Origin of the sequence: Streptomyces sp. HUAS 31 (assembly GCF_028198125.1) — a bacterium.
Taxonomy (GTDB): Bacteria; Actinomycetota; Actinomycetes; order Streptomycetales; family Streptomycetaceae; genus Streptomyces; species Streptomyces chartreusis.
In genome coordinates, this window is sequence record NZ_CP116353.1 from 5,743,254 (window position 1) to 5,800,924 (window position 57,671).

Consider the following 57,671-nt stretch of genomic DNA (forward strand, 5'->3'; position numbering starts at 1 on the left):
CCGGAGGTCGTCGAGGCGGAGGTGCTCGACGCCGAGGGGCTGCCCGAGGGCTTCACCGCGCGGGACACGCGTGAGCGTGGGGCGGGGCGACGGACCTCGGCGCGGTCCAGCACCCGCCGGCCCAGTGATCCCGCCGTGCGGCGGGCCGTCGAGGCGGCGCAGGCCGCGGCACGGATCCCCGATCATCCGCGGCTCGACCAGGTCTTCGACGTGTTCGCCGAGGGCGGCTCGTTGTGGATAGTGAGCGAGTTCGTGGCCGCGCGACCGCTGGCCGCACTGCTCGCCGAGAAGCCGATGTCGCCGTACCGGGCGGCCGAGGTCGCCTCCGACGTCCTCATGGCACTGCGCGTGCTGCACGCCCATGGCTGGGTCCACCGGAACATCACCGCCCGCACGGTGCTCGTCTGCGATGACGGCCGGGTGATGCTGACCGGGCTGGCGGTGGGGGCGGCGGAAGAGGCGCTGTGCGGGTACGACCCGGTGCCGCCGGCCGAGGATGCCGACGGGGGCGAGGCCGGGACCGGGGGCGGTGGGCTCGTCGCGTTCGGCGGAGGGCCGGCTTCGGTGGGCGGTGCCGGTGGGCCTGGTGGTCTGGGCAGCGGCAGTGGTCCCGGCAGGGGTCCGGGTGGCTTCGGGGGGCCCGGACAGCTTGCCGACGGCTCTGGGGCCGGTGGGCCCGGTGCTGGTGGATCCGGCGCCGGCGGTGATGACCCCGAGGCCGCTCGACGGGCCGCGATAGAGGCGCGGGCGGCCGGTGGGCTGCCGGTGCCCGCGGCCGACGCGGGCAATGGCGACGGAGCCTCGGGAGGGGCTCCGGGCGGCGCTCCGGAGACCGGCGGGGACATCAGGGCCGCGCGGGCCGGGGCGATCGCCGCGTATCGGGCCGGCGCTCGTGCCGCGGCCCGGGTGCAGGAGGGCCGGCAGAACGGGCGCGTCGCGCTGCCGGGTGCCCGTCCGGCGACCGAGGGCGGCCCCGCGTCCCAGGCCAATGGCGCGGCGCAACCGCCGTATGCCTCCGGCTCCTCCGGCGACGGCAACGGGGTGGCGACGCCCCCGGGGCAGATCGCCGACCCGTACGGCGTGCAGGCCACGCCCTGGCACGGCGCCGCGCCCCGTGGCGGGGCCATCGGCACACCGGCCGAGTCGGACCGCGACCGTGCGGCGCTGCCTCCGGCGGGCCGGGGCCCCCAGCAGGGCTTCGGCACACCTCCCGGCACGACCGTGCCCGCGCACGGCGTCGGCGGATTCCCGACGCAGGGCACGCCCGCACCCGGGGGCGGCGCGTTCGTTCCCGGCGCCGATGGATTCTCCACGCAGGGCGGGTCGGGACCCGGCGCCGGCGGCCCCCTTCCCGGGCCCGGCGGCTTCCCGGCGCAAGGCACCCCAGCACCCGGCACCCCCATACCCGCACCCGGAACCACTGCCCCCGTACCCGTCGCAGGCGCCGGCAGCTTCTATCCGCACACCACGCCCGCACCCGGCGCCCCCTCAGCAACGGGCGCATCGTCGGCACTCGGCGCGCCCTCCACCCCCAACTCCCCCCACCCCCCGGCCCGCTGGAACGACCTCGCGAAGGGCGCGCCCGTTCACCGCGGTCCCGCCACCGCGCTCGCCGCGGAGCGGGCTCGGCAGGCTCGGATGGCTGTGGTGGGGCCCGTGACCGAGCGTTGGGCGCCGGAGCAGGCCGGGCCCGTGCACGAGAACTGGCGGCTCGCCGCGCCGATCGGGCCCGCGACCGACCTGTGGGCGCTGGGGGCGTTGCTGTTCCGGGCCGTGCAGGGGCACGCGCCGTACCCGGAGGAGTCGACGGCCGAGCTGGTGCAGATGGTGTGCGCGGAGCCGCCCGCCTTCGCCGAGGAGTGCGGGCCGCTCAGGCCGGTGGTGGAGTCGCTGCTGCGTCAGGACCCCACCGAGCGCCTCGACTTCGAGGAGCTGCGCGGCTGGCTGCGCTCGCTGGTGCGCTCCGCGCCCGAGCCGGAGGCCGGTGCGCATGTCGTCGCCGCCCCGCCCGTCGACCCGAACCGGCTGCCGATCGTGCGGCGCCGGGGCGAGCTGGTGCGTCGGCGGCGGGCCGGGCTGCCGGCGCATCACGGGCGGCACAAGCGGGACAAGCGCACCAAGCGGGAGGCGTCGCCGCGCAGGCTGGGACGTACGTTGCTGCTGCTGGTCCTGCTCGGCATGGCCGCGGCGATCACGTACGCCATGATGTTCATGCCGAAGGCCGACCAGGGCGACGCCGGTACCGCGGGCGGGGATCGCACCGGTTCCGCCGGCCGGCCCGGTGACGCGGACACCGGCGAGTCCGCTGAGGCGAGCAGTGAACCGCGGCCCGACCAGACCTCCCCGGAGTCCGGCAACGGCCCCTCGGAGTCGTCCGGTTCCGGCGACGAGACACAGAGCGGCGACCCCGAGGTCCCGGACGGCTTCACGCTGCGCAAGGACGACGCCGGTTTCCAGGTCGCCGTCGCCAACGGATGGGACCGTACGGCGAAGAACGGGCGCGGGCAGGTCGTGTACTCGCACGGAGACTTCGACCTCTTCGTCGTGCCGGGCCGTGACAGCACCGACCGGTACGGCGGCGACCCGATGGTCTATCAGCGGGAGCACGAGCGGGAGTTGCAGCCGTACCGCGACTCCAGCTGGGCCTCCTCCAGCGGGCTGAAGAGCATTCAGGTCGGCGAGCGGAGCATGGCCGAGGGGCAGTTCACCTGGACCGACGGCGAGGGACGCGAGCTGTTCGTGCGGAATCTCGCGATCCTCATCGACGGGCGGTACCACGTGGTGCAGGTGCGCGGGCCGGAGGCGGAGCGGGACGAGGTGACCCGGCTGTTCGAGCAGGCGTCGGCGACGTACCAGGGCACGGGGTGATTGCGCCCGCGGACGTTGTGTGATGGTTGCTTCCCGACGCCGAAAGCGACAACCATCACAGTGCGGTCTCCATGGCACCCCCGTGGTTCCGGTCACGTCGGCCGGTCCTTAACCTGACCCTGTCAAGAACATTGCGGGGCAACGTGAATCAGATGCAGGGCCAGCTCGTTTCGGGCCGCTACCGGCTCGTCGACGCGATCGGCAGCGGCGGCATGGGCCGCGTCTGGCGTGCGCGCGACGAGGTGCTGCATCGGGCCGTGGCGATCAAGGAGTTGACCGCCGCGCTCTACGTCTCCGAGAGCGACCAGGAACGGCTGCTCGCCCGCACCCGGGCCGAGGCACGGGCCGCCGCGCGCATCAACCACTCGGCGGTCGTCACCGTGCACGACGTGCTGGAGCACGACGGCCGGCCGTGGATCGTGATGGAGCTGGTCGAGGGCAACTCGCTGGCGGACGCGGTCAAGGAGCGCGGACGCGTCGAGCCCGCCGAGGCCGCCCGGATCGGCCTGTGGGTGCTACGGGCGCTGCGCGCCGCGCACACCGCCGGGGTCCTGCACCGCGACGTAAAGCCCGGCAACGTCCTGCTGGGCGACGACGGCCGGGTCCTGCTCACCGACTTCGGCATCGCCCAGATCGAGGGCGACACAACCATCACCCGCACCGGCGAGGTCGTCGGGTCGGTCGACTACCTCGCCCCCGAGCGGGTCCGCGGCCACGACCCGGGCCCCTCCTCCGACTTGTGGGCGCTCGGCGCGACGCTGTACACGGCCGTGGAGGGCCGTTCGCCCTTCCGCCGGACCTCGCCGCTGGGCACCATGCAGGCGGTCGTCGACGAGGAGCCCACCGAGGCACAGAACGCCGGCCCGCTCGCGCCCGTCATCACCGCCCTGCTGCGCAAGGATCCGGCCACCCGTCCCGACGCGGCCGAGGCCGAGCAGATGCTGGCCGAGGCGGCGGAGGGACGACGGCCGAGCGCGGCGCAGGTGTACGTGCCTACGCAGCACAACCGCTACGAGCCGGAGGCACACACCGGGCCCTCACACCCCGGCTCCGCGCCCCCCGGGGCGGAGACGGCGGCGAACAGCAGGCCGGTGAGCAACAACCCGTACGCGTCGGGGAGCAGTACCCCGTATCCGCCGGTGACCGGCACCCCGTACCCGCCCACGACCGGTCCGACGGCGCTCGGCGGGCACTACGACGTCACGGGCGCACGGGGCACGGGTGCCGGACCGTCGCGCAAGCGCCGTCGGCTGCGCTCGCTCGCGCTCGTCGTCGCGCTCGCGGCGATCATCGGTGGCGGGACCGCGGTGGTGCTCCAGAAGTGGGGGCCGCAGGACGGCGGCACGTCCGCCTCGACGTCTACCGAGCCCACGGACCCGAGCGCTTCGACGACGGAGGACCCGGCCCGGCAGGCCGGCGTACCGGCTTCCTGGAAGCGTTATGACGACCCCCTGGGGTTCAGCCTGTATCTGCCCGAGGGCTGGTCGCGGGAGGTGGTCGGCAAGGAGGTCGAGGGTCTCCAGCAGGTCGACTACTCGCCGGACGGCGGCGAGCACTTCGTACGTATCTCCCTGGACCCCACGCCCGACTTCGCGAACTCCTACGACCATCTGCGGGACCTGGAGGAGCAGGTGGGGCAGAAGCTGGTCGGCTACGAGACCGTGTCCCTGAAGCAGAACCTCTACCGCGACCGTGACGCCGCCCTGTGGGAGTACACCTGGACCGCGCTCGCCAAGGACACGCCCTTCCCCGGGCCGCGCCACGCGATCGACCAGGCGTACGTGGACCGGGACGGCACGGAGTACGCGATCTACATGTCCACGCCCGAGAAGGACTGGACGACCACGCGCGAGCAGTACACGTCGGTGCTCAAGGGCTGGCGGACCGGCGGGTCCTGAGGCGCCCGGCCGGCCGGGCCGTCGCATGCGTTTCCCGGCCGCCGAACAGGGCGTCGGGCGGCTTTTGAAGTCGTTTGCTCCTTTGCATAGTTGGCCGATCGGCACCCCGGAGTCGGTCCGTCCGGTGCGGCATGATGGGGCGCATGGGGACCGAGGGGGCCAACTTCCGTGTGATCGCGGGGCGTTACCGCCTCGAGGCGAGGCTCGGCCGTGGCGGCATGGGCGTCGTATGGCGGGCGACCGACCAGTTGCTCGGGCGCAGGGTGGCCGTCAAGGAGCTCCCCCTCGACGAGACGCTCTCCGCGGCCGAGGCCCGGCACCAGCGCGAACGCACACTGCGTGAGGCCCAGGCCGTGGCGCAGCTCAGCCACCCGCACGTCATGGTCGTCCACGACGTCGTCGAGGACGACGAACGCCCTTACATCGTCATGGAGCTGATCGACGGCGACTCCCTCGCCGACCGGATCGCTGCCGACGGGCCCGTCGACGCGCGGGAGGCCGCCCGGATCGGCGCCGACCTGCTGAACGCGCTGCGCACGGCGCACGCGGCCGGCGTGCTGCACCGGGACATCAAACCGGCCAACGTGGTCATCGAGGACGGCACCGACCGTGTCGTCCTCACCGACTTCGGCATCGCACAGGTACCGGGCGCCTCCACGCTCACCGAGGCCGGGTCGTTCGTCGGCTCGCCCGAGTACACCGCGCCCGAGCGGATGTCCGGCGCCGGGACGGGTCCCGCGTCCGACCTGTGGTCGGTGGGGGCGCTGCTGTGCGCGGCCCTGAGCGGGGAGTCGCCGTTCCGGCGCGACTCGTTGAGCGGTGTGGTGCTCGCCGTGGTGTCCGACGAGATCCGTCCGCCCGAGCAGGCCGCGCCGATCCTGCCCGTCGTGCAGGGGCTGCTGGAACGGGATCCGGCGCTGCGGCTGGACGCGGTGGACGCGGAGCGAATGCTGCGGGAGTTCCTGGAGACGGGGCACACCCTCGTGGCGAAACGGTTCGGCAGGGTGGATCGCACATACTCGCCCCGCAGCGTGCTGGCCACCGTCGTGCTGGTCGCCGCGATGGCGGTGGCGGGGGTGTCGGCGGCGGCGCTGCTGGTGAACGGGGGTGGCGGCACCGGCGTCGTGCCGACCAGCTCGGCACCGGAGACCTCGGAAAAGCCGTCCGGTACGGCGAGTTCGCCCCACGCGACGACCCGGTCCCCGTCGCCCAACGCGACGCCGTCCCCGAGCACCACGTCCCTCTCGCCGAGCGCATCCGGCTCGCCGGTCACTTCGAGCCCTGTTCCCACCAACTCCCAATAAAGGGGAGATAAGTCGCGACCTGAGTCACGGCTCTGTGACCGGAAAGCATTCCCGCTGGCTCCCCGGACATCCCCCGCGATACGAATGGAGCCATGAGCAACAACGGGGGAGCCCCTTATCGGTCCGACGAGCCGACGAGTTTTGAACTGCAACCACCGCAGCCGAACCCGTCCGCGCACGCGCCCGCGCCGCACCCGGACAATCCGTACGCGACGCCCCCGCAGGCCGCTCCGCAGCAGGCAGCGCCGGCCCACCAGGGCGCACCCGCCCACCACCCGGCCACACCCGCGCACCCGGCCGCCCCCGCTCAGACATCCGCCCCCGACCCCGGCACCGGTCGGCTCGTCGCAGGCCGCTACCGCCTGCTCGCCAAGCTCGGGCACGGCGGCATGGGCACGGTCTGGCGGGCCAAGGACGAGACGGTGGACCGCGAGGTCGCGGTCAAGGAGCCCCGCGTCCCGGACCACCTTCCCGAACGGGAACGGGCCAACGCCTACGAGCGGATGCGCCGCGAGGCACGCGCCGCGGCCCGGCTCGACCACCCGGCCGTCGTGAACGTCCATGACGTCGCCGTCGTGGACGGCCGGCCGTGGATCGTGATGGAGCTCGTGCAGGGCCGTTCGCTGGGCGACGCGCTGCAGGAGGGCACGCTCGGCGCCCGCGACGCGGCGAGAATCGGCCTCGAAGTGCTCGGCGCGCTGGAGGCCGCGCACGCGGCGGGCATCCTGCACCGCGACGTGAAGCCGGACAACGTCATGCTCGGCCGCCACGACCGCGTCGTCCTCACCGACTTCGGAATCGCCCAGATCGAGGGCGAGACCAATCTGACCGACACCGGCGGCTTCGTCGGCTCGCCCGAGTACATCGCGCCGGAGCGGGTGCTGGGCCAGCGCCCAGGCCCGGCCAGCGACCTGTGGTCCTTGGGCGTCGTCCTGTACGCGGCGACGGAGGGCGTCTCGCCGTTCCGCCGCAGCAACACCCCGGCGACCCTCCAGTCCGTTCTGAACGCCGTGCCCGCGGCGCCGGCCGCCGCGCAGGGCCCGCTCGCCGAGGCCATCAACGGCCTCCTGCAGAAGGACCCGGCCCGCCGCCCGAACGCCGCGCAGACGCGTGCGCTGCTGGAACAGGCCGCGAACCCGCCGGTGCAGGCCGCCACCCAGGTCGTGCGCATACCGGAGGGCGTCAAGGCCGGCATACGGCTGGGGCCCAAGGCGCTGCTCGGCATCGGGGCGGCGGTCGTCGCCGGGGCGGTGGCGGCGTACCTGGTGATCGCCGATCCGTTCGCGGGGCCGTTGCCGGACGGCTGGACGGAGCGGGCGCACCCGAAGCTGGGGGTGACGCTCCAGGTGCCCGCGAGCTACCAGGTCGGCAGGCCGGACGCGGACGACTCCGACAAGAACTGGGTCACCTACTCCGACTGGAGCGGCAGCATCTGGGTCGGCGTGAACCTGAAGAGGAAGTCCGAGGACCCCTCTAACCAGATCAAGAACTCCGCCGCGGCCGAGATGTACGCCGAGAACGAGGAGTTCAAGGCGCAGGGCGACTACGACTACTCGATGCCCAAAAGCCCCACGACGAAGCCGCAGGAGACCAAGTACCAGGGCAGGCAGTCGGCGGAGAACACCGTCGAGTACAAGACGACCGACACCGAGAACCCGCGCCCCCGCGAGCTGAAGATCTTCTACTACAAGACCTCGGCCGGCGACATGTACAAGGTGGCGATCAGCTACCCGGGCAAGGGCGACTTCACCGACCGCGGCCGTGAGGTGGCGCGGACCGTGATCCAGAACCTGGAGATCGGCAAGCTCTGAACTGGCGAAGTGCCCACCCCGCAAGGTAGGCATGGGACATGAGCGAAGACGGTGGCCGCACCGGACCCAACGGGCGTGTGATCGGCGGGCGTTACCGTCTGGTCGAGCGCATCGGCTCCGGCGGCATGGGCACCGTCTGGCGGGCGCTCGACGAGCTGGTGGACCGCGAAGTCGCCGTGAAGCAGCCGAGGTTGCCCGGCGACCCGGAGGACGCGGCTCATCAGCGGGCCGCCCACCGGCTCTACCGCGAGGCCCGCGCCGCCGCCCGGGTCGACCATCCGGCCGCCGTCTCCATCCATGACGTCGTCGTGGAGGAGGACGGACTGCCCTGGATCGTCATGGAGCTGGTCCGCGGCGAGTCCCTGCACGAGGCCCTCAAACGCGGCCCCGTCGAGGCGTCCGAGGCGGCCCGCATCGGCATCGCCGTCCTCGGCGCCCTGCGCGCCGCGCACGCCGTCGGCATCGTCCACCGCGACGTCAAGCCCGCCAACGTACTGCTCGGCCGGCACCGCAGGGTCGTCCTCACCGACTTCGGCATCGCCCACATCCAGGGCGAGGAATCCCTCACGGTCAGCGGCGAGTTCGTCGGCTCCCTTGAGTTCATCGCCCCCGAGCGGATGTCCGGCCGTGGCGCCGGCCCCGCCTCCGACCTGTGGTCGCTCGGCGTGCTCCTGTACGCCGCCGTGGAGGGCTGGTCACCCTTCCGCCGTACGACCCTGGAGTCCACGCTCGCCGCGATCCTCGCCGCCGACGCGCCCGAGCCGAAACAGGCCGGGCCGCTCGGATCGCTGATCGTGCGGCTGCTGGCGAAGGACCCCGAGCGACGGCCCGACGCGGACGAGGTCGGTGCGGTGCTGGAGGCGGTCGTCGAGGGCCGGCCGGTGCCGGAGCCCTCCGCGGGCGCGGCGACGCCGGGGCCTCAGGACGCCTCCGGGCTCCGGGAGTTCGCCGAGGACTCCGGGACCGTACGGCTGAAGGCCGAGCCGACTCCCGAGCCACCGTCCGACGAAGCACCCGAGCCGCCGTCCGACGGCGCACCTGAAGCCGAGCCCACCCCGGAACCGGCCACGGACCTCACCCCGGAACCGGCGACCGCCACCGGCGCCACCACCTCCACCGCCGCCTCGAACCCCCCTCGCCGCTCCTGGTTTCTGCGCCCTGTCCCCCTCCTCGTCCTCGGTGTCGTCCTCGTCGTCGGCACCTGGCTCGCCACCGCCTCCGTCCTCGGCGGCGACAGCGGTGAGGCCAAGGAGATGACCCCCACCTACAGCTCGGCCCCCCTCGCCCCGGCGACCACACCCGCCCCCGCCTCCGCCCCCGGCGGCTGGACCGAGCACCCCGAGCGGGACATGGACGCCGTCCTCTTCCTCCCCGCCGAGTACAAGGAGGCCGCGCGCGAGGGCGGTGCCACCGACCAGCCCCGGCTCGTCGTCTACGACATCGGCCTCGTCCAGGTCCGCCTCACCCAGTGGGACAAGTCGCCCCGCCCGCTGCTGGAGCAGGCGCAGGAGGCGCACGACACCTGGGACAGCTACAACCACGACGCCAGCACCCAGTCCACCCGCACCGCCTTCAAGGGCTACGACGCCGTCCTCTCCGACACCACCTACGACAAGGACGTGTCCCCGACCCGCGTCATGCAGCTCATCGTGGTCACGGGCGACGACCGCATGTACGAGCTGCGTGTCGACATGCCCAAGGGCACGCCCACGGAGAAGAAGGGCACCGCGGTCTTCAAGGGCGCCCGTGACCGACTCGAGATCGAGTGATCCGCCGCCGACCCGGCAACGCCCTGATCAGCTCATTTGTTGCCAGTGGACACTGGCATCATGTGAGCACTCGGTGAATCCCCGTTACCGACGGGTACACAAAGCCCCCGCTCCGGCATACTCTGCGCCTCATGACGGACGCGCAGGCCCCGGCCAAGACCGGCACCAACCCCCTCGCCCCCGCCCCGCAGGGCGCCCGTACCGCCGCCGACGTGGTCACGCCGGAACTGGTGGCCCAGCTCACCAAGGGCGTGGTCGGCTCCGGCCGTACCGCGAACCACACGCCGTTCACCGGCGAGAAGCTGGCCGACCTGCCGGAATCCACGCCCGAGGACGTGGAGCGGGCCTTCGAGGCGGCCCGTAAGGCGCAGGCCGTCTGGGCCCAGGTCCCGGTGCGGCAGCGCGCCGCGGTCCTGCTCCGCTTCCACGACCTGGTGCTGGAGCGCCAGGCGGAGGTCCTCGACCTCATCCAGCTGGAGACGGGCAAGGCCAGGCTGCACGCGCACGAGGAGGTGCAGGCCGTCGCCGTCGCGGCCCGCCACTACGGCCGCAAGGCGCCTGCCTACCTGAAGCCGAAGCGGCACGCGGGCGCGGTGCCCACGCTCACCCGTGTCACCGAGCTGCGCCACCCGCGCGGCGTCGTCGGCCAGATCGCCCCCTGGAACTACCCCCTGGAGCTGTCCGTCGGTGACGCGCTCCCGGCGTTCGTCGCGGGCAACGCGGTCGTCATGAAGCCCGACACGGAGACCTGCCTGACCGCCCTGTGGGCCCGCGACCTGCTCATAGAGGCCGGGCTGCCCGCCGACGTCTTCCAGGTCGTCCTCGGCGAGGGCCCGGTCGTCGGCCCCGAGGTCGTCAAGCACGCCGACTACGTCTCCTTCACCGGCTCCACCCGCACCGGCCGCCAGGTCGCCCAGGGCGCCGCAGCCCGACTGGTCGGCGTCTCCCTCGAACTCGGCGGCAAGAACGCCATGCTGGTGCTGGAGGACGCCGACATCGAGAAGGCCGCCGCGGGCGCCGTCCGCGCCTGCTTCTCCTCCGCCGGCCAACTGTGCATCTCCATCGAGCGGTTGTACGTCCACGAGTCGATCGCCGACGCCTTCGTGGAGCGCTTCGCCGCCCGCACCAAGGCCATGCGGCTCGGCACGTCCCTCGCCTACGGCGCCGACATGGGCTCCCTGGTCGGCGAGCGCCAGCTGGAGACGGTCACCCGGCACGTGGAGGAGGCCGTCGCGAAGGGCGCCACGCTCGTCGCGGGCGGCGCGGCCCGCCCGGACATCGGCCCGTACTTCTTCGAGCCGACGATCCTCGACGGCGTCGTACCGGACATGACCGTCTGCTCCGAGGAGACCTTCGGCCCGGTCGTCTCCATCTACCGCTTCAAGACCGAGGACGAGGCGGTCGAGCACGCCAACTCCACGCCGTACGGCCTCAACTCGTCGGTCTGGACGAAGGACGGCGGCCGTGGCCGTGCGGTCGCCGCCCGCCTGCGCACCGGCACGGTGAACGTCAACGAGGGCTACGCCCCCGCTTACGGCAGCGTCCAGTCGCCCATGGGCGGCATGAAGGACTCCGGCCTCGGCCGCCGCCACGGCTCCGAGGGCATCCTCAAGTACACGGAGGCCCAGACGGTCGCCCAGCAGCGGCTGCTGCCGATGGCGCCGTCGCTGGGCATGGACGACGAGAAGTACGCGCAGTTCATGAGCCGCAGCCTGCGCCTGATGAAGGCGTTCCGGTTCAGGTAGAGGCTTTTAGGGGCGCGGGGCCGTACTGATCTGCGGCTCCGCCCCGTGAGCGCGACCAGCCACAGAAACCCGCACGGACACTCAACGAGGAGCACACGTGCCTCAGGACACCTACGATTACGACGTACTGGTCGTCGGCTCCGGCTTCGGCGGTTCCGTCACCGCCCTTCGCCTCACCGAGAAGGGCTACCGCGTCGGCGTCCTGGAGGCAGGCCGCCGCTGGACCCGCGAGTCCCTGCCGAAGAACTCCTGGGACCTCAAGAACTACCTCTGGGCCCCCAGGCTCAACATGTTCGGCATCCAGCGCATCCATCTGCTGGGCAACGTCATGGTGCTGGCGGGCGCCGGCGTCGGCGGCGGCTCCCTCAACTACGCCAACACCCTCTACGTACCGCCGAAGCCCTTCTTCGACGACCCGCAGTGGCGTGACATCACCGACTGGCAGGACGAGCTGAAGCCGTACTACGACCAGGCCCGGCGCATGCTCGGCGTACGGCTCAACCCGACGATGACCCCGTCCGACGTGCATCTGAAGGCCGCGGCCGAGCGGATGGGCGTCGGCGACAGCTTCCACATGGCGCCGGTCGGCGTGTTCTTCGGCGACGGCGAGGACGCCGAGGGCGAGGCCCGGGTCACCCCGGGCCAGGAGGTCGCCGACCCGTACTTCGGCGGGGCGGGCCCCTCCCGCAAGGCGTGCACCGAGTGCGGTGAGTGCATGACCGGCTGCCGGCACGGCGCGAAGAACACCCTGAACGAGAACTACCTCTACCTCGCCGAGAAGGCGGGCGCGGTCGTCCACCCCATGACGACGGTCGTCTCCGTCACCGACGACTCGCAGGGCGGGTACGCGGTGGCGACGCTGCCGACGGACGGGAGGAAGAAGGGCCAGGGCAGGCTGTTCAAGGCCCGCCGGGTGGTCCTCGCGGCCGGGACGTACGGCACCCAGACCCTGCTGCACCGGATGAAGGCCGGCGGGCAACTGCCGTACCTCTCCCCGAAGCTGGGCGAGCTGACCCGCACCAACTCCGAGGCCCTCGTCGGCGCGCAGACCGACAACCGGCGCTACCGCAGGGCCACGGGCGAGGCGAAGGTCGACTTCACCCGCGGCGTCGCCATCACGTCCTCGATCCACCCCGACGAGAACACCCACATCGAGCCGGTCCGCTACGGCAAGGGCTCCAACTCGATGGGCGGCCTGTCGATCCTCCAGGTCCCCTACGCGGAGGGCTCCTCGCGGGTCGCGGGCTGGCTGGCGAACGCCGTCCGGCACCCGATGATGATGCTGCGCTCCCTGTCCAACCGCCGCTGGTCGGAGCGGACCATCATCGGCCTGGTGATGCAGTCGCTGGACAACTCGCTGACGACGTATCTGAAGCCGGACGGCGTAGGCAAGGGCCTGCTGACCGCGCGTCAGGGCCACGGTGCGCCCAACCCCAAGCAGATCAGGGCCGCTTCGGAGGCCGCGACCGCGATCGCCGCCGACATCAACGGCTTCGCCGGCTCCAATGTCGGCGAGCTCATGGGCACCCCGCTCACCGCCCACTTCCTCGGCGGCTGCCCGATCGGCGACTCGCCGGAGACCGGCGTGATCGACCCGTACCACCGGCTGTACGGCCACCCGGGCATCTCGGTCGTCGACGGGGCGGCGGTGTCGGCCAACCTCGGCGTCAACCCGTCCCTGACGATCACGGCACAGGCCGAGCGGGCGATGTCGTACTGGCCCAACAACGGCGAGGCCGACCAGCGTCCGGCGCAGGGAGCGGCGTACGAACGCCTCAACCCGGTCGAGCCGAAGTCCCCGGCGGTCCCGGCGGAGGCCTTCGGCGCGCTGAAGCTGCCCTTCCTGGGAATACCGGCGGTGCCCCCGAAGAAGTAGCGGCCCGCGAAAGCCGCCGTACACAGAGAAGGACCTGCGCCCCCCTCCGAGCGCAGGTCCTTCTCTGTCTTGCGTGAAGCTGTGCCGGGGCTTACGCCTCCGCGCCCACCTTGCGGCGCTTCATCGCGAACACGACGCCGGCGCCGGCGACGATGGCGATGCCACCGATGGTGCCGATGACCGGAAGGTTGGAGCTGGAGCCGGTCTCGGCGAGGTTGCCGGTGACCTCCTCGACCTCACCCTGCGGCTTCTTGCCGTCGATGCCCGAGGGCTTCTCACCGGTCGGGTCGGCCGGGTCGACGTCACCCGGCTTGGTGCCCGCGGCGAGCACGGTGAACTCGTAGAACTCACCGTTGCCGTAGCACGCGGTGTCCTCGCCCGCGTAGATCGCCTGGCTCAGCGCGAAGGACGAACCGGCCGGGGCCGACGACTTCACACGGACGCGCAGGTCCAGCGAGGAGGTGGAGTTCGCCTCCAGCTTGTCCAGGGAGGCGACGAAGCTGCCGGTGAAGACGACCTTGCCGTCCTCGTCCTTGTAGGAGTCCTGGTAGCTGCTGGTCCACTTGCCGTCCTGCTTGACCTGGATCTCGGCCATGTTCAGGTACAGCGACTCGTCGACGTTCTCGTCCGCGTACTCGGTGAACGCCTCGATCCAGACGTTCTCCAGGTCCTTGTCCGAGTTGTTCGTGGCGACGAACTCGAAGTTGTGCCAGCCCGAACCCGCGACGATCTTGCTCGGCAGACCGGAGATCTCGGCCTTGAGGTTGTCGTCGAGGTCGAAGGTCTCGCAGTCCTCGTACGGGTTCCACTCGTCGTCGCCCTCGGAGGGGGTGCTCTCCTCGGGTGCGGGGGTGGACTCCTCCGCGGCCGGGGTGGACTCCTCGGCAGCGGGCGTGCTCTCCTCGGCGGCGGGAGTGGACTCCTCCGCAGCCGGGGTGCTCTCCTCGGCGGCCGGGGTGGACTCCTCGGCAGCGGGCGTGCTCTCTTCGGCGGCGGGGGTGGACTCCTCCGCGGCCGGCGTGCTCTCCGACACCGTCGGTGTCGAGGTGGTCTCGTCCGTGGCGAACGCGGCCGGCGCCGACAGAAGCGCGATCGGCGCTATGACGGCCGTCGTGGCCGCGGCGGCCAGTGCACGGCGAAGCTTCATGAAGACCTCGAAAGTCCGGTGTGCTGCGATCTCGCAGCACGCGCTATAGGGAGGCCTCCGCGTGTGGGGCGCGGCTGTGGCCCTTGATTCGCAGGGTTTGATCAGCGACGTGGGTGAAAGGTTGTGCGTTCACTAACAGATTTTTTATGTGGCCCGCGTCACACGCGGGCGCCTGATCTTGCGAGCTCCGAACTGACGTACGCTCAGCCGGCCGACAGCCCGCTGAGAGGAAGCCCACACCGCCGTGACCGACAAGCCGTCCGAGGGCTCGTCCATATCCGACGAGGCCTGGGAGAAGTTCGTCCAGGACGCCGAGCGCGACCAGGTCGCCGCCCCGAAGGAACCGTCCGCGCGTGCCCGGATGGTGACGGAACGACTGCGCCAGCAGGACGCGCGGGGCGAGCAGCCCGCAGGCTGGCGCACCGGCCCCGCCTGGCAGGAGATGAACGGCCGCGGCGCACGCCGCCGGAAGGTCTGGAGCGCGATCGGCGTACTGCTGGCCGTCGGGGTGGCCGTCGTCGCCCTCAAGCCGTCCCTCGTCCTGCCAGGTTCGGACTCCGAGCCGGCCCCGGCCTCGCCGCTGGCCCCCGAGACGAGCCGGCCCAGCGGCGCGCCCGCCGACGCTGCCGGACTCCCCACGCGACAGCGGCCGTTCACCGGTTCCCCGGCCGCCCGCTGGGCCGCCGGCGCGGCCGCCATCGAGGTCCCGAAGGCCAAGTCGGTCAGCGGTGTCTCCGCCGCCCGGATCCAGACGGCCCTGCGGCTGACGAAGGACTTCGTGATCGCCGCCAACCTCGACCGCGAGGTGCTGTACGGCGCCGAACCCAAGGCCGCGCTGGCCCTCGTCGACCCGCTGCAGAAGGACTACCTGGCCGACCTGCGCTCCGCGCTGCGCCGCCCCACGGCCAAGAACGACCCCACCTGGACCTTCACCCGCTTCGACCCCGACGAGGTCGAGCTCGTGGGCACCGAGGTCAAGGTCCGCGGCCGGATGGCCGTCGAACCCGACGGCGCCGGCAAGGCGATGATCCGGGCCGACTACACCTTCGTGTATCCGCTGGCCAGGACCGGTGGCGGCGACGAGGTCGCCCGCGCCATCGTCCGCCGGGTCGTCGAGGTGGACGTCTCGGACCCCGCCAAGTACCAAAGCACCGAGGGGCGGATCTGGGTGTACCGCATCGACGGCGAGATCTCCAACGACGACTGCGAGATCGGTGACGGCCGTATCCACCCGCTGTTCCAGTCCGACCTGATGTCAGGCCCGGAGTCCTCCGGCGAGGCGATCGATCCGTACGACCGCAGCAGAGGAGTGGACCCGGACCGGGACACCGACGAGTGCGGCACCGTCTCGCGCACCTGAGAACGTCCGGCGGGTGTGCGCCTCCGGTTTGTGTCCACCGGCTCGCGCCGATCGCCATGCGCCGAACGGCATGAGAAGGGCCCCGCGGGACGGAGCCGCGGGGCCCTTCCTTGGTCAGCACCGACGTCAGGGCAGCGTCGGTGCCTGGGAGCGGCGCCGGGGGGTTGCGCCGCGGGTCATGGTCGCCGCGATCCGGTTGTCCGCGGCGGGAATTGAAGCGGTGAGGCCGAAGGGCGTAGGGGCTGCTCCTGCCCCTTCCGCCGGCCGGCCCCGGGCGTCCCCGGAGCCGACCGTTCTCTAGGGTGACCGGGCTGCTGTCCCCTGCCGTCCGGTCACTTACCTGGAGCGAGGTCCCACGGCGCACGGTGATCCGTCCGCCTCATCGCTCCAGCGAGCCACGCGTGGTTCTTTCGGGCCCGCCCCTGGCTGGCACGGACACCGGTACCAACGAAGCGGTGCGGGAGGCGTCACGTGCCGTACGGGTGAGAGGGCGGCCGAACTCAGATGCGACCGCGGCACAGTTCGAGCAGCGTCATCGCGAGGGCCGTGCCCGGCTTGCCCAGGGCGTCCCTGTAGTGGCCGAGGACGTCCATCTCCCGGGAGAGGTTCACGCGCCGGCCGCCGGAGGCGATCCGCGCCTCCTGGATCACCGCCGACACGGCCATGCGTTCCTGGATCAGACCGATGATCCGGTCGTCCAGTGAGTCGATGCGCTCGCGGGCACCGGTGATCACATCGGCGGCCTCGGGGGTACGGGCACCGGTCACGTCGGTCGCGGTCATGGGGGCTCCTCGTCGATCTTGGGTTTCGTGGGTGCCCCGGGGCGACAGGACCCGGAAAACGCCAGACGCCCCGGGCCTTGTCGGCCCGGGGCGCCTGGGAAGTCGCTTGTCAGTTGCTCAAGCGGCACGACCATGGCAGCCGGCGGGCCGGGTGCCATAGGTAAAGAGGAAGGTCGTCTGCGTGAGCATGGTGCCAGTATGCCGCGCGGCACGCGGGTGTCCAAGCCGGTTCGCATCCTGAGACAGGGCTGACCCCGAGGGCGGCCCCCCGGACCCCGGTAGACTCGGCCCCACACACACCTCGCTCAACGCCGGAAGGCAACCCGTGTCATCAGCGAACCCCGCCGCCCCCGACACCGTCCTGGTCGTCGACTTCGGCGCGCAGTACGCCCAGCTCATCGCCCGTCGCGTCCGCGAGGCCCGGGTCTACAGCGAGATCGTGCCGAGCACCATGCCGGTGGCGGAGATGCTCGCCAAGAACCCGGCGGCGATCATCCTCTCCGGCGGCCCCTCGTCCGTGTACGAGGAGGGCGCCCCCGGCCTCGACCGCGAGATCTTCGAGGCCGGCGTCCCCGTGTTCGGCATGTGCTACGGCTTCCAGCTGATGGCACGCTCCCTCGGCGGCACGGTCGACAACACCGGCGCCCGCGAGTACGGCCGCACCGACCTGCACGTGTCGAAGTCGTCCTCCACCCTCTTCGAGGGCACCCCGGCCGAGCAGCACGTGTGGATGTCGCACGGCGACGCCTGCTCCGCCGCCCCCGAGGGCTTCTCCGTCACCGCGTCCACGGACGTCGTCCCGGTCGCCGCCTTCGAGAACGACGACAAGAAGCTCTACGGCGTCCAGTACCACCCCGAGGTCATGCACTCCACGCACGGGCAGCAGGTGCTGGAGCACTTCCTGTACCGCGGCGCGGGCCTCAAGCCGGACTGGACCACCGGCAACGTCATCGACGAGCAGGTCGCGGCCATCCGCGAGCAGGTCGGCGACAAGCGCGCCATCTGCGGCCTGTCCGGCGGCGTGGACTCCGCCGTGGCGGCGGCCCTGGTCCAGAAGGCCATCGGCTCCCAGCTGACCTGCGTGTACGTCGACCACGGCCTCATGCGCAAGGGCGAGACCGAGCAGGTCGAGAAGGACTTCGTGGCCGCGACCGGCGTACAGCTGAAGGTCGTGGACGCCGAGGAGCGGTTCCTCAAGGCGCTGGCCGGGGTCTCCGACCCCGAGGAGAAGCGGAAGATCATCGGCCGGGAGTTCATCCGCGTCTTCGAGCAGGCGCAGCTGGAGATCCTCCAGGAGGAGGGCCCCGAGGTCGCCTTCCTCGTGCAGGGCACCCTCTACCCGGACATCGTCGAGTCCGGCGGCGGCACCGGCACCGCCAACATCAAGTCCCACCACAACGTGGGCGGCCTCCCCGACGACATCGAGTTCGAGCTCGTCGAGCCGCTTCGCCAGCTGTTCAAGGACGAGGTCCGCATGGTCGGCCAGGAGCTCGGCCTCCCGGAGGAGATCGTCCAGCGCCAGCCGTTCCCCGGCCCCGGCCTCGGCATCCGCATCGTCGGCGAGGTGAACAAGGAGCGTCTCGACCTGCTGCGCGACGCCGACGCCATCGCCCGTGAGGAGCTCACGGCGGCCGGCCTCGACCGCGACATCTGGCAGTGCCCGGTGGTCCTGCTCGCCGACGTCCGCAGCGTGGGCGTGCAGGGTGACGGCCGGACCTACGGCCACCCGATCGTCCTGCGGCCCGTCTCGTCCGAGGACGCCATGACCGCCGACTGGTCGCGACTGCCGTACGACGTTCTCGCGCGGATCTCGACCCGGATCACCAACGAGGTGCGGGACGTCAACCGTGTCGTCCTCGACGTGACCTCGAAGCCGCCGGGCACCATCGAGTGGGAGTGAGCCCCCGGGCTTGCATGAGCCCCAGGGCGCGTAGGTGCCTTAGGTGCGCTTGATCGTGCGCAGGGGTACGCCGGGCTGCCAGATCTGGACGACCAGGTACTTGTCGTCCTCGACGTAGGTCCTCACGACCTCGGTGAGCTCGGTGCGGAAGAGGTGGAACGGCTCCGGCGGTTCCACCTCTTCGCCGTATGCGGCCTTCTGCTCCGGGTCCTCGACCTCGATCGCCCGCCCGGCGATCCGCACGTCGCCGCCGCCCATCGACTGGCCCTCGCCGGGGTTCGCCTGGAGCGCGAAACGGGGGTCGCGGCGCAGATCGAGGGCCTTGAGCGAGTCCGGCATCATGCCGAGCCACAGCTCGCCGTTCAGGAAACGGACCTCCAGGCCGGTCGTGCGGGGCGAGCCGTCCTTGCGGAGGGTGGCGAGGACGTGGTGGGTGAAGGCGCCGAAGCGTTCCTCGGCGGTGCGGGCGAGGTCCGGCTCCGCCTCGGTGAAAGCTGCCCAGTTCGCTGTCATACGGCCAGTCTGGCCCCCATACCCGACATCTTCTGTCGGGTTTCCGCTGTCCGGGTAGCGGGATCTTTACAGAACATCTCTGTTCTCCTGCGCTGACCGACGGTAACTTCCGCCCCGTAAGCAACCCAGTGCGGGAGGACACATGCACGGGACGCCCCTCGGGCCCATTCCGCCCTCGCCGCTGCCGACCGACCAGCTGCGGTTCGCGATGCCGCCGATGCACGAGTCGGTCGAGGACGAGCGCCGGCATCGCAAGGAGCGGCTCGCGGGCGCGCTGCGGATATTCGGACGGCTCGGATTCGAGGACGGGGTCTCCGGACACATCACCGCACGCGACCCCGAGTTCAGCGACTGCTTCTGGGTCAACCCGTTCGGGATGCCGTTCCGGCACGTCACCGTCAGCGACCTCGTCCTCGCGAACTCCGAGGGCCAGGTGATAGAGGGCCGCTACCACGTCAACCAGGCGGCGTTCACCGTGCACTCCCAGGTCCACGCCGCCCGCCCCGACGTCGTCGCGGTCGCCCACTGCCACTCGGTGCACGGACGGGCCCTCGCCGCGCTCGGCGACCTGCTCGATCCGATCACCCAGGAGAGCTGCGCCTTCTACGAGGACCACGCGCTCTACGACGCCTACTCCGGAGTCGCCGTCGACGCCATGGAGGGCCGGCGCATCGCGACCGCGCTCGACTGCCACAAGGCGCTCGTCCTGCGCAACCACGGCCTGCTCACCGTCGGCGACTCCGTGGACGCGGCGGCCTGGTGGTTCCTGTCCATGGAACGGTCCTGCCAGGTCCAGCTGACCGCCAGGGCGGCGGGACGGCCGGTGCTGATCGAGCACCGGCAGGCCGTGGCCACGCGGGAGCAGCTCGGCGGGGATCTGGTGGCGTGGATCAACTATCAGCCGCTGTGGCAGGACATCAGCCGGAGCGAGCCGGATCTGTTGAGCTGACCGGCGGGCGCCGGGTGCTTGTCAGAAGCCTCGGAGGACCGCGGCCTTCGTCATTGCGAACTCCTCGTCCGTGAGGATGCCGTCGCGGTGCAGTTCGCCCAACTCGCGCAGTCTGCGCAGGAGTACGTCGTGGTGGTCGGCCGGGCGCGGGACGGCCGCCGCGAGCTGTGGGCGGTCCTCGGGGTCGACGCCCGTGCGGGTGGACGGGTGCGGCAGACGGGCGGTGATCGCGGTCGCGACCAGGGCCGTGAGCAGGTCGCGACGGGCGCTGCCCCACAGGTCCAGGGCGTACGGGTCCTTCTCCGGCGGCAGTTTGGAGAACACCGTCTCGCGGGTCACGAAGCGCAGGAAGCCGTCCTCGTAGCCGGAGTTGGGCAGCCACTCGACCTGGACCAGTTCGCCCACGCCGATGATCCGCGGGCCGGTCGCCCGCTTGACCCGGTCGGAGGTGTCGGACCAGTCGATCCGGACCTGGGTGCCGTCGAAGGAGACCGTGCCGTCGGAGGAGCGGACGGAGACCGGGACGGGCGGGCCGGGCAGGAGGTAGGTCTTGGTCGGGTCCTTGGGGATCTGGTCCAGGAGCAGCGCGCGGCGGATCTCCTCGGCGACGTACTCGGCGACCCCCGCACGGTCGACGTCCACCGCCAGCCGGTACGGATCCGCCGTGTCCGGCAGCCTGCCGCCGGTCGCGTGGAGCAGCGGGTCGGCGCCCTCACGCAGCCGCATGCGCAGCCGGCCGCGCTTGCGTTCGGGCTCGAAGACGATGCCGGCGACGGCTTCGAGGGGCACGGCGATCTCTCCGTACGTCTGCCGGAACAGGGGCACGGAGCGGTGGAGGCCCGGCGTGATGCGGACCGTTGTGCCGTCGAAGGCCCAGGTCCCGTCGCGCTGGATGATCTCGGCCATACGGGAATTCTCGCAGCCGGGTCAACACGGGGGGTGATTTCGTCACCCGCGTCGACCGGACCTGCCGGGTGGGGGGTGGGTGGCGTACGGCACAATTCGCTGTCGTCGCAGGGGAGTTGTGGGGGACCGCGGCCGCGGTGCGGGCGGCTGCCGGAATCGGTCGTGGCCGGTATGTGAGATGCGGCTGCCGGTGGTGGGGTTGTGGGTTATAAGGCCATGGGGTGATGTGGCCGCTCGGTGGGGTTTTGCTGGCTGGCGGCTGGCGGCTGGCGGCTGGTGGCTGGTGGTCGGTTGTCGGTTGTCGGCGGTTGGTTGCTGGGTGGCTGTCGGTCGGTGGTCGGTGGTCGGTGGTCGGTGGCGGGTTGCGGGCTGTGGGTTTTCGGTTGTGTTTCGGGTCGGGAAGTTCCAGGAAGGCAGGCGTCGGGCGTGGCGGTGCAGGAGGCTGGGCAGGGCGGCGCGGTATTGGGCGCGCATGGGGGCGGCTGCACCTGTGGGGACTGTCCGCACGGGGCGCGGGCGGGGCATCGGCGGGCGGTCGCCGAGTTTCTGCTGAAGCGGGACGAGTTCGCCGCCGGGCAGGGGCTGCCGGCGGCGGTGGCGCACTCGGTGTCGGCCTCCCGGCAGTGGGTGTCCGAGGAGCTGACGCAGTCGGCGGAACACGTCGCCGAGCGGGGGCGGGCCGAGGGTGACGCATGGCTCGCGCGGCTGTGGTCGCGTACGGCGTGCGTCGTCTGGGGGCTCGTGGTCGCGCTGCTGCTGGTGCAGGCGCTCACGGCGATCGGGGCCGGGTGGACGGCGGCGCGTACCGCCGGGCTGCTCGCGGCCGTGGTGACCGCCGGGGCGTTGACGGCGGCATCGTGGTTCCACCGGGCGCGGGGTGGCGCGCTGGCGCCGGTCATCGGTGAGGACAACCGGCTGTCGACGTCGAGGGCGGTGGCCGGGGCGTGGGTGCTGTTCGTTGCGTACGCCGTGCTTGTCCTGGTGGGGCGGTTGGCGGTGGCGTCCGGGCACGCGGAGCGTGATGCGCTGATCTCGGGGCTCGAACTGGCGCGGGGGGCCGGGGTGGTGACCGTGCTCGCCGTGGTGTGTGCGATCGCGGTGCTGGTGCGGCGGGTCGTCGGGGTGCGGGTGCTGGGGCAGCGGTTGCAGAAGGTGCGGGCGTATCGGCCTCGGGCCGCTGATCTGCTGACGGATGACGCGGGGCGGGGGTCGTTCGCGGACATTCAGTACGTGGTGATCGGTGGGGTTGCGCTGCTGTTCGCGGCGGTGCGGTTGGGGCGGCGGCCGGATCAGCTGCCGGATCTGCCGTGGGGGCTGGCGGTGGTGGTGCTGGTGTCTGCGGCGACGTACTTGGCCGGGAAGTATGCGGAGGGGGGTCGGCCGGTGATTCTTTCCGTGGTGCGGGCGCGGGAGGCGGGCGATCTGGACGCGCCGATTCGGACCGGGGACGACATCGAGATTCGGGGGGCCGGGTTTGTGCCGCCTGGGGCGCAGGGGGCGGATCGGTTGTCGCGGATGGTGGTGCGGATCGGGGCGGTGCATGTGCATGTGCCGTTGGTGCCTGTGGCTGGGGGGTTCAGTAATCCGACGGATGCGGTGCTGACTGTGCCGGTGCCGGCGGATGTGGAGCCGGGGCGGGTGGAGGTGCAGGTGGTTACTGCGGTGGGGGTCGAGACGAATCGGTACCTGATCGACGTGACCGAGTGACGGGTCGATGCCTGCGGCGGCCTGTGCGGGATGGGTGGGGGTTCGCGTAGCGCCTGCGGGTGGGGGGTGGGTCGGGGCCGGGGGGGGGGGGGGGGGGGGGGGGGGGGGGGATCAGAAGGGTGCTGTTTGTTGACGCCCGCCGCTGCGGGCGGACACCCCCCGGCACGTCCCCTTGCCGCCGTGGGCGACCACACCGCATCTCTCGACGCCGGCCGCTGCGGGCCGTTCTAACCGGTCCGCATCGTCCAGCCCGTCCGGACCATCCAGTCGGACCGCACCATTTCATCCGGCCCGGGTAAGCCAGCTGGGCCGTACCACTTCAACCCGTCCGCACCTACTTCAGCCCGTCCGGCGTTTGAGGACGAGGCCGTTTGGGCCGAAGCGGGGTCTGGGGCGGCAGCCCCAGAGGAGGGGGCTGAGGGGTGGAGGCCGTGGCGTCGGATTTTGTTGAGGTTGGTGGGGGCGCGGGGTTTTCAGGGGGGCGGGGGCGGCGGAGAATACGGGCTGCATGGTTGAGCGGCGTAGCGATTGCGTACGTATCGTCGTTCGAGGGGTCACGGCACGGCGGGCGAGAGGCGGCTACGGGCGATGACTCACGGTATGCACACGGACGCGCACCCCCCTTATCTCGACGGCGACCGGGGCTGGCGGGACACCGCCACCCGTTACGCCCTCCTTCCGCTCCGCGTCTTCCTCGGCGTCACCTTCATCTACGCCGGGCTGGACAAGCTCACGGACAGCGCCTTCATGAAGGACTCCGGGGCGGGGTCGATCGGCGACATGATGCGTGCCGTTCGGGACTCCTCCGCCATCCCGGCCATGGTGGACATGGCCCTGGACAACCCGGTGGGCTTCGGCTACGCCATCGCGTTCGGTGAGCTGGCCGTCGGGATCGGCACGCTCATCGGTCTGTTCGCCCGTCTGGCGGCGCTCGGTGGGGCGTTGATCTCGCTGAGTCTGTGGCTGACCGTGAGCTGGGCCTCCGATCCCTACTACTACGGCAATGACCTCGCCTATTTGATGGCTTGGCTGCCGCTCGTGCTCGCGGGTGCTTCCGTGTTCTCGCTGGATGCCGCTTTGCGGGGGCGGCGACGGCAGCGGTTGGGCGGGTATCGGTAGGTCGCCGCGCAGCCTCCCTGGGCGGGCCGCTCAGCCTCCCCGTGGGTGGGGGGCGTGGGTGGTCAGGGGCGCGGGGGTGGCTGGGGCGTGCGGTGGCGTTTGCGTATCGCTCGGGTGAGGAGGGCTGTCGCTCCTGCCAGGGAGAGGCCGCCCATGACCAGGGGGATCACCACGAACCACGGGGTTTCCCAGGCGTCGCCTGCGTCTCCGGCGTAGACGATGCCCGCGATGGTGAGGAAGGCGCCGGCAACCAGCCGGCCGGGCTGGAACTCATGACGTAGCACGGCTGACCTCCGCCTGTCCGACGCCGACGCTCAGATCGATGTCCAGCGTGCCCGCGCTCTTCGTGCCTGTGGGCGGGTTCAGGGTCAGTTCCTTGTGCTTGCCCGGTGCCACGTCCACGTCCTGCTTGTCCTCGCCGGGGAGCTGGATGTCTCCCACGCCCACGTCGATGCTCACCTTCACGGTCGCGTCCTTAGGGACGATCACCTTCAGCCTGCCTACGCCCACGTCGGCCCTCGTCGTGATCGGTTGCGTCTTCGAGAGGTTCAGCCGGGTGAGGTCCAGGGTGCCTACGCCCGTCCCGAGGTCGTACTGGTTCTGTACGTCCGCGGCCGCTGCTGGTTGCCAGTTCTTTTCGATCCAGTGGGTGCTGATGTCCTTGGGCAGGGCCGCCGAGGCGGCAAGGAGCCCTGCGGTGATGATCGCCAGGAAGACGGAGCCCGCTCCCGTGCGGCCCAGGAACGCGCTGATGGCTATGCCGAGGCCTATGACCAGCAGCGCGCAGGCCAGGCCCGTCTGGAGGCTGGTTCCGAGTGCGTGGTCCTCCCAGGTGGCGCCGGTGCCGAGGGCGCCCGCGAGGAGGGCCAGCAGGAACACCCAGCCGCCGATCCAGCGCGGGCCGCGGGGCTTGGGCTGCTGGGAGCGACGGGTCCGTATGTCCTGGCGGCTGCTCCAGGCGCCGCCGAGGCCGATGTTGACGGCCGCAGCGATGTCGCGGTCGCGGGAGTCGCGAGGGCCCCAGAGATAGCCCGTGCCGCCCTCGTGGGTGCCGTCCTTGACGATCGGGTCGCGCCACCAGGAGGGGTAGGCGGCGGGGACCGGCGGGGCCTGTGCCTCCGGCGGCGCGTCGGCGACGGCCTGGGCGGCAATGGGGCCTCCCCTGCTCGAGCGAAGCCGAGAGCTCGGGGAAGGGTCCGGGTCGGGGGTGCCGCGGTGCCGTGACCAGTAGCCGGCGCCGGCCACGAGGAGGGAGAGGACGACGGCGAAGGCCAGCACACCGCCGTTGTTCAGCAGGGTCAGGAACACGCCGCAGCCGACCAGCGCGAACAGCACGGCAGTCAGCGCCTGGCCGTCGACGCGGCCGGTCAGCAGCTTGCGGACCTCGTTCTCGTCCTCGTCGTCGTACGGGACGAAGAGCCAGGCGAAGCCGTAGAAGATGAGGCCTATGCCGCCGGTCGCGGAGAGCACGGCGAGCGTGATCCGGAAGAACACCGGGTCCATGTCGCACTGCCGGCCCAGGCCGGCGCACACGCCGGCCAGCATCTTGTGCCGGCGGTCGCGCCGGAACCTGTGCGGTGGGGGGAGCGCGCCCGCTTCCCCGGGCGCGGCTGTCTCCGCGCCCGCCTGTGCGCGCGGTTCCTCACCCGCGGCGCTCGCGGGTGCCGGGCCGGTCGGCGTGCCCGCGGTGGGCGCGTCGTCCGGCTCGGGCACGGAGTCCGCGGCGTGCTGGTGATCAGTCATGTGTCCATGGTGACGGGCGGGTCGGCTCGATGGGAGTCGGAATGACCCTGGTCGGACCCTGATATCGGCCCTGAGTCGGGTGCGGGGGAGGTGTTCGAGGCGGCGGGCCTCGAAGATCAGGGGAGTCTAGGGGGTCGACCCTGATGCCTCGCTGGGCCGGGCGTGTGAACATCGATGGCATGCCGGAAGCCGCAGCAGCGCCACTCGCCGAACCGCGGCCGCCGCGCAAGCTCTACCGCAGCAGTGACGGACGCTGGCTCGGGGGCGTGGCGCGGGGGCTCGCCGGGCACCTCGGCCTGCCCGTCATCTGGGTGCGGCTCGTCTTCGTCGGCCTGTTCATGGCGGACGGCCTCGGTGCGCTGCTGTACGCCGCGTTCTGGTTCTTCGTGCCGCTCGGCCTCGGCGGGGTCGACGCACAGCGGCCGCCCCCGTTCACCACCGAGACCGCGTCCGACGGCCGCCGCAGACTCGTCGCCCGCAAGCCCGACAAGGGCCAGATCGTCGCGCTGCTGCTCATGGTGGTCGTCGCGATGGTCTTCGTCGGCAGTGTGGACCTGGGCAACGGCGCCAAGGCATACCTGCTGCCCGCCGTCCTCGTGGGCGCGGGTGTCGCCCTGGTCTGGAGGCAGGCGGACAACGCCCGCCGGGCCCGCTGGATGGAGGCCGGGCGGCGTCGGCGGACCCTCAGCCTGCTGCGTGCCGCGGGTGGCGTCGTCCTCGTCACGGCCGGCGTCTCCGGCATCTTCGTCCTCCAGGGCTCCGCCGCCCACCTCGGCTCCGTCCTCCAGGCGGCGCTCGCGGTCCTCGTCGGTATAACGCTCCTCGCGGGGCCGTACCTGGTCCGGATGACCCAGGACCTCTCCGAGGAACGCCTGATGCGCATCCGCGCCCAGGAGCGCGCCGAGGTCGCCGCCCACGTCCACGACTCGGTGCTGCACACCCTGACCCTGATCCAGCGCAACGCGGAGAACGCCGGCGAGGTCCGCCGCCTCGCCCGCGCCCAGGAACGCGACCTGCGCACCTGGCTGTACAAGCCCGAGGGCACCGGCAAGGACGAGGCCGACGAACCCGCCAACCTCGCCGACGCGGTGCGGCGCAACGCCGCCGAGGTGGAGGACAAGCACGGCGTCCCCATAGAGGTCGTGGTCGTCGGCGACTGCCCGCTGGACGAGAGGATCGCCGCACAGATGCAGGCCGCGCGCGAGGCGATGGTGAACGCCGCCAAGTACGGTGGCGAGGGCGGCGCCGTGCAGGTCTACGCCGAGGTCGAGGGAAAGACCGTCTTCGTGTCCGTCCGGGACCGCGGTCCGGGCTTCGACCTCGACTCGATACCCGCCGACCGCATGGGCGTCAGAGAATCGATCATCGGCCGCATGGAGCGCAACGGCGGTACGGCCCGGCTGCGGGCGGTACCCGACGGCGGCACGGAGGTCGAGCTGGAGATGGAGAGGGCGGAGAAGACGTCATGAGCGAGCCGACCGAGGCGAACGAGTCCGTGGAGTCGACCGGCGGGAGCGCGGCCGAGCGGCATGTGCGTGTGGTCCTCGTCGACGACCACCGCATGTTCCGTACCGGAGTCCAGGCCGAGATCGGCCGGACCGAGCAGACCGGTGTCGAGGTCGTCGGCGAGGCCGCGGACGTCGACCAGGCGGTCACGGTCATCACCGCGACCCGGCCCGAGGTCGTCCTCCTCGATGTGCACCTGCCGGGCGGCGGCGGGGTCGAAGTCCTGCGCCGCTGCGCCCCGTTGATGGCGGACGCCGAGCAGCCCGTCCGCTTCCTCGCGCTGTCCGTCTCGGACGCCGCGGAGGACGTCATCGGCGTGATCCGGGGCGGTGCGCGCGGGTACGTGACCAAGACGATCACCGGCACCGACCTGGTCGACTCCGTCTTCCGGGTCCAGGACGGCGACGCGGTGTTCTCGCCGCGCCTCGCCGGGTTCGTCCTGGACGCGTTCGCGTCGACGGACGCCCCGCCGGTCGATGAGGACCTCGACCGCCTCACCCAGCGCGAGCGGGAGGTACTGCGGCTGATCGCGCGCGGGTACGCGTACAAGGAGATCGCCAAGCAGCTGTTCATCTCCGTCAAGACAGTCGAGTCCCATGTGTCGGCGGTCCTGCGCAAGCTCCAGCTGTCCAACCGGCACGAGCTGACGCGGTGGGCGACGGCACGGCGACTCGTCTGAGAGCGGGGAAGGTCAGGCCACCCGGGTGGCGCCCGCGAAGGGCATCTCGTCCAGGGGTGCCACCCGGACCGGCGCCGACGGGTTCGGGGCGTGGATCATCTGGCCGTTGCCGATGTACAGGCCCACGTGGCTGATGCCGGAGTAGAAGAACACCAGGTCGCCCGGGAGCAGTTCGGAGCGCGAGACGCGACGGCCCGCGTCGATCTGGGCGTAGGTCGTGCGGGGCAGGGAGACGCCGGCCTCTCGGTACGCGGCCTGCGTGAGGCCGGAGCAGTCGAAGGCGTTGGGGCCGGTCGCGCCCCAGACGTAGGGGCTGCCGAGTTTGGCGTAGGCGTAGGAGACGGCGGCCGCCGCGCGGGCGTTGGGGGCCTGGGCGGTGGCGGAACCGGGCGAGGCCAGGGCGTCGCGGGCGCCGGTCGAGAAGCGGGTGGCGCGATCGTCGAGGCGGGCCTGCTCCTCGGCGGTCAGTTGGGTCAGCAGGTCCCGGGCAGAGTCCAGCTTGCCGGTGATCGTCTTCTTGTGCCGCTTCAGCTCGGCCTGGCGGGACTTCAGCGAGGTCAGTTCGACGTGGGCGGCGCCTCGCAGCTGCTCGATCTCGCGGAGCTGCTTGCGGACGCTCGCCACGGATGAGGCCTGCCGGTTGCCGGCGCGTTCGGCGAACTCGGCGCCGTCCAGGTAGCGGTCGGGATCCTCGGAGAGGGCGAGCTGGAGAGCCGGGTCGAGCCCGCCGTCGCGGTACTGCGCCGCCGCCATCGAACCGAGCGCTTCCCGCGCCGAGTTGAGCTTCTCCGTCTTGCGGGCGGCCTGGTCCTGGAGGTTCCTGATCCGCTGCCGGCCCGCGTCCGCCTGCTCCTTGGCGCCGTTGTACTTCTCGGTGGCGGCCTCCGCCTCCTGGTACAGCTTGTCCACCTTGGCCTTCACCTGTGCCGGTGTCAGCTGCGGCTCGGCGTGCCCGGTCCCGTCGAAGCCGGTCGCCGTCGCCGCGCCCGCCAGCGCGATCGTCCATGCCGTGCGGGCCGTATTGCCGCCGGCCGAGCGCTGACGGGGTTTTCGGTGCGCTGCCACGTGGACTGCACGTCCTTTCGTCCGCCCGCCACGTCCCGTACGTCCGCCAGGGCGGCGCCGGGACGTACTCCACCCCGGAGGAACGGCGGGTGCACGAGCCGCCCGGGGGGAGCGGACGTACGACCGCACGGGGCGGGTCACGCGTCCGGCGGCGGCCCGCACAGGGGGAGCGGGCCGCCGCCGGACTTTTCTCGGCGGTGGTGTCCGACTGCCGCCCCTGGCCCGGGCGGCGGTGGGGAGCCGGTCACCTGGTGAAGGACGCTAAACCTCACCGTGTCGGGTCGGTGACGGGTTGTGCGGAAGTGCTGGGAGCGGACCGATGGTGACCGTAAGTGAGCGTGATCCCGGGATGGGGACGCCTGGTTCACGCTCTGTGCTGACCGAAGTGGCGGTTTGGGGGTGGCTGAGGGTGGCGGAGTGCTATGGCGCGCATATATGCGGGGTGAGGGAGGGGCGTGGAGGAGGGTTGTGGGAAGGGCGGGAGGGATGTGGGGCGGTGTCGGGTGGGATTTTCGTGGTGGTTAGGCTCCGGGCCCATGGACGTACTCATCCATTTGTTCGTCGGGCTGCACATCATCGGTATCGCCGCGCTGCTCGGTGGGTTCTTCACGCAGATGAAGGCGATGGGGCAGGGCACCGCCCGGTTCGTGCCCGCGATGCTGCACGGTGCGTTGACCATGCTGGTCACCGGGGTGATCCTCGTCGGCCTGAACCAGGCGGACGATCAGTCCGTCAACAACATCAAGATCGGTGTGAAGCTGGCGCTGCTGGTCGTGATCCTCGGGCTCGTCTATGTGAAGCGGGACGAGGAGACCGTGGACAAGCGGCTGTTCGGGCTGGTGGGACTGCTGGCCATGGCGAACGTCTTCATCGCCGTGCTGTGGACGTGACGTCGGTGCCGCGGCGAGTGCCGAGGCGCGTGTAGCTCCAGGCCGCGCCCGCCGTGACCGCCAGCCAGGCCGCGATCGCGGCCCACATCAGTGCCTCGCCCGGGTACTTCAGCCATGAGGCGTCCAGGGTGGTGCCGACGGAGAGTGTCGCCGCTGCCGTCATGCCCATCGGGAACACCGTGGCCCAGCGGCGAACGTCGTAGTGCAGGCGCGGCCAGGCGAACTCGGTGAGGAGCAGGAGGGCGTACCAGGCGATGTCGAGTACGAGCAGGGCGACGGTCACCGTGCGCAGGACGCCGTAGTCGTCGTCGTTCCAGAGGTAGAGGGCGGGGCTGTCGGCGGCGAGCAGCTTCGAGCCGGCCAGTGCGGAGATGGCGAGGGCGCCGCCCGCCACCCACTGGTCGCCGGCGCCTCGGGCGAGCTGGCGCCGGTCGAAGCGGGGCAGGGCCACGACGTAGAGGACCAGGCCGAGCCAGAAGAACACGAGTGCCATGTGGGCGAGCCATGCCGTGGTCTCGGCGGCGGCGAGTGTGGCGCCCAGTACCGCCAGGCCCTCTGTGGCCACGCAGCCCAGGAAGATCGCGCCGGGCATCTGGCGGCGCCAGTGGCGCAGGACGGTGAGCAGGAGCATCGGCCAGAGCACGGTGGCCAGGGCCAGGAGGGCCTCGGCGAGGGTCACCCAGCCGAGGGCGGTGAATCGGGTGCCGAGGACTGTCGTCGCGGCGATGGCGGTGAGGGCGGCGGGGGTGGCCGCCTCTTTCAGCCATCTTTCGCGGTCCTGGAGGAAGCGGACGGTGAAGTCGGCGGCCAGGGCCAGCCAGACCGTGCAGGCGAGGGCCAGGGCGATGCGGGAGAGGGTCTCGTAGTCCGTCTGGTGCAGGGCTACCGAGAGGATGCCGGTGGCCATGACCGCGGCGCCGGCTGTGGGGGGTCGCTGCGACCACCGGGTGTGGAGGGGGGAGGTGGGGGTCGTGGGGCCGGACATGGGGCGATGCTATGGAGCGGGGTGGGGGATGGCCGTGGGGCGCGCTCGGGGGTGTCGGGAAATCGTCCTGTGTCGGGGTGGTTCGGTTGTGGTGCCTGCGGCGGCCTGTGCGGGATGGGTGGGGGTTCGCGTAGCGCCTGCGGGTGGGGGGTGGGTCGGGGCCGTGCCGGGGGGTGTCCGTCCTCGGTCGGGCGGTTGCCCGGCCTCAGAAGGGTGCTGTTTGTTGACGCCCGCCGCTGCGGGCGGACACCCCCCGGCACGTCCCCTTGCCGCCGTACGCGGGTGCGGGTGCCGCCGGGGAAGCGTCCGTTCCTGTCAGGCCGGGCGGACCACGCTGTGGATCGACGACTCGCCGTCGTAGTAGATCGACTCCTCGCGGACGTACGCGCCGGGCTTGGGGGCGTGGATCATCATGCCGTTGCCGATGTAGATGCCCACGTGGGTGACGTCGTCGTAGAAGAAGACCAGGTCGCCGGGCTGGGCGCTGGAGAGGGGGACCGTGGTGCCGGCGTTGACCTGGTCGTAGGTGACTCGGGGGATGTCGACGCCGGCGGCCTTCCAGGCGGCCTGGGTGAGGCCCGAGCAGTCGTAGGAGTCGGGGCCGGTGGCGCCCCAGACGTACGGCTTGCCGATCTGGGAGCGGGCGAAGGCCAGGGTCTTCTCGGCCTTGGTGGCGTACGAGGAGTCCGCGGAGGATGAGTCCGAGGTGCCCGAGTCCGCCGGAGGCCGGGTGCTCTCCTGCTGCTGGGCGGCGGCCGACTCCTCCTGGCGTTGGCGCTCGGCCTCTGCCTGCTGGCGGGCCAGGTCCGCGGCCTTGCGGGCGGCCTCCTCCTGCTTGCGCTTCTCGATCGCGGCGAGGCGGGCCTTCTCCTCGGCCGTCAGCTTCGAGAGGAGCTCACGCGCGTCGGAGAGCTTCTGCTGGACGGTGGCCTTGGCCGACTTGAGGTCGTTCTGCGAGTCGGTGAGCGTCTCGAGGCTCTGGGTGGCCTCCCGGCGCTTCTCCATCGTCTCGGACTGCTGGGTGAAGTAGTCGTCGACCGACTCCTTCTGACGGCCGGTCATACGGTCCATCAGCTGGGTCTGGTCGAAGTAGTCCTGCGGGTTGTCCGCCAGGAGGAAGGTCGCCGTGTCGGGGGCCGCGGCGCCGGTGCGGTACTGGGCGGCTGCGTTGCGGCCGAGTTCCTCGCGGGCTTCGTTGAGCTTCTGGGTGCGCTTGGCGACGTCGTCGAGGAGGGTGTCGACGCGCTTGCGCTGCTTCGTGGTCTTGTCCTTGGCCGAGTTGTACTTCTCGGTTGCCGACTCCGCTTGGCGGTAGAGGTCGTCGACCTTCTTCTCGACCTCTTCGAGGCTGGGCTTGTCGTCCGTCGACGGGCTGGCGTTGGCCGTCTGGGACAGCAGGGCCACGGACGTGAGGGCTGCCGTGGCGAGGGCAGGGGTGCGTATGCCTGCTACGCGCGTACCGGCGGGACGCGACTTGCGGTGCGACGCCAAGGGAGGCGACTCCTTCCATATTCCGCCTACCGAGTTAGCTGTCGGGTTCGGGCGGGTGGTTCGGAAGGGTTGCCCTACGGCCTGTCCCCGCGAGGGAAGTCGGGCCGATTCACCCCAAGTTCGGTGGGTCCCCGGCTCCGGTCGCCGTGAGGCGTGCCGGACTCGGCGGAGGCCGTGCGGCCCGGCGTCGTTCGCCGGTGGGGGTCGTACGGCCTGCCCGGCACGGTAGCCAACTCGTGTGGCCCCTGTGAAGGTTGATGTTCGATATGCCCGATACATTTTCGTGACCTTGGCCCCAAACGTTGCGGGCGGTGGTCGGTTCGGGAGACGTGCGGGGTTTTGGGGGCGGTGGGTGTGAGTGGGTTGATTTGGGAGTTTAGGTGGTTGTCTGGGGTGGCTGGTTGCGGGTTGTGGTGGGGTGGTTGCTGGGGGTGAGGGAGGGGTTTGGAGGGTGATCGTCGGGGTTTCGCGGCGGGGAAGTTTCGAGGGTGGGGGCGGGCTGTCAGTGGGGCGGCCTAGACTCGGAGAGCGATGAGCAGCCTCTTTGACGACAGCTTCCTGGCGGACCTCCAGGCCCCTCGGGCCCACGAGGAAGAGCACCCGCAGCCGCCCGAGGACGACCACGCTCCGGAACCGGTTCCGGACGATCTGTTCGGTGGGAAGTTCGACGTGCCACCGGACCGGGACGGCCACTACCGCGACGGCGCCCCGCGGCCGGTCATCGACGCCGCGGCGCTGCTGGAGGGGCTGAACGACAACCAGCGTGCCGCCGTCGTCCACTCCGGCACCCCGCTGCTCATCGTGGCCGGCGCCGGGTCCGGCAAGACGCGTGTGCTCACCCACCGCATCGCCCACCTCCTCGCCGAGCGGAACGTGCATCCGGGGCAGATCCTCGCGATCACCTTCACCAACAAGGCCGCGGGCGAGATGAAGGAGCGTGTCGAGCAGCTCGTCGGCCCGCGCGCCAACGCGATGTGGGTGATGACCTTCCACAGCGCGTGCGTGCGCATCCTGCGGCGGGAGAGCAAGAAGCTCGGGTTCACGTCTTCTTTCTCGATCTACGACGCCGCCGACAGCAAGCGGCTCATGGCCCTCGTCTGCCGGGATCTCGATCTCGATCCCAAGCGGTATCCGCCCAAGTCCTTCAGCGCCAAGATCAGCAACCTGAAGAACGAGCTGATCGACGAGGAGGACTTCGCCGCCCAGGCGACCGACGGCTTCGAGAAGACCCTCGCGCAGGCGTACGCCCTGTACCAGTCGCGGTTGCGGGAGGCCAACGCCCTCGACTTCGACGACCTGATCATGACGACGGTCAACCTGCTGCGCGCCTTCCCGGACGTCGCCGAGCACTACCGCCGGCGCTTCCGCCATGTGCTGGTGGACGAGTACCAGGACACCAACCACGCCCAGTACACGCTGGTGCGCGAGCTCGTCGGGACCGGCGAGCACCCCGTCGACGTGCCGCCGAGCTCGCACGACGTCCCGCCCGCCGAGCTGTGCGTGGTGGGTGACGCCGACCAGTCGATCTACGCCTTCCGGGGCGCCACCATCCGCAACATCCTCCAGTTCGAGGAGGACTACCCGGACGCGACGACGATCCTGCTGGAGCAGAACTACCGCTCCACGCAGACGATCCTGACCGCCGCCAACGCCGTCATCGAGCGCAACGAGTCCCGCCGCCCCAAGAACCTGTGGACCAACGCGGGCGCGGGCGCGCGCATCACCGGCTATGTCGCGGACACCGAGCACGACGAGGCGCAGTTCGTCGCCGAGGAGATAGACCGACTGACGGACGCGGGTGACGCGAAGGCCGGCGACGTCGCCGTCTTCTACCGGACGAACGCCCAGTCCCGTGTCTTCGAGGAGATCTTCATCCGCGTCGGGCTGCCCTACAAGGTCGTCGGCGGGGTCCGCTTCTACGAGCGCAAGGAGGTCCGGGACGTCCTGGCCTACCTGCGGGTGCTGGCCAACCCCGAGGACTCCGTACCGCTGCGGCGCATCCTGAACGTGCCCAAGCGGGGCATCGGCGATCGGGCCGAGGCGATGATCGACGCGCTGTCGCAGCGGGAGAAGATCAGCTTCCCGCAGGCGCTGAAGCGCGTCGACGAGGCGTACGGCATGGCCGCGCGGTCCACCAACGCCGTCAAGCGGTTCAACACGCTGATGGAGGAGCTCCGTACGATCGTCGAGTCCGGTGCCGGACCGGCGACCGTCCTGGAGGCGGTCCTCGAACGGACCGGCTATCTGGCCGAGTTGCAGGCTTCGACGGATCCGCAGGACGAGACCCGTATCGAGAACCTTCAGGAACTCGCGGCCGTCGCCCTGGAGTTCGAGCAGGAGACGGGTGAGGGCGAGGCCGTCGGCGGGCTCTCCGAGTTCCTGGAGCGGGTCGCGCTCGTCGCCGACTCCGACCAGATCCCGGACGAGGAGGAGGACGGCTCCGGCGTCATCACCCTGATGACCCTCCACACCGCCAAGGGCCTGGAGTTCCCGGTCGTCTTCCTCACCGGCATGGAGGACGGCGTCTTCCCGCACATGCGCGCCCTCGGCCAGAACAAGGAGCTGGAGGAGGAGCGGCGGCTCGCGTACGTCGGCATCACGCGCGCGCGTGAGCGGCTGTATCTGACGCGCTCGGCGATGCGCAGCGCGTGGGGGCAGCCGTCGTACAACCCGCCGTCCCGCTTCCTGGAGGAGATCCCGGCGGCGCACGTGGACTGGAAGCGCACCGGGGCGACCGCGCCGGTCTCCTCCGGGCCCGTGTCCGGGGTCGCCGCCTCGCTGTCGTCGTCCCGCTCGCGTTCCTCGGCGTCGGGCGCGTCCGGCTTCGCCACGCGCCGCACCTCCGAGAAGCCGGTCGTCCAGCTCGCCGTCGGCGACCGTGTCACGCACGACCAGTTCGGGCTCGGCACGGTGACGGGTGTGAAGGGCACGGGCGCGAACGCCGAGGCGACGATCGACTTCGGGGACACCAAGCCGAAGCGGCTGCTGCTGCGGTACGCGCCGGTGGAGAAGCTCTAGCGGCTGTTCCGACAAGTGCGCCCCCGCTGCCGTTTGCAGGGCGGGGGCGCGTGTTCAGGCGGTGGCCTTGCTTACGACGGGTCGACCCCGTGGCTGCGCAGCCAGGACAGCGGGTCTATCGCCGAGCCGCCGCCGGGCCGGACCTCGAAGTGCAGGTGCGGGCCCGTCGAGTTGCCGGAGTTGCCGGAGTACGCGATCGGGTCGCCGGCCTTGACCGTCGTGCCGGAGGCGACGCGGTAGCTGGAGAGGTGGCAGTACCACGTCTCCGTGCCGTCCTTCGCGGTCACGATCATCATGTTGCCGTAGGCGCTGTTCCACTGTGTGCGGACGGTGCCGTCGGTCGCGGCCATCACCGTCGTGCCGTACGAGACCGGGAAGTCGATCCCGGTGTGCACGGACATCCAGTTGATGCCGGACTGGCCGAAGTAGGCGCTGAGGCCGTGCTGCGCGACCGGAACCGCGAACTTCGGACGCAGCCGCTCCTTGCGGGCGGCCTCCTCGGCGGCCTTGCGCTTCTCGGCCGCCTGCTGCGCCTTGAGGTCGATGCGCTCCTGGGTACGGCTGGCCCGGTCGGCGAAGTCGTCGGCGCCTGCGGAGAGGCTCTCGAGCTGGGTGTCCAGCTTGTTGTTCGCGGTGGACGGCTTCACGGCGTCGCCCTCGGAGGCGAGCGTGGACGCGTCCTTGTCGTCGGTCAGGTTGCCGACGGAGGCGGCGGCGATCCCCGCGACGCCCATGACGCAGGCGGAGGGGACGGCGATCGTCAGCAGCGCGGAGCGCTTCGGGGGCGTACGACGACGGGAGCGCGCTCCGCTGCGGGAGCCGGCGCGGGGGGAGGGGGCCGGAGTGGTCTCCTCCTGGTCGTCGAGGAGAGGGGCCACGGCGGGGAGTTCGCCGGTGGACGTCAACTCGGCTTCGTGCTGGGCCTCGTCGGCGTACGGGGCGTTGTCGTACTGAGTGTGCTCGTCGTAGGAGGCCGTGTGGTCCTCGTACGAGACGTGCTCGTCGTAGCCCGTGTGCTCTTCGTAGGCCGCGTGTTCGTCGTACTGCGTGTGCTCGTCGTAACCCGCGGCGGTGCCGTGCTCGATCTGGTCGAAGTGCGCGGTCGCCTGCTGGTCGAAGGATTCTGCTGACGGCTCGAAGTCGCCGGTCGTCTGCGTCGTGCTGCCGTCGGAGTTCCACTGGGTGGCGTCGTACGCCCCGGTGTCGAAGGCTGCCGTGCCCCATGCCCAGTTCTGGGTCTGGTCGGGCTGGGGGGCGGCCGTCTGGTCGGGCTGGAGCCAGGCGTTCGCGTCCCACTGGCCGGAGACGTCATGGCCGTTGGCCTGCTGCGGGACGAAGGCGAGCCGCTCGTGGTCGGTGCCCCAGGCCGCGGTCTCGTACGCGCCGGTGTCGTAGGCGGCCTGATGCTGGGCCGCGTAGGCGTCGTAGTGCGCGGTGTGGTGGCTGCCCGTGGACCACTGGGTGGCGTCGTACGTGCCGGTGCCGGTGCCCGTGCCGTCGCCCGGGAGGCTGCCGAACAGGGGGTCCGCGTCGAAGGTCGGTGCTGCGTGACCGGCGGTCGCAAAACCTGTGGCGTCGTAGGTGCCGTAGGTGGTGGAGTCACCGTAATGGGCTTCCTGCGTGCCGTACGGCGCGTAATGCGCCGAGGCGGCGTCGGGAGCCGGAGTCGGAGACGTCATGGTCCCAGACGGGTGACGATCGTTCACCAACTTCTCTCTCGCCTCGACTACAGGGGCTGCCAGAGCAGTGCGGCGACTGTACCCGGCAGTACGCGGGCACGACAATCTTCGGCAGGTTTCGCGCGCGAAGGAAACGGGCATTCGGCCGTGTTTTGGCGGACTGCGGGCGCGATGTTGGCCTTGTGTTCGAAGATTGTTCGATGTCGGACCGCTGTGCTCGGGCTGTGCCGAGGCTGTTCGCGGGGTGGCGACGGGTGGCGGCGGGGTGGTTACGCCACCGTCATGCCGTCGGCCTGGGCGACGGTTGCGGCTCCGGTGCGGGTGGCGTCGAGGGCCTGCCGGATCCCGGTCGCGACTGCCGGGTGCACCGGCAGGGCGAGGTGGCCGACGCCGCTCACTCGGACGTTCTGCGCCAGCAGGTCCGGGTGGTCGATGCAGGCCGTCTCCAGCGGGTCCATCAGATGGTCGAGGTCGCTCCAGAAGCTCACGAAGTGCGTACGGCAGCCCGGTGCGGGAAGGGCCAGCTCTTCGAGGATGGGTGAGCCGGGGCGCATCTGGCGCACGATGGGGTGCGCGTTCGCCAGCGGGACGACACTCGTGCCGGAGTGCGGCGTGCCGAGCGTGACGAGGGTGCGGACCCTGTGGTCGCCGCCGAGGCGCTGCACGTAATAACGCGCTATCAGCCCGCCGAGGCTGTGCCCGACGACATCGACCTGCCTGCTGCCGGTGCGCTCGCAGATCCCCTCTATGTGCCGGCCGAGCAGCTCCGCGGCGGTGCGGATGTCGCAGGTCAGCGGGGAGTAGTTGAGCGACTCGACCTGGTGTCTGCCGTGCTGGGCGAGATTGCGGCGCAGCAGGACGAAGACCGAGCGGTTGTCGATGAACCCGTGCAGCAGGACGACGGGCGGACTGGTCTCCGTCGGCAGCTGGGTGGTGTCGGGGGAGGGGAGCGCGGGGGTGGTGCGGCGCTCCTGTGTGATGCCGGAGGGATAGAGGAGCAGGTGTCCGGCGAGGATCGCGAGCTCCAGCGCGGTCGCCTTCAGCAGGGCCAGGGAGAGGCCGGCGAGCCTGCTCGGGAGCAGACGCCGGTAGAGCGGGAGAAAGGGGAGTGCTGTCCCGGTGACCTTCATGGCCGACCTCCTAGTGGCACGCAGGAGGACGGCTCCGGCCCCGTGTGCCCTCGTGGGAAGTCGCGGCCGAGGCGGCCGGCGGGGTAGGGCAAGGGCCCGTGGGGCGAGCGCGGCGCGCGGTGCGTGAGCCGGCCCTTGGAGGCCGTGGTGCGCCGATGACCCGACGGGGCTCCCTGTCGGTGTGGCGACGAGGCTCCCCGCTGTCGTGCCTTACCTGCCCTACGTGCCCTTCGTACCACCGTCGACCCGCCCCACCGCCACGTCGCGCGGCCTGCGGCGCGGTGGTGCGGCGACCTCGTTGCGGCTCCCGTTGCGCATGGTCCCGCTGCGACGCGCGTACCGCAGACTGCTGCGGCCCGTGTGCCGCAGAGATGTGGAACGGTGCGCGGCGAACGTGTCCCACCGTGTGATTTCCCCCTCGGTCTGCACCGCGAAACTGCCGGTTGCGGGATGCTGGCGATAACGTTCGTTCACTTCTCCGGGCGGCGTGGCCCGGGGCATTCGTGCCGAGAGGGCGCGTCCGGTGCGGTGAGCGGCGGAAATGTGCGATAGGCGCACCATGTATGACATGTGCGGTGAGTGCGGCATAACTCATACATGAGTAGTGCTTGTCGGTACGGATGGATGTAGTCGCTTCATGGAGGCAGTGATGGGTGTGGCAGCCGGTCCGATCCGCGTGGTGGTGGCCAAGCCGGGACTCGACGGCCACGATCGTGGGGCCAAGGTGATCGCGCGCGCCCTGCGCGACGCCGGTATGGAGGTCATCTACACCGGGCTTCACCAGACCCCGGAGCAGATCGTCGACACCGCGATCCAGGAGGACGCCGACGCGATCGGCCTGTCCATCCTCTCCGGTGCCCACAACACCCTCTTCGCCGCCGTGATCGAGCTCCTCAAGGAGCGCGAGGCGGAGGACATCCTCGTCTTCGGCGGCGGGATCATTCCCGAGGCGGACATCGCACCGCTGAAGGAGAAGGGCGTCGCGGAGATCTTCACGCCGGGCGCGACCACGCAGACGATCGTGGACTGGGTGCGGGCGAACGTGCGTCAGCCGGCGGGGGCATAGGTCGCTCTTCGGCGCGGGTGCGGGCGGGTGCGGGTGCGGGCGGGTGCGGCCGTGGGTGCCGGTGCTTGTGCCTGTTGCCGGTGGGTCCGCCGGTGCCGGTGCCGGTGCCGGTGTGCGTGTGGGTGCGTGGGGCGTGGGGGCGGCCGGTGGCTGGGGCGCTCCCGGATCTCCGTTCGGCTTGAACGGCTGCCTCGTCGTCAGGCGCCCGGTGTGCCCAGCTCGTCGATCATGGCCGCCCGCAACCGCAGTGTCGTCACCAGCCGCTGGAACGCCTCCGCCCAGTACCCCCCGGCCCCCGGCGACGCGTCCTCCGGTTCGTCCGGTACCGCCAGCAGGCCGTTCAGACGGCTCGCCTCGGCCGGGTCCAGGCAGCGCTCGGCCAGGCCCATCACTCCGCTGAAGCTCCATGGATAACTCCCCGCGTCCCGCGCAATGTTGAGCGCGTCCACAACCGCCCGCCCGAGCGGCGCGGCCCACGGCACCGTGCACACCCCGAGCAGCTGAAACGCCTCCGACAGGCCGTGCGTCGCGATGAACCCGGCGACCCACTCCGCCCGCTCGTCCGAGCTCAGCGTGCCCAGCAGCTTCGCCCGCTCGGCCAGCGACACCGCCCCCGGACCGCCCGCCTCCGGAGCGGAGGGCGACCCGAGCAGCGCCCTGGCCCACTCGGCGTCCCGCTGCCGTACGGCCGCCCGGCACCAGGCCGCGTGCAGTTCCGCCCGCCAGTCGTCCGTCACCGGGAGTGCCACGATCTCCTCGGGCGTACGTCCGCCGAGCCGCCGCGCCCAGGTCCCGAGCGGCGTCGCCTCAACCAACTGGCCGAACCACCACGACCGTTCACCCCGGCCCGCCGGCGCCTTGGCCACCACCCCGTCGCGCTCCATGCCCGCGTCGCACTCGTGCGGTGCCTCGACGGTGATCGTCGGCCCGTCACCCGTGTGATCCAGCGCCACGCAGGTCCCGGCACGCACCGCCATCCGTCCGGCGAGCGCCGAACCCGGCAGTGCCGACAGCAACTCCGCGGCCGTCGCGCGGACATTGCGGCTCCGGTCGGCGAGCGCCTGCTCCAGGAACGGCTCGTCCTGCGGGCCGAGCCCCATGCGCAGCGAGTCGAGGAACATGAGCCGGTCCTCGGCCCGCTCCGTCGCCCACGTCGTGACCAGCAGCTCACGCGCGGCTTCGGGCTCCCGGGCACGTATCGCGGAGAGCAGCGCGACCCGCTCCGCGAACAGGCCCTCCTGCCACAGCTGTTGCACCTTGGCGGGGTCGTCGAGGTGCGGCAGTGCGGCGCCCCCGCCCGGGGTCGCGCGCAGGGCGAACCGCCAGTCCGGGTTGAGCCGCGCCAGCCACACCGCGCGCGGGCCCGCGAACGTCAGCGCCGCCGGGCGCAGATCCGTACGCCCCCGCGCCGCGTCCAGCAGTGCGGGCAGCATCTCGGTAGGCGGCGCGAGACCCCGGTCGTTCGCCCGCGCGAGCCACTCGGGCAGCAGCTCCACCAGGTCCGGTGCCGTGCCGCGGCGGCCGCCACCGCCCGCGCCCGGACGGTCGGCCAGCAGCATCGCCAGTCTGCGCGCGGCGGCAGGGGGCAGCGCCGGTCGCGCGTCCTCGGGGGCGGGCTGCGGACGGTCGGCGGCCCGTGCCGGTCGCAGCCCGGCCCGCCGCCGTACGGTCTCCACGGCCGCCGCGTCCAGCAGTGCCACCGGCGCCTCGCGGCCCGGCGGACAGCCCGGCGGCGTACGCCGTTCCGTCCCGAGCAGCGCCGCCGTGACGAGCTCCTCCCAGGCGCTCGGCGCGGGCGAGTCCACGGGAACGGAGGGACTGTTCATGAGGTTCGTTCCTCTCTGCCTTCGTGTGCTGGGTGCCGTGGGACGGAGGGGGTTGATGGAGGCGGCGTGGTGCTCAGCAGAGCCGTACGGCCTCGCCCGACCCCTGCGGCCAGGCCGTGAGCGGGGTGAAGCCGCGGTGGCCGCACTCGCCGAACACCTTCACCGGCGCGCCGCCCGACAGAGCGACCAGGCGCCACAGGCCCGGACGGGCGCGCGCGGCCGGGGTGAGCGGGAGCGCGGTGTCCGCGTCGGCGTCCGCCAGCTGCCACGAGTCGCCGTCCGGCGCCGGTACGACCCGGTCCAGGGTCACGGGGACGGAGTCCAGCCATGGATCGTCGCGGAGCGCGTCGCCGTATCGGGCGGTCGCCTCGGCCGTCGTCATGCCGGGTGGCCGTATCGACGCGGGTGCGGGTGGCGCGAACTGCTCGCCCAGGGTCGCCCGCAACTGGCCCGCCCCCGGGTAAGCCGTCAGCTCCGCCTCCAGAGCCAGACCCACCGGAAGCGTCAGCTCGGGGGTGCGGCCGGCCGCGCCGTAAGAGAGGAGCAGCGCGGTGCGGCCCGAGTCGGCGCCGTGCAGCCAGATCCGGCGTGTCGTGAGCTTCACGTCGGCCGTGTCGTACTGGGCGAGGACCAGCCAGCGGTCCCGGACGGGCGGGCCGTCCGCCGACGCGGGCAGGCCGATCCGGGAGCGGACCGTGTCCGCCAGGCCGTCAGGCAGCCCTTCGCGGCGCAGCCAGCCCTGGTCGAGGAGGTGGAGCAGGGCGCACTCCTCCAGCAGCCGCACCGGCCAGCCCGGTCCGGACGCCGGTATCGCCCCCAACTCCCGCACACGCGCCGCGAGCCCCGGAGCCTGGGCGTCGACCATGCGGGCGGCCGTCTCCTCCCACAGCCCGTACCCCGCCTGCTCGGCGCCGGCGAGGCCGCCGCGCAGCAGGTCCGTCAGCCGCTGCTCCAGCTCGGTCGCCCCCGCGGTGACGCGGACGGCCCGGCGTTCCGCCCTTCGCCGTGCCGCCTCCGGATCAGCCGACGCCGGCGAGGAACCGGACGCGCCCGCCGTCCGCTTCTCCTCGGCACGCTGCCTTCTCCCCTTTATCCACTGCTCCGCCCAGTCCGGCGGCTCCGCCGCGGACGGCACCGCGCCGTCCCCGCCCGCCCAGAGCAGCAACAGCCCGAGCGCGTGCTTGCACGGGAACTTCCGGCTCGGGCAACTGCACTTGTACGCGGGCCCGGACGCGTCCCCGATGTCGATGACCGTCTGATACGGCCTGCTGCCACTGCCCTTGCACAGCCCCCACACCGTCCCTTCCTCGGCACTCCCCGCCTCGGACCACGGCCCCGCCGCTCCGAGTTTGCTGCCCGCTTTGCGTGACGCGGCGTCAGGCGCCAGTGCCAGCACCTGATCCGCAGTCCAGCGCACCCCCTGCTGAGTCATGTCATCGAAGGTAGATCCCACCACTGACAATCGGCCCGGGCAGCGGACCCGGCTGCGGGCCCGTGACGGCGTTTGCGCAGGTCGGAACGCATTGTCAGTGGCGTGGTGCAACGTGGTTGCCAGATCCGAAACGGCTGAACCGGCCGAGCTGGAGGGGGACTTTGCCATGCCTGTGTCCGTAGAACCGACATCCGCCGAGGTGGCGGAGACGGAACCGACCGAGGCGTTGCGACCGCATGCCGAGGACGCCTTCGCCCGTGAACTCGCGGCGCTGGCCGCGCAGGACGACCGTCCGCGTCCGGCCCGCTGGAAGCTGTCGCCCTGGGCCGTGGCCACGTACCTGCTCGGCGGCACGCTGGCCGACGGCACGGTGATCACACCGAAGTACGTGGGCCCGCGGCGCCTCGTCGAGGTCGCCGTCACCACGCTCGCCACCGACCGCGCCCTGCTTCTGCTCGGCGTGCCCGGCACCGCGAAGACCTGGGTCTCCGAGCACCTGGCCGCGGCGGTCAGCGGCGACTCGACGCTGCTGGTGCAGGGCACGGCGGGCACCCCGGAGGAGGCGATCCGGTACGGCTGGAACTACGCGCAGCTGCTGGCACACGGGCCGAGCCGTGACGCCCTCGTGCCGAGTCCCGTCATGCGGGCCATGTCGGAGGGGATGACGGTCCGCGTCGAGGAACTGACCCGAATTCCGGCCGATGTGCAGGACACGCTGATCACGATCCTGTCGGAGAAGACGCTGCCGATACCGGAGCTGGGACAAGAGGTGCAGGCGGTCCGAGGCTTCAACCTCATCGCCACGGCCAACGACCGCGACCGCGGGGTCAACGACCTCTCCAGCGCGCTGCGCCGCCGATTCAACACGGTCGTGCTGCCGCTGCCGGCGAGCGCCGAGGCCGAGGTGGACATCGTCTCCCGCCGCGTCGACCAGATAGGCCGCTCGCTCGACCTGCCGACCGTGCCCGACGGCATCGACGAGATCCACCGTGTCGTGACCGTCTTCCGTGAGCTGCGCGACGGGGTCACCTCAGACGGCCGCACCAAGCTGAAGTCGCCCAGCGGCACGCTGTCGACGGCCGAAGCGATCTCCGTCGTCACCAACGGCCTGGCGCTGGCCGCCCACTTCGGCGACGGAGTGCTGCGTCCCGGCGATGTCGCCGCGGGCATTCTCGGCGCCGTCGTCCGCGACCCTGCCGCGGACCGCGTCATCTGGCAGGAGTACCTGGAGGCGGTCGTGCGCGAGCGGGACGGCTGGACGGACTTCTACCGGGCCTGTCGAGAGGTGAGCGTGTGAGCGACGAAGACGACCTGGGCTGGGGTCGACCGCGCGGGGGCTCGGGTGGAAGCGGGTCCGGGTCCGTGGCGGTGGTGTGGGGCAAGGGGCGGCCGGGATGGTGACCGACGGCGACTTGTGGGGGGCGAAGGGCTGACGGGGGCAGGCGGTTTGGTCCGGTGGCCTTGTCGGAGGGGCCGCCAGGCTGGGGCTCTGCAGGGGGGCACCGGACCGGGGGTTCCTCAGGTGGGCCGCCTGACCGGGGGAGCGGGTGGCGGGTGCCGGATCTGCATCCGGCTCCAGCACCAGCATCGGCACCGGCGCCGGCGCCGGTCCCGGTTCCGGTTCCGGTGCCGGAAGGACGCCGGGTGGCGGCGGGGGAGGCGTGAGCGATGGCGAGGCGGCGGGCGATGGCGGCGGGCGATGGCGTCGGACGGCTGTGGGAGCGGGGGTCGATGTGAACGGCGTTGAGAGCACGGGGAGTCAGGGGATGGACGCGGTCACCGGCGGGGCGTGCGATGAGCGCACCGAGTCGGGCAGCTCGGTTGGCTCGGACGGCTCGGCGGCATCGCGTTCGGTGGCGAGGCCGTCGGGGCCTTTGCTGCTCGGCGTACGGCATCACGGGCCCGGGTCGGCGCGTGCGGTGCGGGCGGCGCTGGACGCCGCGCGGCCGCTGACGGTGCTGATCGAAGGCCCGCCGGAGGCCGACGCGCTGATCCCGCTCGCCGCCGACGAGGCGATGCGGCCCCCGGTCGCGCTCCTGGCCCATGCCGTGGACGAGCCCGGCCGTTCGGCCTTCTGGCCGCTGGCCGAGTTCTCCCCGGAGTGGGTTGCGATCCGCTGGGCCGTGGAGCACCAGGTGCCGGCCCGGTTCATCGACCTGCCCGCCACGCACACGCTGGCGTGGGGGAAGGAGGACGAGACCGCGTTGGATGCGGGGGAGGGCGGTGAGCCGGCCGCCAACACCGACGAACCCGCCGATGACGCGGACGGCTCTCAGGCCGAGGAGACCGATCCTCGTGCCGCCGTCCGGGTGGACCCCCTCGCCGTGCTGGCCGATGTCGCCGGTTACGACGATCCCGAGCGGTGGTGGGAGGACGTCGTCGAGCACCGGGGGGCGGGGGACGGGGATGTGTTCGCGCCGTTCCTCGGGCTCGAAGAGGCCATGGGGGCCTTGCGGGAGGCGTACGGGAGCGGGGGACATGACCGGGACCTCGTGCGCGAGGCCTACATGCGGCTTCAGATGCGGGCGGCGCAGCGGGAGTTCGGCGACGACGTCGCCGTCGTGTGCGGGGCGTGGCATGTGCCGACATTGCGGCAGAAGAGCTCCGTCGGCGCCGACAAGGCGCTGCTGAAGGGGCTGCCCAAGGTCAAGGCCGACATGACCTGGGTGCCGTGGACGAACCGGCGGCTGGCCCGGGTCAGCGGCTACGGGGCGGGGATCGACTCGCCGGGGTGGTACGGGCACCTGTTCAGCGCGCCGGACCGGCCCGTCGAGCGGTGGATGACCAAGGTGGCAGGCCTGCTGCGGGAAGAGGACCGGATCGTGTCCTCGGCGCATGTCATCGAGGCGGTGCGGCTGGCGGAGACGCTGGCGGCGATGCGCGGGCGGCCGTTGCCGGGGCTGAGCGAGACGACCGACGCGGTGCGGGCGGTCATGTGCGAGGGCTCGGACGTCCCATTGGCGCTGGTGCAGGACCGGCTGGTCGTGGGGGACGTGCTGGGGGAGGTGCCGCGGTCGGCGCCGGCGGTGCCGTTGCAGCGGGACCTCGACCGGATCCAGCGCCGGTTGCGGCTCAAGCCGGAGGCGCTGGAGCGGGAGCTGGAGCTCGACCTGCGCAAGGAGAATGACGCGGAGCGCAGCAGGCTGCTGCACCGGCTGCGGCTGTTGCGGGTGGAGTGGGGCGAGCCGGTCGCGTCGCGGGGCAGTACGGGGACGTTCCGGGAGACATGGCGGTTGCGGTGGGAGCCGGAGCTGTCCGTGCGGGTCGCCGAGGCGGGGGTGTGGGGGACCACCGTGTTCGCCGCGGCGACGGCCAAGGCGGAGGCGGATGCCGTCTCCGCGCCGGGCCTCGCCGATGTCACCGCCCTCGCCGAGCGCTGCCTCCTGGCCGAACTGCCGGACGCGCTGCCCACGGTGATGCGGATCCTCGCCGACCGGGCAGCCCTGGACACCGACGTCGGCCACCTCGCCCAGGCACTGCCGGCGCTGGTCCGCTCTCTGCGGTACGGCGATGTGCGCGGCACGGACACGGGGGCGCTCGCGGAGGTCGCCGCGGGACTCGCCGAGCGCGTCTTCGTCGGCCTGCCCCCGGCCTGCGCCGCGCTGGACGCGGACGCGGCCGAGGAGATGCGGCGTCATGTCGACGCGGTGCATGGGGCGGTCGGGCTGCTGGGGGATGCGGTGGGCTCGGGGCAGGACTCGGGGGGTGGGGGCGGATCCGGCTCCGGTGAGGGTGATGCGGAGGGTGCGTCGGGGAAGGGTGGCGAGGGCGCGACCGTCGGCGCGGAGCGTGATGCCGAACGCCACGCCGCAGGCGCCGGGAACGGCGGCCAGGAGCAGGCCGCCGACACCGGCCGCGGTGGCGCGGGCGAGGTCGACGACGCCGGGCACGGAGCACCTGGCGAGGGGACGTCGGTGGAGCGCCGCGGTTCGGACGGCTCGGCCTCCCCACCGCACGGTGATCTGCGCAAGCGCTGGCATGCCGTGCTGCGGGTGTTGGTCGTGCGGGACACCGTGCCCGGGGTCATCAGGGGGCGCGCGGTGCGGTTGCTGCTGGATGACGGGGAGTTGGGGCAGGACGAGGCGGCTCGGGCGATGGGGCTTGCGTTGTCGCCGGGTACGCCGCCGGGGGACGCGGCCGCGTGGATCGAGGGGTTCGTCGGTGGCGGCTCGGGCGGCGGGATGCTGCTCGTGCACGACGAGCGGCTGCTCGGGCTGGTCGACGCGTGGCTGACGGGGGTGTCGGCGGAAGCGTTCACCGATGTGCTGCCGCTGCTGCGACGGACCTTCTCGGCGTACGAGCCGGGGGTGCGGCGGACCCTCGGGGAGCTGGTCCGGCGTGGGCCGGGGGAGCGCGGCGGCGCGGGGGTCGGCGGGGCCGGGATACCCGGGTTCGCGGAGGAGTTCGACGTCGGGCGGGCGGACGCCGTGGTGCCGGTCGTGCGGCTGCTGCTGGGGCTGGGGCTGGACCGGATGGAGATGGGCGAGGGCGCCGACGGCGGTCTCGGGGGCAACGACCTTGTGGGGGCGACGGGATGACGACCGACGTGGTGACGGAACCGAGGGAGCGGGCAGCGGCGGCGGGCGCCGGGAGGCAGCCGCACGGGTCGGCGGCACAGGGCGGCCGGCCGCTGACGACGACCGTGCCGGTGCTGCCGCTGTGGGAGCGGCCTCGAATGGGAGTGTGCCGATGACGACCGAGGCGATGGACCCGGCCCGGGAGCGGCTGCGGCGGTGGCGGATGGTGCTCGGCGGCGACGACGCGGACGGCACCGGCTGCGCGCTCTCCGGCAAGGACGCCGCGATGGACGGGGCGTTGACCGCGCTCTACGGGAAGGGGGACAAGGGGACGCAGCCGGGGAGGGACCATTCGGCGGGGCTCGGGGCTTCGGCGCCGTCCGTGGCGCGGTGGCTCGGGGACATCCGGAAGTACTTCCCGTCCTCCGTCGTCCAGGTCATGCAGCGGGACGCCATCGACCGGCTCGGGCTGTCGACGCTGTTGCTGGAGCCGGAGATGCTGGAGGCGGTGGAGGCGGACGTGCACCTCGTCGGCACGCTGCTCTCGCTCAACCGGGCCATGCCGGAGACGACGAAGGAGACGGCGCGTGCCGTCGTGCGCAAGGTCGTCGAGGACCTGGAGAAGCGGCTCGCCAGCCGCACACGGGCCACGCTCACCGGCGCCCTCGACCGCAGTGCCCGGATCAGCCGGCCGCGCCACCACGACATCGACTGGAACCGCACCATCGCGGCCAACCTCAAGCACTATCTGCCGGAGTACCGGACGATCGTGCCGGAGCGGCTCATCGGGTACGGGCGGGCGTCGCAGTCCGTGAAGAAGGAGGTCGTGCTCTGCATCGACCAGTCCGGGTCGATGGCGGCTTCCGTGGTGTACGCGTCGGTGTTCGGGGCTGTGCTGGCGTCGATGCGGTCCATCAGCACACGGCTGGTCGTGTTCGACACCTCCGTCGTCGACCTCACCGACCAGCTCGACGACCCCGTGGACGTCCTCTTCGGCACCCAGCTCGGCGGCGGCACGGACATCAACCGGGCGCTGGCGTACTGCCAGTCGCAGATCACCCGGCCCGCGGAGACGGTGGTCGTGCTGATCAGCGATCTTTACGAGGGCGGTATACGCAACGAGATGCTCAAGCGGGTCGCCGCGATGAAGGCGTCAGGAGTGCAGTTCGTGGCGCTGCTGGCGCTGTCGGACGAAGGGGCGCCGGCGTACGACCGGGAACACGCGGCCGCGCTCGCCGCGTTGGGCGCACCGGCCTTCGCCTGTACGCCCGACCTGTTCCCGGAGGTGATGGCGGCGGCCATCGAGAAGCGGCCGATTCCGGTGCCCGACGCGGTCTGAGGGGGGCTGAGGAACAAGGGGCTCCGGAGACAAAGGACCCGGGCCCCGGTGGGCCAGGACCTGGTGACTCAGGTCGCACTGGCGCGGAATTACCGGTGATTTGTCGACCAAGTGATGACCGACTTCGGCCAGCAAAACGGACATGAGTGCGCATCGTTGGCGGGGGGCTTGCGCGACGGCAGGAGGGGCGTGCAAGGATCGACGCCTGCTAGGCGGTGCGCTGTCGCGCCGCCCGTCCGTACCGCGTCCAGTCGACTCGACGCTCGTCACGTGTACTTCGTTCCGCCGCATGGAGGGACCACTCCGTCTTGACCTGGCCAGCCAGTTTGCCCGGTGCCGCCGTGCGCGTCCTGCGCATCGCGGCCGGGCGGCGTGCGCTGCAACTGGTCCTGGTGGCGGGCGGCCTGCTGGCGATCGGGCTCCTCGGCGGGGAGCGGGCGTACGCGGCAGACGGGCCGGGCGGGGTGCCGGTGGGCACTTCGTCGGTCTCGGCGACGTCAGCGGTATCGGCGACATCAGCAGTGTCGTCCGCGTCCTCGTCCTCGGCGTCGGCCTCGGACGAACTCCGGTCGTCGCTACAGGGCACGGTCGAGCGGCTCCTGAGCCCGCCCGCCAAGCCCACCGCGCCGGCTACCAAGCCCACCGTGCCGTCGGCCACCCCCACCACGCCTGACGCACAGCCCAAGCCCGGCGCCCACGACGGGTCGACGGCGCCAGCCGCCAACCCGGCCCCCGAGGACCACCGTCCTCAACCCGAGGTTCCGCGGACTCACCCCCAGGATCAGCCCGCTCAGACCCACACCCCCCGGCCCGCCACCCACGACCCGGTCCTCACCCCGGTGACCGAGGAGGTCGGACAGACCGTCGGTACCCAGGTCGTGGAGCCTGTCGGCGACGTCGTGCGGACGGTGACCCAGGATCTGGCCGCGGGCTTGGCCGAGGCGCAGGCCGCGCTGCCGCCGTTGGCGTCGATGCCCTCGCTGCCGACCGCGCCCGAGACGACGTGGCCGAGCTGGCCGGGGTGGGAACTCCCCACCGTTCCTGGGATCCCGGACCTGCCGGGCGCCGATGTGCCCGCGCTGCCGGGACAGACGTTGCCGGCGCCGGTCACCGGCACGCCGCAGCCGGGGTCGGACGCCCCCGGCTCAGATGACGAACGCGCCCCCAAGGGACGTACCGGCAAGGAAGCGGACGGCGTCCACGGCTCCGGCCTCGGAGTCGACGGCACCGCGTTCCCCGCTCCGGCGGCCGGTCACGGGCACCGCATCGCGCCGTCCGGCCATGTCCACGCCCCCGCCCGTCAGGCGCCGGCCGATCACCCGGGTGGTGCGGCGGGCTATCACGCGGTGGGCGACAGCGGTACGCCGAGGCACGGGGACGCGCACGCGGTCTCGTTGGACCGGCGTGTGGCGTTGCGGCTGGTGCCCGGCTCCGCCGCCCGCGCGGAAGCGGACGCGATCCAGGACAGGCACCGGGACATACCGGTTTCCCCCGCCTAGGCCCCTGAGCCTCCAGGCCCGTAGGCCGACCCTCCCGCTGTGGACCTGCCGCGCGGGGGCGGAAACAGGTCTGCCCGTCCGTCCGGACGCCCCAGTTCCCGGATGTCAGCGACATCCCCAGCGACATCCCCGGACGGAAGCCGCCGGAGCCGTACCCGGTCCCGCCGGTCCTCAACTCCCCGGACCGCGACCGTGATCGGCGCCGGAATGTCCCCAAACCGTCCGAAGTCCCGGAGCTTCACTTCTCCGTTGCTCCGGGGGTCTTCGGAGCCCCGAGATCTAGGGATCCGACGCAAGCATGAACAAGAACATCCGCCGTTCGATCGTCATAGCCGCCGGAGTCACCGGCGCCTGGGCGCTCGGTTCGACCGTGGCCAGCGCGGACGAGCTGCCGGCCTCCAACCTCTCCGTACCCGACAAAGCCACCGACGTGACCGACAGCGCCGGCGCCCCCGGCCTCCTCGGCGGCGTGACCGACACGGTCGACGGTGTCGTCTCCGGCGTCACGGACACCGTCACCGGCGTCACCGAGGGCGCGACCGGCGAGGTCGCCGACACCGCACGGACGACGCCCGCGAACACCGCCGACCAGGCCCGCCGTTACGTGGACGCCGACCTCACAGTCCCGTCCGCCACGGACACGGCAACCCCGGCCGCAGCCAAGGCGAAGGGCGCGGCGCAGGCCATCCAGGGCGCCAGGGCCGCCCGCGCGGACCAGGCCACGGCGCACGCGACCGCGCAGGTCACCGCGCATGCCGAGGCCCACGTCTCCGCGGCCGTGACCGACGTCCGCGACCACCTCCCGCACCACACCCCGCAGCACCCCGGCACCATCGACTACCTCTTCGGCCCCCTCGCCGCCTTCGCCCCCGAGTTGGAGCAGGCGCTCGCCGCCGCGCAGACGAAGGTGCAGGGCGTGCAGGCGGCGGCGCGTTCGCAGGCGCAGGGCGTCGAGGGTGTCGTACGGACGAAGGCGCAGTACGCCGTCGCCGGCGCGGGTCGCGCCGCGGCGGGTGTCGACGACGTCGCGCACGCCGCAGTGGCCCACGCCGACGGCAGGGTCACGGACACGGCGACGGCCGCCACCGGCCGGGCCGGCACGGTCACCGCGGCCGCGCAGGCCGCCGTCTCCGCGATCCCGAGCCATGTCACCGGCACGGTCACCGGCACCGTCGGCGGCGTGCACCAGCGGGTCGTCGGCACCGTCGCCGCCGTCCCCGGCACGGTCACGCCGGTCGTGGCGCAGACCGCCGACGCGGCCGTCCCGCCGGTCGTCACCGAGGCCGTGCACGGAGTCGGCCCGGTCGCGGGCCGCGCCGTCGAGGGCGTCGTCCCGACCGCCGGACACGCCGTCGCCGGTGCAGTGCCCGCCGCCACCGGCACCGTGGCCGGAGTGACCCCGGTCGCCGGGCACGCGGTGGACGGCGTCCGGCCGGTGGTCGGCGGTGCCGTGAACGGGGTGACGCCGGTCGTGGGCCGGACGGCCGACGGCGTGGTCCCGGTCGCCCACGGCGCCGTCGCCGGGGTCGGCCGCACGGCACAGCACACGGTCGACGCCGCGACGGCACTCGCGTACGGCGTGGTCGCCGACGTCCAGCCGGTGGCCACCGGAGCCGTCGCGGGCGTGCGGCCGGTGGTCGACGGGGCCGTCCAGGAGGTGCGGCCGGTCGCCGGCGGCGTCGTCCAGGGCACGGAGTCCGTGGCCCACGGCGCGGTCGGCGATGTCCGGCACCTCGCCGACGGCACCGTCGCCGACGTCCGTCCCGTCGCCTGGGGCGCCGTCGCCGACGTGCGGCCGGTCGTGCAGGGCGTCGCCGCCGACGTGCCCCCGTACGCCACCGGCCTGGCCGGCCATGTCGCCGGCGACGTCACCGGCTCCGTCCTGCCGCCGGTCGCCGACGCGGCCGTGCACGGCGTGGTGCCGGTCGCCGGTCGGGCCGTCGCCGACGCGGGCACGCTGGCGTACGGCGTCGCGGACGACGTCCGTCCCTTCGCGGGCGGTGTCGTCGGCGAGGCCGGCCCCTTGGCGCACGGCGTGGCCGGGCAGGCCGTACCGTTCGCCGGCGGTGTCGCCGAGCAGGTGCCGCCCTTCGCGTACGGCGTCACCGGCGCCGTGCAGCCGGTCGTCGACACGGTCGTGGACACCGTCGGGCCGGTCGTGGACGGCGTCGGCGGCAGCGCCACGACGCTCGCGTACGGCGTCGGCGGCAGCGCCACGACCTTCGCGCACGGCGTCGCGGACGACGTCCGTCCCTTCGCGGGCGGTGTCGTCGGCGAGGCCGGCCCGTTCGCGCACGGGGTGGCCGGGCAGGCCGCGCCCTTCGCCGAAGACCTGGCCGGGACGGTCCGTGACTCGGCCGGCCCGCTCGCGGGCAACGCCACCACCGGCGTGCGGGGCGTCGCCCGCTCCGTCACGCCCGGCTACGCGCAGGACCTCGGCGACCAGGTCCGCCACGACCTCGGCCAGGACGCGGGCGCCTATCGCGTCTGACCGATCCCTCATTCGCCGGGGCGGGCGCGGTCACAGCCAGCGGTCACAGCCAGCGATCACAGCCAACGATCAGAGCCATCGATCGCGGCACCAGCGATCGCACCACCAGTGATCGCCACCCGTGACCACCCCCCTTGATCCACCCCGGCGACCGACGACTCCGCGAGGCACCCGACCTCGGACGGCCGAAAGCCATCGGCCCCGTCCGGCCGGGACCTCGCGGACCGGACGGGTGGTCCCCATTGGGGTGGGGATCACCCGTCCAGAGCCCTCAGGGGCGGCCCATTCGTGCCCCTCCGGGCAGTACAAGGGACCTCACCGGGTCAAACCCCAGCCCGGTGAGGTCCTTGCCCGTAGTACCGGTGCCGTCACAGCCGTGCCGTCACGTCACCACCGCATCACCGGCACCTCACCGTCGGCACGCCGTGCCAGTGATCACCCCTGTTCGCGGCATCATGTGACAGGTATCACCGCTCAGGTGTGACCCTCGATTTAGGGGCCCTCCGCAAGCAGCGATAACCTGCGAGACGGACATGCCGCGCGCTCGGACACCGTGTGCGCCTCCCTAGTGACAGCGGACGTCACGTTGCCCTTCGCGGCACGCCCACGCATCCAACGAACCGCGAGATCACTGATAGGGACGGAAGCGCGTGGACCTGTTCGAGTACCAGGCGAGGGACCTCTTCGCCAAGCACGATGTACCGGTGCTGGCCGGTGAAGTCATCGACACGCCTGAGGCGGCCCGCGCAGCCACCGAGCGCCTCGGCGGCAAGTCTGTCGTCAAGGCCCAGGTGAAGGTCGGCGGCCGCGGCAAGGCCGGTGGCGTGAAGCTCGCCGCGAACGCGGACGAGGCCGTCGCCCGGGCGACCGACATCCTCGGCATGGACATCAAGGGCCACACGGTCCACAAGGTGATGATCGCCGAGACGGCCCCGGAGATCCTGGAGGAGTACTACGTCTCCTTCCTCCTCGACCGTGCCAACCGCACCTTCCTCTCCATCGCCTCGGTCGAGGGCGGCATGGAGATCGAGGAGGTGGCCGCCACCCGCCCGGAGGCCGTCGCCAAGATCGCGATCGACGCCATCGACGGCGTGGACGAGGCCAAGGCCCGCGAGATCGTCGAGGCCGCGAAGTTCCCGGCCGAGGTCGCGGACAAGGTCGTCAACGTCCTGATCACGCTGTGGGACACCTTCATCAAGTCGGACGCCCTCCTCGTCGAGGTCAACCCGCTCGCGAAGGTCGCCTCCGGTGACGTCATCGCCCTCGACGGCAAGGTGTCGCTCGACGAGAACGCCGAGTTCCGCCACCCCGAGTACGAGGAGCTCCACGACAAGGACGCCGCCAACCCGCTCGAGGCGGCGGCCAAGGAGAAGAACCTCAACTACGTCAAGCTCGACGGTGAGGTCGGCATCATCGGCAACGGCGCGGGTCTCGTCATGAGCACCCTGGACGTCGTCGCCTACGCCGGTGAGAACCACGGCGGCGTCAAGCCCGCCAACTTCCTGGACATCGGCGGTGGCGCCTCCGCCCAGGTCATGGCGAACGGCCTCGAGATCATCCTCGGCGACCCGGACGTCAAGTCCGTCTTCGTCAACGTCTTCGGCGGCATCACCGCGTGCGACGAGGTCGCCAACGGCATCGTCCAGGCCCTCAAGCTCCTCGAGGACCGCGGCGAGAACGTCAGCAAGCCGCTCGTCGTCCGCCTCGACGGCAACAACGCCGAGCTCGGCCGGCAGATCCTCACCGACGCCAACCACCCGCTGGTCCAGCGCGTCGACACCATGGACGGCGCGGCCGACAAGGCCGCCGAACTGGCTCACGCCGCCAAGTAAGCACTCAGGACGAGGACACAACACACCATGGCTATCTGGCTCAACAAGGACAGCAAGGTCATCGTCCAGGGCATGACCGGCGCCACGGGCATGAAGCACACCAAGCTCATGCTCGGTGACGGCACCGAGGTCGTGGGCGGCGTCAACCCGCGCAAGGCGGGTCAGACCGTGGACTTCGACGGCACCGAGGTACCGGTCTTCGGCACCGTCAAGGAGGCCATCGAGAAGACCGGCGCCAACGTCTCCGTCATCTTCGTGCCGGAGAAGTTCACCAAGGACGCGGTCGTCGAGGCCATCGACGCCGAGATCCCGCTGGCCGTCGTGATCACCGAGGGCATCGCCGTGCACGACACGGCCGCCTTCTGGGCGTACGCCGGCAAGAAGGGCAACAAGACCCGCATCATCGGCCCGAACTGCCCCGGCATCATCACCCCGGGCCAGTCGAACGTCGGCATCATCCCGGGCGACATCACGAAGCCGGGCCGTATCGGCCTGGTCTCGAAGTCCGGCACGCTGACGTACCAGATGATGTACGAGCTGCGTGACATCGGCTTCTCGACCGCCGTCGGCATCGGTGGCGACCCGATCATCGGCACCACGCACATCGACGCGCTCGCCGCGTTCCAGGCCGACCCCGACACCGACCTGATCGTCATGATCGGTGAGATCGGCGGCGACGCCGAGGAGCGCGCGGCCGCGTTCATCAAGGACAACGTGACGAAGCCGGTCGTCGGCTACGTCGCGGGCTTCACCGCGCCCGAGGGCAAGACCATGGGTCACGCCGGCGCCATCGTGTCCGGTTCCTCCGGCACGGCGCAGGCGAAGAAGGAGGCCCTGGAGGCCGCGGGCGTCAAGGTCGGCAAGACCCCGACCGAGACGGCGAAGCTGGCCCGCGAGATCCTGGGCGGCTGAACGCAGTCACGGCGGTGAGCCGTATGCCGGTGGGTCCGCTCCCCGTGTGGGGGCGGGCCCACCGGCGTTTCCGCCCGCCCCCACACGGGAAGCGGGCCATGGCGAGGTCCGCGCGGGTCATGTGACTTGCGGCAGGAGCCGCTCCGGGCCGGACTGCATCTGTTTGCGCAGCTTCTCCCGCAGCTCCCGCTCCTTCTCCGACAACGGCCCCGGCGCCATCCTCGGCGGCACGCCCCGCACCGTCGAGCCCGGCGGCACCGGTGGCTCGTAGTGCGTGGGAGCAGTCCGCAGCGTCAGTGCCGTGGTGCCGATGAGCGCCACGGTGAAGGCGATCGCGGCCCGGGTCCAGAAACGGGCCCGGCGTTCGCTGCCGTCGCGCACCACCATGGGCTTGGCCGCGCGCAGCCGCTCCGTGGAGGCCAGTTCGGCAAGACGCCGGTGGAGTGTGGTGGGGTCGGACAGGTCCGGCAGTCGGGCGGCGACCGCGGTGCGCGCGTTCATGAGGCGCTTCGCGGCGGCCCGTGTGCTCGCCTCCGTCTCGGCCGCCGTCTCGGGCAGGTCCAGGCCGACACCGTCGTAGAGGACGAGTGTGCGGCGCTGGGGCGGCGGCAGTTGGAGGAGCACGTCCAGCAGGGCGCGGTCGAACGCGTCGGAGGGCGGCGGTTCGGGGTGCCGGTAGCGGGGGCGGAACCGGTGCCAGGGGGAGAGCGCGAACTCGTACGCCGCCGCCCGCACCCAGCCCGCCGGATCGCGGTCCCGGGCCACCTCGGGCCAGCGCTGCCAGGCGTGCTGGAAGGCCCGCTCGACCGACTCACGCGCGAGCTCGCGGCGCCCGGTCAGCAGGAAGGTCTGCCGTACGAGGGCCGGGGCGCAGAAGGCGTAGAGCGCGTCGAAGGCCTGGGCGGGGGTGAGCCGGCTCTCGGGCGACGGCTCGGACACGGGCGGGGGTTCGGGGGCCGTCGCCGTGCTCTCGGCCATGTACTGAAGTGCCGTCATGTCATGTACTTCCTCGGGTTGCTGACCCCCCGTCTTGTCGGCGATGGACCACAGCAGTTGTGCATACGCCTCCCTCCTTCGGCCCCGCGGTGTCGTGCGGCCGCTCTCCCACGCGCGCACCGTCTCGCGGCTCACGCCCACCCGTTCCGCGACCTGAGCCTGCGTCAATGCACCGGTCTTACGCAGGCGTCGGCGTTCCTCGGGCGGAGGGAGCGGGACTGCGGAGGTCTGCGTCACCGGGGGCCCTTTCGTACGAAAAAGTACATAAACATATATTGAGCGACACATCGGAGGTTCGCCTGTTACGACGGGAAAGCGCGTGTCGTTGGGAGCATGGCGAGCGTGATCGAGATGACCGCTCGTCGAACGCCCCTGCTGACGCGCATGCGCCGCCATTCGCCCGGCCTGGGCGCCAGCCTCTTCAGCGGTGCGGTGGCGGCGGGGCTGGGGCTCGGTGTGTTCGCCGTGATGGTGATCGCGCTGTGGATCAGCTCGCCGTACCCGGACAGCGGACCGGGCGGCGCGCTGCGGATCGCCTCCGTGCTGTGGCTGCTGGCGCACGGTGCCGAACTGGTCCGCACCGACACGCTCTCCGGCGTTCCCGCGCCGGTCGGGGTCACCCCGCTGCTGCTGCTCGCGCTGCCGGTGTGGCTGGTCCACCGGGCGGCACGGGACGCGGCGGCCGACGGGGGCGAGGGGGTGCCGCTGGTGTCGATCCGTACGGCGTGGGCCGGCGTCGTCCTCGGGTACCTCGGGGTCGGCTTTGCGGCCGCCGTGTACTCGGCCGGGGGCGAGCTGCAACCGTCCTGGCTGTGGACGGTGCTGCGGGTGCCCGTGGTCACGATGGCGGCGGCGGGTGTCGGCGTGTGGACGGCGTGCGAGCGGCGGCCCGAGGTCGTGGACGGCCTGCTGCTCGTGCTCCCGGAACGCGTACGGAGGCTGGTGCCGGACGTGGAGGGACGGGCCCGCGTCGGTACGGCGGCACGGGCGGCCGGGGCGGGTGTCGCGGCGCTCGCCGGCGGCGGGGCGCTGCTCGTGGGCGGGGCACTGGTGTGGCACGGCGGTGCGGTGCGGGGGTCCTTCCTGGAGCTGACGCAGGGCTTGTCGGGACGGCTCGCGGTGCTGCTGCTGTGCGCGGCGCTCGTGCCGAACGCGGCCGTGTGGGCGGCGGCGTACGCGCTCGGGCCGGGGTTCGTGCTCGGGTCGGGGCATGTCGTGGGGCCGCTGTCCTCGACGCCGGCGCCGTTGCTGCCGCCGTTCCCGCTGCTGGAGGCGGTGCCGGAGACGGCCGTCGCCGGGCCGCTGCGCTGGGGCGTGGCCGTGGTGCCGATCGCGGCGGGTCTGGTGGTCGGGTGGTTCGCGGCGGGTTGGGGGGACGGGTTCCGTGAGCGGTCCGCCGACCCGGACACGTCCGCGACGCTTCGGATCCGGGCGGGGCAGGGGCCGGCGACGGGCCGGGCACGGGACGGACAGGGGGCGGGCGCGGGCCGGTCGCGGGCCGGGCAGGGGTCTTCGACAGGCCGGTTGTGGACCGGGCAGGGTTCCTCGACAGGCCGGTTCCGGGACAAGGAGGAGTCCTCGGCCGGCCGGTCCGAGCGCGGGCCGACGCCCGTGGTGACCTGGTCACCCGGACTCACCGCCGTCACGGCCTTGCTGGCGGCCGGGTTCTGCGCCCTCGCGGTCGCCGTGCTGGCCACGCTGTCGGGCGGGCCGCTGGGCGTGGGGGCGCTGGCGAGGTTCGGGCCGGTGTGGTGGCAGGCCGGGGCGGCGACGCTGGGGTGGGCCGCGCTGGTGGCGGTTCCGGTGGCGGTGCTGGTGCGCGGCTGGCGGTGCTGGATGGGACGGCACCATGCGGGGCCGGTGAGCGACACCCAGGGCGCACGGATCGGCAGGCCTCGGGTGGGAGCGCCGGCGGAGGGCG

The 57,671-nt window shown here is 72.0% G+C and carries 39 protein-coding genes and 1 riboswitch (2 of these 40 cut by a window edge); of the genes, 25 read left to right on the top strand and 14 right to left on the bottom strand.

Features of this window, described 5'->3' with window-relative positions:
- The 7 genes from PGH47_RS25805 to PGH47_RS25835 form a co-directional block, all read left to right on the top strand.
- Positions 1-2,868, top strand: the 3' portion of a protein-coding gene (locus tag PGH47_RS25805) for a protein kinase (RefSeq protein ID WP_271665391.1). Its footprint begins 138 nt before the window's first position; 2,868 of the gene's 3,006 nt are visible here — the last part of the coding sequence; its start codon lies beyond the left edge, outside the window; its stop codon occupies positions 2,866-2,868.
- Between the two features lie 152 nt (positions 2,869-3,020).
- Entirely contained in the window at positions 3,021-4,766 is a 1,746-nt protein-coding gene (locus PGH47_RS25810) for a serine/threonine-protein kinase (RefSeq protein ID WP_271665392.1), read from the top strand.
- A gap of 143 nt (positions 4,767-4,909) precedes the next feature.
- Positions 4,910-6,070 carry a serine/threonine-protein kinase gene (locus tag PGH47_RS25815; RefSeq protein WP_271665393.1) on the top strand — a complete coding sequence of 387 codons (1,161 nt, stop codon included), beginning with the start codon at positions 4,910-4,912 and terminating at the stop codon, positions 6,068-6,070.
- 92 nt (positions 6,071-6,162) lie between these two features.
- The gene (locus PGH47_RS25820) at positions 6,163-7,881 is read left to right on the top strand and encodes a serine/threonine-protein kinase (protein ID WP_271665394.1); all 1,719 of its coding nucleotides are present in this window, start codon (positions 6,163-6,165) and stop codon (positions 7,879-7,881) included.
- A gap of 38 nt (positions 7,882-7,919) precedes the next feature.
- Positions 7,920-9,650, top strand: coding sequence for a serine/threonine-protein kinase (locus PGH47_RS25825; protein WP_271665395.1), 1,731 nt, complete (start codon positions 7,920-7,922; stop codon positions 9,648-9,650).
- A 131-nt stretch (positions 9,651-9,781) separates the two neighbouring features.
- On the top strand, positions 9,782-11,395 hold the full coding sequence (locus PGH47_RS25830; RefSeq protein WP_093747021.1) for a succinic semialdehyde dehydrogenase: 1,614 nt from the start codon (positions 9,782-9,784) through the stop codon (positions 11,393-11,395).
- A gap of 97 nt (positions 11,396-11,492) precedes the next feature.
- Complete coding sequence (locus tag PGH47_RS25835; RefSeq protein WP_271665396.1) at positions 11,493-13,271, top strand: GMC oxidoreductase; 1,779 nt, start codon at positions 11,493-11,495, stop codon at positions 13,269-13,271.
- A gap of 91 nt (positions 13,272-13,362) precedes the next feature.
- Here the strand turns inward: PGH47_RS25835 and PGH47_RS25840 are convergent, their stop codons facing one another.
- Positions 13,363-14,418 (bottom strand): LAETG motif-containing sortase-dependent surface protein, encoded by a 1,056-nt coding sequence (locus tag PGH47_RS25840; protein ID WP_271665397.1) that lies wholly within the window; start codon positions 14,416-14,418, stop codon positions 13,363-13,365.
- A 244-nt stretch (positions 14,419-14,662) separates the two neighbouring features.
- Between PGH47_RS25840 and PGH47_RS25845 the strand changes: the two genes are divergently transcribed.
- The gene (locus PGH47_RS25845; protein WP_271665398.1) at positions 14,663-15,778 is read left to right on the top strand and encodes a hypothetical protein; all 1,116 of its coding nucleotides are present in this window, start codon (positions 14,663-14,665) and stop codon (positions 15,776-15,778) included.
- 500 nt (positions 15,779-16,278) lie between these two features.
- Here the strand turns inward: PGH47_RS25845 and PGH47_RS25850 are convergent, their stop codons facing one another.
- Positions 16,279-16,608 carry a chorismate mutase gene (locus PGH47_RS25850; RefSeq protein WP_271668148.1) on the bottom strand — a complete coding sequence of 110 codons (330 nt, stop codon included), beginning with the start codon at positions 16,606-16,608 and terminating at the stop codon, positions 16,279-16,281.
- Positions 16,609-16,885: 277 nt separating this feature from the next.
- On the opposite strand from PGH47_RS25850, the gene guaA reads away from it, so the two are divergent.
- A complete protein-coding gene (guaA, locus tag PGH47_RS25855) occupies positions 16,886-18,460 on the top strand; it encodes a glutamine-hydrolyzing GMP synthase (protein WP_125528798.1) in 1,575 nt (524 codons plus the stop codon).
- 39 nt (positions 18,461-18,499) lie between these two features.
- Here guaA and PGH47_RS25860 read toward each other — a convergent pair whose 3' ends face one another.
- Positions 18,500-18,973 (bottom strand): pyridoxamine 5'-phosphate oxidase family protein, encoded by a 474-nt coding sequence (locus PGH47_RS25860; RefSeq protein ID WP_271665399.1) that lies wholly within the window; start codon positions 18,971-18,973, stop codon positions 18,500-18,502.
- Positions 18,974-19,115: 142 nt separating this feature from the next.
- Between PGH47_RS25860 and PGH47_RS25865 the strand changes: the two genes are divergently transcribed.
- Positions 19,116-19,922: a class II aldolase/adducin family protein gene (locus PGH47_RS25865; protein WP_030947911.1), complete on the top strand. Its 807-nt coding sequence runs from the start codon at positions 19,116-19,118 to the stop codon at positions 19,920-19,922.
- Positions 19,923-19,943: 21 nt separating this feature from the next.
- Here PGH47_RS25865 and PGH47_RS25870 read toward each other — a convergent pair whose 3' ends face one another.
- Positions 19,944-20,828: a DUF4429 domain-containing protein gene (locus tag PGH47_RS25870; protein ID WP_271665400.1), complete on the bottom strand. Its 885-nt coding sequence runs from the start codon at positions 20,826-20,828 to the stop codon at positions 19,944-19,946.
- A 426-nt stretch (positions 20,829-21,254) separates the two neighbouring features.
- On the opposite strand from PGH47_RS25870, the gene PGH47_RS25875 reads away from it, so the two are divergent.
- Positions 21,255-22,535: a hypothetical protein gene (locus PGH47_RS25875; protein WP_271665401.1), complete on the top strand. Its 1,281-nt coding sequence runs from the start codon at positions 21,255-21,257 to the stop codon at positions 22,533-22,535.
- Between the two features lie 588 nt (positions 22,536-23,123).
- The gene (locus tag PGH47_RS25880; protein ID WP_126903886.1) at positions 23,124-23,654 is read left to right on the top strand and encodes a DoxX family protein; all 531 of its coding nucleotides are present in this window, start codon (positions 23,124-23,126) and stop codon (positions 23,652-23,654) included.
- A 62-nt stretch (positions 23,655-23,716) separates the two neighbouring features.
- Here PGH47_RS25880 and PGH47_RS25885 read toward each other — a convergent pair whose 3' ends face one another.
- Together PGH47_RS25885 and PGH47_RS25890 are read right to left on the bottom strand one after the other, a co-directional pair.
- The gene (locus tag PGH47_RS25885) at positions 23,717-23,938 is read right to left on the bottom strand and encodes a hypothetical protein (protein ID WP_271665402.1); all 222 of its coding nucleotides are present in this window, start codon (positions 23,936-23,938) and stop codon (positions 23,717-23,719) included.
- On the bottom strand, positions 23,925-25,397 hold the full coding sequence (locus PGH47_RS25890; protein WP_271665403.1) for a PspC domain-containing protein: 1,473 nt from the start codon (positions 25,395-25,397) through the stop codon (positions 23,925-23,927). The genes PGH47_RS25885 and PGH47_RS25890 overlap by 14 nt, the downstream gene beginning before the upstream one ends.
- A 143-nt stretch (positions 25,398-25,540) precedes the next feature.
- Between PGH47_RS25890 and PGH47_RS25895 the strand changes: the two genes are divergently transcribed.
- Together PGH47_RS25895 and PGH47_RS25900 are read left to right on the top strand one after the other, a co-directional pair.
- Positions 25,541-26,866, top strand: a complete 1,326-nt coding sequence (locus tag PGH47_RS25895) for an ATP-binding protein (protein ID WP_093747028.1) — start codon at positions 25,541-25,543, stop codon at positions 26,864-26,866.
- Positions 26,863-27,582, top strand: coding sequence for a LuxR C-terminal-related transcriptional regulator (locus PGH47_RS25900; RefSeq protein ID WP_269643694.1), 720 nt, complete (start codon positions 26,863-26,865; stop codon positions 27,580-27,582). Before PGH47_RS25895 ends, PGH47_RS25900 begins: the two co-directional genes overlap by 4 nt.
- 12 nt (positions 27,583-27,594) lie before the next feature.
- Here PGH47_RS25900 and PGH47_RS25905 read toward each other — a convergent pair whose 3' ends face one another.
- Positions 27,595-28,647 carry a C40 family peptidase gene (locus PGH47_RS25905; RefSeq protein WP_271665404.1) on the bottom strand — a complete coding sequence of 351 codons (1,053 nt, stop codon included), beginning with the start codon at positions 28,645-28,647 and terminating at the stop codon, positions 27,595-27,597.
- A gap of 536 nt (positions 28,648-29,183) precedes the next feature.
- Here PGH47_RS25905 and PGH47_RS25910 point away from each other — a divergent pair.
- The gene (locus tag PGH47_RS25910) at positions 29,184-29,537 is read left to right on the top strand and encodes a hypothetical protein (RefSeq protein WP_107903988.1); all 354 of its coding nucleotides are present in this window, start codon (positions 29,184-29,186) and stop codon (positions 29,535-29,537) included.
- Here PGH47_RS25910 and PGH47_RS25915 read toward each other — a convergent pair.
- Together PGH47_RS25915 and PGH47_RS25920 are read right to left on the bottom strand one after the other, a co-directional pair.
- A complete protein-coding gene (locus PGH47_RS25915) occupies positions 29,515-30,522 on the bottom strand; it encodes a tellurite resistance/C4-dicarboxylate transporter family protein (protein WP_271665405.1) in 1,008 nt (335 codons plus the stop codon). The two genes, PGH47_RS25910 and PGH47_RS25915, sit on opposite strands and share 23 nt — an antisense overlap.
- A 315-nt stretch (positions 30,523-30,837) precedes the next feature.
- Positions 30,838-32,013: a C40 family peptidase gene (locus tag PGH47_RS25920; protein ID WP_271665406.1), complete on the bottom strand. Its 1,176-nt coding sequence runs from the start codon at positions 32,011-32,013 to the stop codon at positions 30,838-30,840.
- Between the two features lie 8 nt (positions 32,014-32,021).
- A riboswitch (cyclic di-AMP (ydaO/yuaA leader) is annotated at positions 32,022-32,191 on the bottom strand.
- Between the two features lie 353 nt (positions 32,192-32,544).
- Here PGH47_RS25920 and pcrA point away from each other — a divergent pair.
- A complete protein-coding gene (gene pcrA, locus PGH47_RS25925) occupies positions 32,545-35,031 on the top strand; it encodes a DNA helicase PcrA (RefSeq protein ID WP_271665407.1) in 2,487 nt (828 codons plus the stop codon).
- Positions 35,032-35,102: 71 nt separating this feature from the next.
- Here pcrA and PGH47_RS25930 read toward each other — a convergent pair whose 3' ends face one another.
- Together PGH47_RS25930 and PGH47_RS25935 are read right to left on the bottom strand one after the other, a co-directional pair.
- Entirely contained in the window at positions 35,103-36,710 is a 1,608-nt protein-coding gene (locus PGH47_RS25930; RefSeq protein WP_271665408.1) for a M23 family metallopeptidase, read from the bottom strand.
- Positions 36,711-36,979: 269 nt separating this feature from the next.
- Entirely contained in the window at positions 36,980-37,840 is an 861-nt protein-coding gene (locus tag PGH47_RS25935; RefSeq protein WP_271665409.1) for an esterase/lipase family protein, read from the bottom strand.
- A gap of 649 nt (positions 37,841-38,489) precedes the next feature.
- On the opposite strand from PGH47_RS25935, the gene PGH47_RS25940 reads away from it, so the two are divergent.
- Positions 38,490-38,906 (top strand): cobalamin B12-binding domain-containing protein, encoded by a 417-nt coding sequence (locus tag PGH47_RS25940; protein ID WP_030967431.1) that lies wholly within the window; start codon positions 38,490-38,492, stop codon positions 38,904-38,906.
- Between the two features lie 197 nt (positions 38,907-39,103).
- Here PGH47_RS25940 and PGH47_RS25945 read toward each other — a convergent pair whose 3' ends face one another.
- Together PGH47_RS25945 and PGH47_RS25950 are read right to left on the bottom strand one after the other, a co-directional pair.
- Entirely contained in the window at positions 39,104-40,732 is a 1,629-nt protein-coding gene (locus PGH47_RS25945) for a DUF5691 domain-containing protein (protein WP_271665410.1), read from the bottom strand.
- A gap of 73 nt (positions 40,733-40,805) precedes the next feature.
- On the bottom strand, positions 40,806-42,164 hold the full coding sequence (locus PGH47_RS25950; RefSeq protein ID WP_271665411.1) for an SWIM zinc finger family protein: 1,359 nt from the start codon (positions 42,162-42,164) through the stop codon (positions 40,806-40,808).
- A 166-nt stretch (positions 42,165-42,330) separates the two neighbouring features.
- Here PGH47_RS25950 and PGH47_RS25955 point away from each other — a divergent pair, with 166 nt between their 5' ends.
- The 7 genes from PGH47_RS25955 (at position 42,331) to sucD (ending at position 54,754) form a co-directional block, all read left to right on the top strand.
- Complete coding sequence (locus PGH47_RS25955) at positions 42,331-43,461, top strand: AAA family ATPase (protein ID WP_271665412.1); 1,131 nt, start codon at positions 42,331-42,333, stop codon at positions 43,459-43,461.
- A gap of 469 nt (positions 43,462-43,930) precedes the next feature.
- Positions 43,931-46,702, top strand: coding sequence for a DUF5682 family protein (locus tag PGH47_RS25960; protein WP_271665413.1), 2,772 nt, complete (start codon positions 43,931-43,933; stop codon positions 46,700-46,702).
- A gap of 151 nt (positions 46,703-46,853) precedes the next feature.
- The gene (locus PGH47_RS25965; protein ID WP_271665414.1) at positions 46,854-48,020 is read left to right on the top strand and encodes a VWA domain-containing protein; all 1,167 of its coding nucleotides are present in this window, start codon (positions 46,854-46,856) and stop codon (positions 48,018-48,020) included.
- 341 nt (positions 48,021-48,361) lie between these two features.
- A complete protein-coding gene (locus tag PGH47_RS25970) occupies positions 48,362-49,519 on the top strand; it encodes a hypothetical protein (protein ID WP_271665415.1) in 1,158 nt (385 codons plus the stop codon).
- Positions 49,520-49,817: 298 nt separating this feature from the next.
- Positions 49,818-52,010, top strand: a complete 2,193-nt coding sequence (locus PGH47_RS25975; RefSeq protein ID WP_271665416.1) for a hypothetical protein — start codon at positions 49,818-49,820, stop codon at positions 52,008-52,010.
- Positions 52,011-52,660: 650 nt separating this feature from the next.
- Positions 52,661-53,842: an ADP-forming succinate--CoA ligase subunit beta gene (sucC, locus tag PGH47_RS25980; protein ID WP_107903961.1), complete on the top strand. Its 1,182-nt coding sequence runs from the start codon at positions 52,661-52,663 to the stop codon at positions 53,840-53,842.
- A 27-nt stretch (positions 53,843-53,869) separates the two neighbouring features.
- On the top strand, positions 53,870-54,754 hold the full coding sequence (gene sucD / locus PGH47_RS25985) for a succinate--CoA ligase subunit alpha (protein WP_030955580.1): 885 nt from the start codon (positions 53,870-53,872) through the stop codon (positions 54,752-54,754).
- 117 nt (positions 54,755-54,871) lie between these two features.
- Here sucD and PGH47_RS25990 read toward each other — a convergent pair whose 3' ends face one another.
- Positions 54,872-55,987, bottom strand: coding sequence for a sigma factor-like helix-turn-helix DNA-binding protein (locus PGH47_RS25990; protein WP_271665417.1), 1,116 nt, complete (start codon positions 55,985-55,987; stop codon positions 54,872-54,874).
- Positions 55,988-56,101: 114 nt separating this feature from the next.
- Here PGH47_RS25990 and PGH47_RS43285 point away from each other — a divergent pair, with 114 nt between their 5' ends.
- Positions 56,102-57,671: the 5' portion of a cell division protein PerM gene (locus PGH47_RS43285; protein WP_443048533.1), read on the top strand. Its footprint extends 734 nt past the window's final position; the window shows 1,570 of its 2,304 coding nt (coding positions 1-1,570); its start codon is at positions 56,102-56,104; its stop codon lies beyond the right edge, outside the window.

Bases quoted from the DNA above. Each gene is read 5' to 3' on its own strand.
- PGH47_RS25810 (WP_271665392.1), top strand. From the start codon at position 3,021: ATGCAGGGCCAGCTCGTTTCGGGCCGCTACCGGCTCGTCGACGCGATC.
- PGH47_RS25815 (WP_271665393.1), top strand. From the start codon at position 4,910: ATGGGGACCGAGGGGGCCAACTTCCGTGTGATCGCGGGGCGTTACCGC.
- PGH47_RS25820 (WP_271665394.1), top strand. From the start codon at position 6,163: ATGAGCAACAACGGGGGAGCCCCTTATCGGTCCGACGAGCCGACGAGT.
- PGH47_RS25825 (WP_271665395.1), top strand. From the start codon at position 7,920: ATGAGCGAAGACGGTGGCCGCACCGGACCCAACGGGCGTGTGATCGGC.
- PGH47_RS25830 (WP_093747021.1), top strand. From the start codon at position 9,782: ATGACGGACGCGCAGGCCCCGGCCAAGACCGGCACCAACCCCCTCGCC.
- PGH47_RS25840 (WP_271665397.1), bottom strand. From the start codon at position 14,418: ATGAAGCTTCGCCGTGCACTGGCCGCCGCGGCCACGACGGCCGTCATA.
- PGH47_RS25860 (WP_271665399.1), bottom strand. From the start codon at position 18,973: ATGACAGCGAACTGGGCAGCTTTCACCGAGGCGGAGCCGGACCTCGCC.
- PGH47_RS25865 (WP_030947911.1), top strand. From the start codon at position 19,116: ATGCACGGGACGCCCCTCGGGCCCATTCCGCCCTCGCCGCTGCCGACC.
- PGH47_RS25870 (WP_271665400.1), bottom strand. From the start codon at position 20,828: ATGGCCGAGATCATCCAGCGCGACGGGACCTGGGCCTTCGACGGCACA.
- PGH47_RS25880 (WP_126903886.1), top strand. From the start codon at position 23,124: ATGACTCACGGTATGCACACGGACGCGCACCCCCCTTATCTCGACGGC.
- PGH47_RS25890 (WP_271665403.1), bottom strand. From the start codon at position 25,397: ATGACTGATCACCAGCACGCCGCGGACTCCGTGCCCGAGCCGGACGAC.
- PGH47_RS25895 (WP_093747028.1), top strand. From the start codon at position 25,541: ATGCCTCGCTGGGCCGGGCGTGTGAACATCGATGGCATGCCGGAAGCC.
- PGH47_RS25900 (WP_269643694.1), top strand. From the start codon at position 26,863: ATGAGCGAGCCGACCGAGGCGAACGAGTCCGTGGAGTCGACCGGCGGG.
- PGH47_RS25910 (WP_107903988.1), top strand. From the start codon at position 29,184: ATGGACGTACTCATCCATTTGTTCGTCGGGCTGCACATCATCGGTATC.
- PGH47_RS25915 (WP_271665405.1), bottom strand. From the start codon at position 30,522: ATGTCCGGCCCCACGACCCCCACCTCCCCCCTCCACACCCGGTGGTCG.
- pcrA (WP_271665407.1), top strand. From the start codon at position 32,545: ATGAGCAGCCTCTTTGACGACAGCTTCCTGGCGGACCTCCAGGCCCCT.
- PGH47_RS25930 (WP_271665408.1), bottom strand. From the start codon at position 36,710: ATGACGTCTCCGACTCCGGCTCCCGACGCCGCCTCGGCGCATTACGCG.
- PGH47_RS25935 (WP_271665409.1), bottom strand. From the start codon at position 37,840: ATGAAGGTCACCGGGACAGCACTCCCCTTTCTCCCGCTCTACCGGCGT.
- PGH47_RS25940 (WP_030967431.1), top strand. From the start codon at position 38,490: ATGGGTGTGGCAGCCGGTCCGATCCGCGTGGTGGTGGCCAAGCCGGGA.
- PGH47_RS25945 (WP_271665410.1), bottom strand. From the start codon at position 40,732: ATGAACAGTCCCTCCGTTCCCGTGGACTCGCCCGCGCCGAGCGCCTGG.
- PGH47_RS25950 (WP_271665411.1), bottom strand. From the start codon at position 42,164: ATGACTCAGCAGGGGGTGCGCTGGACTGCGGATCAGGTGCTGGCACTG.
- PGH47_RS25955 (WP_271665412.1), top strand. From the start codon at position 42,331: ATGCCTGTGTCCGTAGAACCGACATCCGCCGAGGTGGCGGAGACGGAA.
- PGH47_RS25960 (WP_271665413.1), top strand. From the start codon at position 43,931: ATGGACGCGGTCACCGGCGGGGCGTGCGATGAGCGCACCGAGTCGGGC.
- PGH47_RS25965 (WP_271665414.1), top strand. From the start codon at position 46,854: ATGACGACCGAGGCGATGGACCCGGCCCGGGAGCGGCTGCGGCGGTGG.
- PGH47_RS25975 (WP_271665416.1), top strand. From the start codon at position 49,818: ATGAACAAGAACATCCGCCGTTCGATCGTCATAGCCGCCGGAGTCACC.
- sucD (WP_030955580.1), top strand. From the start codon at position 53,870: ATGGCTATCTGGCTCAACAAGGACAGCAAGGTCATCGTCCAGGGCATG.